The organism is Nostoc sp. DedQUE08 (assembly GCF_034530895.1).
GTDB lineage: Bacteria > Cyanobacteriota > Cyanobacteriia > Cyanobacteriales > Nostocaceae > Nostoc.
In genome coordinates, this window is the sequence record NZ_JAVRCD010000018.1 from 57,672 (window position 1) to 115,342 (window position 57,671).

At 42.3% G+C, this 57,671-nt stretch carries 51 protein-coding genes (1 of these 51 only partly in view); 20 read left to right on the top strand and 31 right to left on the bottom strand.

Annotated features, from left to right (window positions below):
• Window positions 1-280 precede the first annotated feature (280 nt).
• Complete coding sequence (locus tag RMY64_RS14375; protein ID WP_322700363.1) at window positions 281-2,509, top strand: ATP-binding protein; 2,229 nt, start codon at window positions 281-283, stop codon at window positions 2,507-2,509.
• A gap of 64 nt (window positions 2,510-2,573) precedes the next feature.
• On the opposite strand, the gene RMY64_RS14380 is transcribed toward RMY64_RS14375, so the two are convergent.
• The 3 genes from RMY64_RS14380 to RMY64_RS14390 all read right to left on the bottom strand — a co-directional run bounded on the left by RMY64_RS14380 (window position 2,574) and on the right by RMY64_RS14390 (window position 8,205).
• Window positions 2,574-3,011 (bottom strand): GNAT family N-acetyltransferase, encoded by a 438-nt coding sequence (locus tag RMY64_RS14380; protein ID WP_322684275.1) that lies wholly within the window; start codon window positions 3,009-3,011, stop codon window positions 2,574-2,576.
• Window positions 3,012-3,360: 349 nt separating this feature from the next.
• Window positions 3,361-6,363: an L-glutamate gamma-semialdehyde dehydrogenase gene (gene pruA, locus RMY64_RS14385; RefSeq protein ID WP_322700364.1), complete on the bottom strand. Its 3,003-nt coding sequence runs from the start codon at window positions 6,361-6,363 to the stop codon at window positions 3,361-3,363.
• Between the two features lie 474 nt (window positions 6,364-6,837).
• Window positions 6,838-8,205 carry a protein kinase domain-containing protein gene (locus tag RMY64_RS14390; protein WP_322700365.1) on the bottom strand — a complete coding sequence of 456 codons (1,368 nt, stop codon included), beginning with the start codon at window positions 8,203-8,205 and terminating at the stop codon, window positions 6,838-6,840.
• Window positions 8,206-8,552: 347 nt separating this feature from the next.
• Here RMY64_RS14390 and RMY64_RS14395 point away from each other — a divergent pair, with 347 nt between their 5' ends.
• A complete protein-coding gene (locus RMY64_RS14395; RefSeq protein WP_322673577.1) occupies window positions 8,553-9,203 on the top strand; it encodes a hypothetical protein in 651 nt (216 codons plus the stop codon).
• A 45-nt stretch (window positions 9,204-9,248) separates the two neighbouring features.
• Here RMY64_RS14395 and RMY64_RS14400 read toward each other — a convergent pair whose 3' ends face one another.
• The 11 genes from RMY64_RS14400 to RMY64_RS14450 all read right to left on the bottom strand — a co-directional run bounded on the left by RMY64_RS14400 (window position 9,249) and on the right by RMY64_RS14450 (window position 21,301).
• Window positions 9,249-10,040, bottom strand: a complete 792-nt coding sequence (locus tag RMY64_RS14400) for a HEAT repeat domain-containing protein (RefSeq protein ID WP_322700366.1) — start codon at window positions 10,038-10,040, stop codon at window positions 9,249-9,251.
• A 107-nt stretch (window positions 10,041-10,147) separates the two neighbouring features.
• Window positions 10,148-10,993, bottom strand: a complete 846-nt coding sequence (locus RMY64_RS14405) for a HEAT repeat domain-containing protein (RefSeq protein WP_322700367.1) — start codon at window positions 10,991-10,993, stop codon at window positions 10,148-10,150.
• A complete protein-coding gene (locus RMY64_RS14410; RefSeq protein WP_322673574.1) occupies window positions 10,993-11,247 on the bottom strand; it encodes a phycobilisome linker polypeptide in 255 nt (84 codons plus the stop codon). Before RMY64_RS14410 ends, RMY64_RS14405 begins: the two co-directional genes overlap by 1 nt.
• A gap of 75 nt (window positions 11,248-11,322) precedes the next feature.
• Window positions 11,323-12,192: a phycobilisome linker polypeptide gene (locus tag RMY64_RS14415; protein WP_322673573.1), complete on the bottom strand. Its 870-nt coding sequence runs from the start codon at window positions 12,190-12,192 to the stop codon at window positions 11,323-11,325.
• A 173-nt stretch (window positions 12,193-12,365) separates the two neighbouring features.
• Entirely contained in the window at window positions 12,366-13,178 is an 813-nt protein-coding gene (locus RMY64_RS14420; RefSeq protein WP_322700368.1) for a phycobilisome linker polypeptide, read from the bottom strand.
• A gap of 702 nt (window positions 13,179-13,880) precedes the next feature.
• On the bottom strand, window positions 13,881-14,372 hold the full coding sequence (cpcA, locus tag RMY64_RS14425) for a phycocyanin subunit alpha (RefSeq protein ID WP_322673571.1): 492 nt from the start codon (window positions 14,370-14,372) through the stop codon (window positions 13,881-13,883).
• 87 nt (window positions 14,373-14,459) lie between these two features.
• Complete coding sequence (locus tag RMY64_RS14430) at window positions 14,460-14,981, bottom strand: phycocyanin subunit beta (protein ID WP_322673570.1); 522 nt, start codon at window positions 14,979-14,981, stop codon at window positions 14,460-14,462.
• A 418-nt stretch (window positions 14,982-15,399) separates the two neighbouring features.
• Window positions 15,400-16,215, bottom strand: a complete 816-nt coding sequence (locus tag RMY64_RS14435; protein WP_322700369.1) for an alpha/beta hydrolase — start codon at window positions 16,213-16,215, stop codon at window positions 15,400-15,402.
• Window positions 16,216-16,387: 172 nt separating this feature from the next.
• Window positions 16,388-17,407 (bottom strand): adenosyl-hopene transferase HpnH, encoded by a 1,020-nt coding sequence (gene hpnH / locus RMY64_RS14440; protein WP_322673568.1) that lies wholly within the window; start codon window positions 17,405-17,407, stop codon window positions 16,388-16,390.
• 70 nt (window positions 17,408-17,477) lie between these two features.
• Entirely contained in the window at window positions 17,478-18,503 is a 1,026-nt protein-coding gene (gene hpnA / locus RMY64_RS14445; protein WP_322700370.1) for a hopanoid-associated sugar epimerase, read from the bottom strand.
• A complete protein-coding gene (locus RMY64_RS14450) occupies window positions 18,503-21,301 on the bottom strand; it encodes an efflux RND transporter permease subunit (RefSeq protein ID WP_322700371.1) in 2,799 nt (932 codons plus the stop codon). Before RMY64_RS14450 ends, hpnA begins: the two co-directional genes overlap by 1 nt.
• 180 nt (window positions 21,302-21,481) lie before the next feature.
• Here RMY64_RS14450 and RMY64_RS14455 point away from each other — a divergent pair, with 180 nt between their 5' ends.
• Both RMY64_RS14455 and RMY64_RS14460 read left to right on the top strand, forming a co-directional pair.
• A complete protein-coding gene (locus tag RMY64_RS14455) occupies window positions 21,482-22,171 on the top strand; it encodes a phosphorylase (RefSeq protein ID WP_322684281.1) in 690 nt (229 codons plus the stop codon).
• 445 nt (window positions 22,172-22,616) lie between these two features.
• Window positions 22,617-24,329 (top strand): bifunctional diguanylate cyclase/phosphodiesterase, encoded by a 1,713-nt coding sequence (locus RMY64_RS14460; protein WP_322700372.1) that lies wholly within the window; start codon window positions 22,617-22,619, stop codon window positions 24,327-24,329.
• A 352-nt stretch (window positions 24,330-24,681) separates the two neighbouring features.
• On the opposite strand, the gene RMY64_RS14465 is transcribed toward RMY64_RS14460, so the two are convergent.
• Window positions 24,682-25,344 carry a LuxR C-terminal-related transcriptional regulator gene (locus RMY64_RS14465; RefSeq protein WP_322673563.1) on the bottom strand — a complete coding sequence of 221 codons (663 nt, stop codon included), beginning with the start codon at window positions 25,342-25,344 and terminating at the stop codon, window positions 24,682-24,684.
• 188 nt (window positions 25,345-25,532) lie between these two features.
• Here RMY64_RS14465 and RMY64_RS14470 point away from each other — a divergent pair, with 188 nt between their 5' ends.
• From RMY64_RS14470 to RMY64_RS14485, 4 genes are all read left to right on the top strand, one after another.
• On the top strand, window positions 25,533-25,952 hold the full coding sequence (locus RMY64_RS14470; RefSeq protein ID WP_322673562.1) for a DUF6220 domain-containing protein: 420 nt from the start codon (window positions 25,533-25,535) through the stop codon (window positions 25,950-25,952).
• A 62-nt stretch (window positions 25,953-26,014) separates the two neighbouring features.
• Window positions 26,015-26,677: a DJ-1/PfpI family protein gene (locus tag RMY64_RS14475; RefSeq protein WP_322684283.1), complete on the top strand. Its 663-nt coding sequence runs from the start codon at window positions 26,015-26,017 to the stop codon at window positions 26,675-26,677.
• Window positions 26,678-26,977: 300 nt separating this feature from the next.
• The gene (locus tag RMY64_RS14480; protein WP_322684284.1) at window positions 26,978-27,208 is read left to right on the top strand and encodes a hypothetical protein; all 231 of its coding nucleotides are present in this window, start codon (window positions 26,978-26,980) and stop codon (window positions 27,206-27,208) included.
• Between the two features lie 82 nt (window positions 27,209-27,290).
• Entirely contained in the window at window positions 27,291-28,415 is a 1,125-nt protein-coding gene (locus RMY64_RS14485) for a site-2 protease family protein (RefSeq protein ID WP_322684321.1), read from the top strand.
• 238 nt (window positions 28,416-28,653) lie between these two features.
• On the opposite strand, the gene RMY64_RS14490 is transcribed toward RMY64_RS14485, so the two are convergent.
• The 6 genes from RMY64_RS14490 to RMY64_RS14515 all read right to left on the bottom strand — a co-directional run bounded on the left by RMY64_RS14490 (window position 28,654) and on the right by RMY64_RS14515 (window position 35,635).
• A complete protein-coding gene (locus RMY64_RS14490) occupies window positions 28,654-29,373 on the bottom strand; it encodes a choice-of-anchor K domain-containing protein (protein WP_322684285.1) in 720 nt (239 codons plus the stop codon).
• A gap of 455 nt (window positions 29,374-29,828) precedes the next feature.
• Window positions 29,829-32,042: a tetratricopeptide repeat protein gene (locus RMY64_RS14495; RefSeq protein WP_322700373.1), complete on the bottom strand. Its 2,214-nt coding sequence runs from the start codon at window positions 32,040-32,042 to the stop codon at window positions 29,829-29,831.
• A 266-nt stretch (window positions 32,043-32,308) separates the two neighbouring features.
• Window positions 32,309-32,488: a photosystem II assembly protein Psb34 gene (gene psb34, locus RMY64_RS14500; RefSeq protein ID WP_322673558.1), complete on the bottom strand. Its 180-nt coding sequence runs from the start codon at window positions 32,486-32,488 to the stop codon at window positions 32,309-32,311.
• A 241-nt stretch (window positions 32,489-32,729) separates the two neighbouring features.
• Entirely contained in the window at window positions 32,730-34,748 is a 2,019-nt protein-coding gene (gene thiO, locus RMY64_RS14505; protein WP_322700374.1) for a glycine oxidase ThiO, read from the bottom strand.
• A 132-nt stretch (window positions 34,749-34,880) separates the two neighbouring features.
• A complete protein-coding gene (locus tag RMY64_RS14510; protein WP_322673556.1) occupies window positions 34,881-35,279 on the bottom strand; it encodes a hypothetical protein in 399 nt (132 codons plus the stop codon).
• A gap of 17 nt (window positions 35,280-35,296) precedes the next feature.
• Complete coding sequence (locus RMY64_RS14515; RefSeq protein WP_289795169.1) at window positions 35,297-35,635, bottom strand: 2Fe-2S iron-sulfur cluster-binding protein; 339 nt, start codon at window positions 35,633-35,635, stop codon at window positions 35,297-35,299.
• Between the two features lie 75 nt (window positions 35,636-35,710).
• On the opposite strand from RMY64_RS14515, the gene cimA reads away from it, so the two are divergent.
• The gene (gene cimA / locus RMY64_RS14520) at window positions 35,711-37,372 is read left to right on the top strand and encodes a citramalate synthase (protein WP_322673555.1); all 1,662 of its coding nucleotides are present in this window, start codon (window positions 35,711-35,713) and stop codon (window positions 37,370-37,372) included.
• Between the two features lie 138 nt (window positions 37,373-37,510).
• Here cimA and RMY64_RS14525 read toward each other — a convergent pair whose 3' ends face one another.
• Complete coding sequence (locus tag RMY64_RS14525) at window positions 37,511-38,389, bottom strand: M48 family metallopeptidase (RefSeq protein WP_322700375.1); 879 nt, start codon at window positions 38,387-38,389, stop codon at window positions 37,511-37,513.
• Window positions 38,390-38,707: 318 nt separating this feature from the next.
• Here RMY64_RS14525 and RMY64_RS14530 point away from each other — a divergent pair, with 318 nt between their 5' ends.
• The 4 genes from RMY64_RS14530 to RMY64_RS14545 all read left to right on the top strand — a co-directional run bounded on the left by RMY64_RS14530 (window position 38,708) and on the right by RMY64_RS14545 (window position 42,250).
• Entirely contained in the window at window positions 38,708-39,220 is a 513-nt protein-coding gene (locus tag RMY64_RS14530; protein WP_322700376.1) for a hypothetical protein, read from the top strand.
• 50 nt (window positions 39,221-39,270) lie between these two features.
• The gene (locus tag RMY64_RS14535; RefSeq protein ID WP_322700377.1) at window positions 39,271-39,807 is read left to right on the top strand and encodes a HAMP domain-containing sensor histidine kinase; all 537 of its coding nucleotides are present in this window, start codon (window positions 39,271-39,273) and stop codon (window positions 39,805-39,807) included.
• A 136-nt stretch (window positions 39,808-39,943) separates the two neighbouring features.
• A complete protein-coding gene (locus RMY64_RS14540; RefSeq protein ID WP_322688765.1) occupies window positions 39,944-40,444 on the top strand; it encodes a hypothetical protein in 501 nt (166 codons plus the stop codon).
• 588 nt (window positions 40,445-41,032) lie between these two features.
• On the top strand, window positions 41,033-42,250 hold the full coding sequence (locus tag RMY64_RS14545; protein WP_322700378.1) for an acetate kinase: 1,218 nt from the start codon (window positions 41,033-41,035) through the stop codon (window positions 42,248-42,250).
• A 266-nt stretch (window positions 42,251-42,516) separates the two neighbouring features.
• Here RMY64_RS14545 and RMY64_RS14550 read toward each other — a convergent pair whose 3' ends face one another.
• The 3 genes from RMY64_RS14550 to RMY64_RS14560 form a co-directional block, all read right to left on the bottom strand.
• Window positions 42,517-43,488 (bottom strand): hypothetical protein, encoded by a 972-nt coding sequence (locus RMY64_RS14550; protein WP_322700379.1) that lies wholly within the window; start codon window positions 43,486-43,488, stop codon window positions 42,517-42,519.
• Window positions 43,485-44,315: a hypothetical protein gene (locus tag RMY64_RS14555; protein WP_322674692.1), complete on the bottom strand. Its 831-nt coding sequence runs from the start codon at window positions 44,313-44,315 to the stop codon at window positions 43,485-43,487. Before RMY64_RS14555 ends, RMY64_RS14550 begins: the two co-directional genes overlap by 4 nt.
• Before the next feature lie 106 nt (window positions 44,316-44,421).
• The gene (locus RMY64_RS14560; RefSeq protein WP_322700380.1) at window positions 44,422-44,931 is read right to left on the bottom strand and encodes a hypothetical protein; all 510 of its coding nucleotides are present in this window, start codon (window positions 44,929-44,931) and stop codon (window positions 44,422-44,424) included.
• A 522-nt stretch (window positions 44,932-45,453) separates the two neighbouring features.
• Here RMY64_RS14560 and RMY64_RS14565 point away from each other — a divergent pair.
• From RMY64_RS14565 to RMY64_RS14585, 5 genes are all read left to right on the top strand, one after another.
• Entirely contained in the window at window positions 45,454-46,239 is a 786-nt protein-coding gene (locus RMY64_RS14565; protein WP_322700381.1) for a hypothetical protein, read from the top strand.
• 80 nt (window positions 46,240-46,319) lie between these two features.
• Window positions 46,320-46,739: a GNAT family N-acetyltransferase gene (locus tag RMY64_RS14570; RefSeq protein WP_322700382.1), complete on the top strand. Its 420-nt coding sequence runs from the start codon at window positions 46,320-46,322 to the stop codon at window positions 46,737-46,739.
• A 26-nt stretch (window positions 46,740-46,765) separates the two neighbouring features.
• Window positions 46,766-47,548, top strand: a complete 783-nt coding sequence (locus RMY64_RS14575; RefSeq protein ID WP_322700393.1) for an aminotransferase class IV — start codon at window positions 46,766-46,768, stop codon at window positions 47,546-47,548.
• 139 nt (window positions 47,549-47,687) lie between these two features.
• The gene (gene ftsH3 / locus RMY64_RS14580) at window positions 47,688-49,529 is read left to right on the top strand and encodes an ATP-dependent zinc metalloprotease FtsH3 (protein ID WP_322700383.1); all 1,842 of its coding nucleotides are present in this window, start codon (window positions 47,688-47,690) and stop codon (window positions 49,527-49,529) included.
• Window positions 49,530-49,857: 328 nt separating this feature from the next.
• Window positions 49,858-50,514, top strand: a complete 657-nt coding sequence (locus tag RMY64_RS14585) for a Uma2 family endonuclease (RefSeq protein ID WP_322700384.1) — start codon at window positions 49,858-49,860, stop codon at window positions 50,512-50,514.
• 169 nt (window positions 50,515-50,683) lie between these two features.
• On the opposite strand, the gene RMY64_RS14590 is transcribed toward RMY64_RS14585, so the two are convergent.
• Complete coding sequence (locus RMY64_RS14590) at window positions 50,684-50,902, bottom strand: hypothetical protein (protein ID WP_094350008.1); 219 nt, start codon at window positions 50,900-50,902, stop codon at window positions 50,684-50,686.
• A gap of 587 nt (window positions 50,903-51,489) precedes the next feature.
• Complete coding sequence (locus RMY64_RS14595; RefSeq protein ID WP_322674698.1) at window positions 51,490-52,266, bottom strand: ABC transporter permease; 777 nt, start codon at window positions 52,264-52,266, stop codon at window positions 51,490-51,492.
• Between the two features lie 327 nt (window positions 52,267-52,593).
• On the opposite strand from RMY64_RS14595, the gene RMY64_RS14600 reads away from it, so the two are divergent.
• On the top strand, window positions 52,594-53,742 hold the full coding sequence (locus RMY64_RS14600) for a DegT/DnrJ/EryC1/StrS family aminotransferase (RefSeq protein ID WP_322674699.1): 1,149 nt from the start codon (window positions 52,594-52,596) through the stop codon (window positions 53,740-53,742).
• Window positions 53,743-53,854: 112 nt separating this feature from the next.
• Here the strand turns inward: RMY64_RS14600 and RMY64_RS14605 are convergent, their stop codons facing one another.
• Both RMY64_RS14605 and RMY64_RS14610 read right to left on the bottom strand, forming a co-directional pair.
• Window positions 53,855-54,598, bottom strand: coding sequence for a DUF561 domain-containing protein (locus RMY64_RS14605; protein WP_322674700.1), 744 nt, complete (start codon window positions 54,596-54,598; stop codon window positions 53,855-53,857).
• A 176-nt stretch (window positions 54,599-54,774) separates the two neighbouring features.
• Window positions 54,775-55,317, bottom strand: coding sequence for a Uma2 family endonuclease (locus RMY64_RS14610; RefSeq protein ID WP_322674701.1), 543 nt, complete (start codon window positions 55,315-55,317; stop codon window positions 54,775-54,777).
• Window positions 55,318-55,443: 126 nt separating this feature from the next.
• On the opposite strand from RMY64_RS14610, the gene RMY64_RS14615 reads away from it, so the two are divergent.
• Window positions 55,444-55,968, top strand: coding sequence for a GAF domain-containing protein (locus tag RMY64_RS14615; RefSeq protein ID WP_322674702.1), 525 nt, complete (start codon window positions 55,444-55,446; stop codon window positions 55,966-55,968).
• A 15-nt stretch (window positions 55,969-55,983) separates the two neighbouring features.
• Here RMY64_RS14615 and RMY64_RS14620 read toward each other — a convergent pair whose 3' ends face one another.
• Both RMY64_RS14620 and RMY64_RS14625 read right to left on the bottom strand, forming a co-directional pair.
• Complete coding sequence (locus RMY64_RS14620) at window positions 55,984-56,505, bottom strand: tetratricopeptide repeat protein (RefSeq protein ID WP_322674703.1); 522 nt, start codon at window positions 56,503-56,505, stop codon at window positions 55,984-55,986.
• Between the two features lie 304 nt (window positions 56,506-56,809).
• A protein-coding gene (locus tag RMY64_RS14625) for a putative 2-dehydropantoate 2-reductase (RefSeq protein ID WP_322674730.1) crosses the window boundary here: on the bottom strand, window positions 56,810-57,671 show its 3' portion. It continues 74 nt past the right edge of the window; the window shows 862 of its 936 coding nt (coding positions 75-936); the start codon falls outside the window, past its right edge; the stop codon is at window positions 56,810-56,812.

The following is a 57,671-nucleotide window of genomic DNA, read 5'->3' on the forward strand; positions in this document are numbered from 1 at the left end:
AAAAATACTATACTACTTATACTACTTGATAGTAAAATTACTTAATAGTGAAATTACTAGAAATGCTAATTATCCCCTGGCAAAAATTATTGGTATGAAGTAACAGAAGTAATCAGCAAAATCTAGCTTATAACTAATTAGCCAGAATCATAAAATTTAGTTAGAAAAATTATATTTTCCGGTTATGAAAAACCATAGCAAGTAATTGTAGTTATACAAAGACAGTTCTACTTTTCCCGTAGAACTGCAAGTCCAAATTATTTCTTCTTGAGGGCAACTAATGCAGGTGGTGTCAGCTAGAAATATAACAGAGCACAACCAGGCCCAAGAGGCTTTACGAATCAGAGAAAATAGTCGGCGAAAACAAAGCCAGATGCTGGTGCAACTGGCAAGAAGCAAGACATTTCAGCAAGGTAATCTCAATGCGGTGTTGAGGGAAATTACAGAAACTGCTGCTCAGACGCTGTTAGTAGAGCGAGTTGGGGTATGGTTATATAATGAAGAACGTTCAAAAATTGAATGCATTGATTTGTATGATGTTAGGACTAAGAAGCATACCTTTGGTAACTCGCTTTTAAAAACAAATTTTCCTGTTTATTTCCAGGCTTTAGAAGGGGAACGTACTATTGCCGCAGATGATGCCAGAAACGATTCCAGAACCCAAGAATTATCCGAGTCTTATCTATCAGCTTTGGGCATCACATCTATACTAGACGCACCAATTTGGCTAGAGGGTCATTTGATAGGCGTAGTGTGTCACGAACACATAGGTGAAGGTCGCCAATGGACTTTAGAAGAAGAGAGTTTTGCTGGCTCAATTGCAGATTTTGTGACACTGGCTATAGAAGCGAGGGAGCGAAACGTCGTACAGGAAGCACTGCGACAGAGTGAGGCACAATTTCGGGCGATTTTTGAGCGTTCCTCTATCGGCATTGGCCTGATAGATATGAAAGGGCAGATAGTTGATACTAATCTGGCACTATGCGAGATTTTAGGATACAGCCGAGAAGAGTTATACGGCAAGAGCTTTACAGATTACATTTCCATAGAAAGGGAGGATTTAAAACTTTACAAACAACTGATGTCAGGAATTCGCACAGACTTAAAGAGAACTTCGAGGGATGGTTTACAACCCCCCAAACATCAGAAACAGCTTGTCGAAAGACATCGTATTGAGATAGAAAGATGCTGCCAGCATCAAAATGGTAACTTACTTTGGACTCATATCTCTGTTTCTGTTATACCAGGCAGCAATGGTAAACCTGAGTTTTTTCTAGCGATGATTGAGGATATTACTGAACGTAAACAAACAGAGTTGAAACTACGTGCCTCTCAAGAAGCAGCAGAAGCTGCCAATCGAGCAAAAACTGAATTTTTAGCAACCATGAGCCATGAGTTGCGGACACCTCTGAATGCGATTATGGGTTTGTCACAGTTATTGCAACAAGAAATAGTTGGTTCTCTAAATGAAAAGCAGAACGAATATGTAAGTTGTATATATAGTAGTGGCGAACATCTACTGGCAGTGATTAACGATATCCTTGACTTATCTAAAGTAGAAGCAGGTAAAGAGGATCTGTTATTATCATCTTTGTCAGTGGTAGATATATGTAATTATGCTATCTGGACAGTGCGCGATCGCGCCTCAGAAAAGGGATTGCAACTCACACATGAAATTGACCAAGAAGCTGATATTTGCATTGCTGATGAGCGGCGCATCAAGCAAATGCTACTCAACTTGCTCACTAATGCGATTAAATTCACCCCAGCAGGCGAAGTATCGCTGGTAGTGAAAAAAGTGCCACAAGGGATAACGTTTACAGTTTCAGATACTGGCATTGGTATAGACTCAAGTCAGTTTCAATTTTTATTTGAACCGTTTAAACAGCTTGACAGTCGGTTAAATCGGCAGTATGAAGGCACTGGTTTAGGTTTAGCCTTGACGCGGAAATTAGCGCGTTTACATGGTGGAGATGTTACCGTGACATCAACTTTAGGAAAGGGCAGTCAGTTCATTCTGTTTCTACCAAATCCAGAGCATCTGGAAAATAGGGAAGATGAGACAAATGAGATAGATAAGATAGATGAGACTGAAGAGGAAGCAAACTTTACCTCGTCCTCCTCTTCTTCAGTCATCTCCACAAATAAAACTATTTTGCTTGTAGAAGAAGAGGAAAACACAGCAACAGTATTGCAAGATTATCTCCACACAATTGGCTACCAAGTCAAGTGGATAGATAATAGTAACGACTTTTTGAAACAGGTACAAAGCTTCCAACCAGATTTAGTTTTTTTTGATTTGCAGTTAGTAAAAGATGCTCATATCTGGAATTTGCTGAATATCCTTAGAAAAGAGCCTTATCGGGAACATTTACCGATTGTAATGATGACCTTTAGCGAACCTTTAGAGGAGAAAATCGCCATACTACCAGGTAGTGTTGATGACTACCTTATCAAGCCAATTCGTATAGTTCAGCTAGAGTCAATTCTAATGAAATATTTTAGTTAATTGCTCATAAACATACATTTTCTTTAAAAGATTACTAAAAAAATACTACATAATTTTACTTTAACTATGAAAATATTTTTCTCATTTTCACATGGAGAATATTAGCTTCTTCAAATATTTCTCCTTCTTCTACAAAATCCAGTTTTTTGTATAAATCTTTCACATATTCTTGAGCATGAATTACGACTTCTGGAATATCTTGGTTAGCTATCACCTGTAGGGCATTTTCCATAATTTTCTTACCAATACCTTGCCCTCTAACTGTCGACAAAACAGCTAACCTTTCTATTTTGGCAGTTTTCTCATTTAAATATCTGATTCTAGCAGTACCTACAGCTTCCACATTTAAATAAGCAATTAGATGATCGGATATTTCATCTTTGCCATCGAATTCTAAAGCGGGATCTACACCTTGTTCTTCTTGAAAAACTGATTTTCTAATTGCTTGAATTGCCGGAAAATCTTTAGGTAATTCAGCAACTTTTATAACTAAATTACTCATTAAACTCTGTTTGATGTTACTACCTATTGTAGTTTAATGTGAGTTTGATGCACCTCTCCCTGCTTTGACCGAAAGTGCAAGCCTGTCCCTCTTTGAGTCGGAGCTACGGTGTACACACAAGTCCTTCTGACCCCCTCTAACTCGCCCTTGGTAAGGGGGAGAACCGGATATTTTCCCCCAATACATCGGGGGGATTAAGAGGGGTAAATCCAGGATTGGGGCTTCATTACCAAGATGTGTGTACACCGTAGGACTCGGAGAGGGAGGGTTTTACGCAGTAAAATCAGAGAGAGATGTTTTGATTGTGCTAATTGACGGACACTATATGAGCCGTGGAATTCACGTTAGTTTAATCTGCACCTTCAATTGGTGCAAAACCTTGACGTTGAATATTTTCTGTCACCGCGCGTGGTTCTAAAAATTGCAGTAAGTAGTCAGGGCCCCCTGCTTTAGAACCTACTCCCGAAAGTTTGAATCCACCAAAGGGTTGCCGTCCAACGATCGCTCCGGTAATATTGCGGTTGATGTACAAATTCCCAACTTCAAACTCTGTCTCTGCCTGCTGAATGTGCGAAGGTGTTCTAGAATAAAGTCCGCCAGTTAAGGCGAAGTTTGTACCGTTGGCGACTGCTAACGCTTCCTGGAAATCTTTCACCCGAATTACCGCCAGCACAGGGCCAAAAATTTCTTCCTGAGAAATTACCGCATTGGGCGATACTTCACTAAAGATGACTGGGCCAATAAAGTAGCCTTGTTCGGGTGCTGGTAATTCCAACGCCACTTCTGCTTCTGCCTTACCCTTCTCAATATACTCGCAAATGCGATCGCGGGCATTAGCATCAATCACTGGCCCGACTTGTGTACTCGGTAACTCTGCTTCCCCAATGTTCAAGGATTTTGTTGCTTCTACCAATCGTTGCACAAAGGCATCATAAATCGGTTCCAGCACAATCACCCTGGAAGCAGCAGAACATTTTTGTCCGCTGTAACCAAATGCTGACTGCACTATCCCCACAACAGCTTGGTCTAAATCAGCACTTTCATCAACAATAATGGCATTCTTGCCACCCATTTCCGCAATCACCCGTTTCATGTGCTTTTGTCCGGGTTTCAGCGTTGCCGCTTCTGCGTAAATTCGACATCCGACTTCTTGAGAACCTGTAAAAGCAATTACATGAGTATCTGGATGATTGACCAAATAAGCGCCAACTTGCGAACCCTTACCAGGTACGTATTGAAATACACCTTTGGGAAAACCAGCGTCTACCAAGATTTCTGTGAGTTTTGCGGCAATTACAGAAGATGTTTCCGCAGGTTTGAGGAGAGTGCAATTGCCCGAAACCAAAGCTGCAACTGTCATTCCACAAGCGATCGCTAGCGGAAAATTCCAGGGAGAAATCACTACAGCAATTCCGCGTGGCTGGTAAATATAATGATTAGTTTCGCCAGGTATGTCGTAATTCACACCTTTATCTAACCGTTCTATCTCATCAGCGTAATACCGACAGAAATCTATCGCTTCCGAAACCTCTCCATCAGCTTCTTTAACAGGTTTCCCAACTTCCAAAACTATCCAAACTGAAAGTTCAGCACGGCGGAGTTCCATCAAATCACCCGCTTTCCGCAAAATATCAGCGCGTTGTTTAGCTGGTGTTTTCTTCCATTCAGGAAACGCGGCTTTCGCAGCTTGCATCGCCTGTTCTGCTTGTTCAACGTTAATCAACCCAACTTTACCAATTACCTCACTGAACTTAGAAGGATTGAGAGAATCAACAAATTCCGGCGGATTAACATACTCGCCATTAATCAGTGGTAAATATGTTTTACCCAACTGTTGACGAACGCTTTGGAAAGCTTGCGCTGCCTTCTTTCTCACCTCTTCCTCGGCGTAATCGGTATCAGCAGCACCAGAGAAATGAGAGTTAGGAATGGAGTTAGGAGTTAGGAGTGAGGAGTTAGGAGTTAAAGAGTTTTCTTCTTTGACAATTGGCGGCGCTAATAATTCTTCAATCGGTCGATTTTCGAGATTTTGCCGTAAAAAAGAACTATTAGCTGTATTTTCCAACAATCGACGAATTAAATACGCCATTCCAGGTAATAATTCACCGTAAGGACAGTAAACTCTCACCCGATAACCCTTGTCAACCAAAGCCTTGGCAACTTTATCTCCCATACCGTAGAGGACTTGCAACTCAAAGCGACGACGAGGGACATTTAAACTTTCAGCTATGGCAATGGCGCGAGAGTGCGATCGCACATTATGGCTACCAATGGCAGAATAGACATATTGATGATTTTCTAACAACAATTGAGTGATGGTTTCAAAGTTAGCATCAGTTGCGGCTTTGTCGTTGTAAACTGGCTGTGGCCAATGCTTCTGCGCTGCTTTGATAGTTTCTTGATCCCAATATGCGCCCTTCACCAAGCGGATTGTCAGGGGATAACCGCGTTCTTTCAACCAAGAAATTACGTCTTTGGCATCTTGTTCGCTATCACGCAGATATGCTTGAATTGTCATGCCAATATCTGTGCGTTGCCGAAATTCTTCTTCTAGTAAGAGTTTTTTCAGAATACTGAGAGTTATATCCTTATAGGCATACTGTTCCATATCAAAATGGACAGCTGCGCCTAATTCTTTAGCACGACGTAGGAGAATCCGAATGCGATCGCTAACTCGCTCCTCACTACCTTTAGCATCTAATGGATCGAATTGGGAATAAAACGCCGTTAATTTCACAGAAACCTGAACTTTTGGTATCGGTTCGCCATCAGCCTCATCAATCGCCGGAATAACTGCCCAATTCTTCGATGCTTCCACCAATTGTTGCATTAATTCTAGATAGCGTTCTAGATAAGACTGCGCTTCCGCTTCGGTAATAACCGCTTCACCAAGTAAGTCGATGGTGAAAGCCATTTTCTCTTTTCGCAGTCGTTCAACTGTTTTGATGACTTGTTTAATATTTTCCCCAGAAATATATTTATGGGCAAGAGTTTCAACGGCTGTCCCAACGGTTGTAGCAGCAACTTGTCCAGGCATCGAGTCGGGGTTAGCAAAGTTTAGCATTCCCTTCAAAGCTGCCGGCAATTCTACAGATTCATCGCCTAAATATTCTTGTAAATGTGAGGCAATTTCTGATTTACTATGCAAAGCCGGTAGCGTATCTATAAAGCGAAATAGCTGCACCCGCAATCCAGGGTTACTCATTGCCCAAGCTAGTAATTTATCATCCCAACGCATTTGATCCCGCAGGGAAGAAAAAAACGAACGATTTTCCTGCGTTGCGGCGAGAAGTTGTTTAGCAATTTCTTGGGTTTTAGCTTCGTAGGTGCTTGTTTGTACTTGTAATACCACTGATAATAACTCCGTTAATCAAGGCAAGGCTTTTTGTACAAAGCCTGTGTCTTCTATTTTGACGCTTTCATTTAGCTGTCACCATTATGCTGAATTCGGAATTACTATACCGTAAGGATTTCATTGATTTTGAATGATGTAGTTACGCCGTGCGTTCTAGGAACTTGCAATTAAAAAATATTCCTTGCGGGACGCTTGGCGAACGTAGAGGCATTGTGCATTGATGTCAACTTAAGCCAAAACCCTTTTAAAATCTCGTTTTCAGCCTCTGGCTGGAAATGCTACTCTTGGCGGCTCTGCCGCGAGGAGAGGGAGGCGGAGCCTCAATCAGGGACATTCCCAGTCGGAGACTGGGAACGAGATAATCTGCTAAAAGCTTTTTCTAGACTGGCTTTAACCTTAAGTTGACACTAATGGGCATTGCGCCCCGACGACAGATGTGGATTAAATACATAAAAACTGCTATAAACTCGACTATGACAACGCACTTAACAATGCCCGCTTAAATTCGGCTGCACTCTTAAAGTGAATTTCTGGCTTATCAACCAACGCCAAATCAATCACCTGCGCTAGGGGTTGCATAATTGTTGCATCTCGTTGGCGAATTGGTATGGGATTATTCTGTAAAACTGCCAGAAAAGGGTCGCCTATGAAGTTGCGGGGGAAACAACCTGTTAGCATATTGTAGAGACAAGCCGCAACTGCCCAAATATCTACCTCCGGTTGGGCATATTTAAAGTTAAGCACCTGCTGTCGCGGCATAAAAACGGGACTACCAGCTTGAGTCCCAGTCAAAGTTTGACCACTTAAACCAGCTAAGTCAAAGGCCTTAGATAAGCCGTAATCACCGATTTTTGCCACCAGCTTTCCGTCAATCTTAGTCAAGAAGATGTTACTCGGTTTGAGGTCGCGGTGAACTATACCTTTACCTTTGCCAAACTTCCCATCAGCCAGTTTGACATAAGGAAGTTCAACATTGTGGGCATATTCTAAAGCGTCTAAAATTTGGAGAATAATCGGTACTGCAATATCAACAGACAATCGCCCACCCAGTTGTTGCATGAAATCCCATACAGTACCGCCCTCACAATATTCCATTGTCAAAAAGAAGATAATTTCCGAGAAGCCAGAATCCATCAGTTGCACTACATGAGGATGTTGCAAAGCCTTGGTGTTTTCAGTCTCCCGGAGAAACATCTGCACAGCAAAGTCATTCGCCGCCACTGCTGGTAACATAACCTTTAAGGCTATGAACTTGCCAGACTGATTATGCTTTGCTAAATAAACTTCTCCGAATTCACTCGTGCTGAGAAGTTTGACAATATTATAACCGCTAATTGCTTTGAGGCTGCGATCGCCACTCTCAGCCAAATTCAGAAAGTATTTGATGATGTCTAAGAAATAAGTTTGTTGTACTGGGTTATTTTTAACAGTAACATCATCAGGGATGAAGGTTGGTAGATTTACTCGATCTGGATGTATTTCTATACTAACTTTAAAGACAGTGTGACCTAAATTGATTTCGTCGCCTGTTCGTAAGTCATACTCTGGAAATTGGAATTTTACAGCTTCTTCAGCCGTTTGATTTCGTTGGCGTTGTCCAATATTTTTACCGTTAATGTAAGTGCCATTTTTACTACCAAAGTCCCGCACCCGAATATCAGGAGGATTAATATCTAGTAGACAGTGATAGCGGGAGATGCCCCGATGATTCTCATCATCTGGTAACTGAGGATTGCAATCTGGACTTCTACCGATTATGCAACTACTGCGGCAATCAAAAATATATTGCTGTCCTAATAATTGTCCTTGGATAACGGTAAGGATGATTTTAGCTGGCATCTTAACAATAAAAAATTAATGCCCACGATCATAACTTACCTGTATCAGATATCACAGTGGTGAACCACTCATATCCCGCTGATATTTGAAATTAACGGTTCCCCTTCCTGTAGGTGTGGTTGCAATACCCAGCAATTCTCGAAACTCCAAAGTTTCATTGATTTATAACTTGTAAATATATTCGCGTGAACTCACTCCTAACCCTTTACTACAAGTAAGGGGAAGAAAATTTTTCCTCTCTTTCTCGTAGCAAAGTTAGAAGGTGAGGTTCTACTTGAAGTCTTCTACTGCTGTTTTAACAGTATGTACTTATTTTTTCTAATACTCAGAATGGGTATACTGCCTCTATGCCTACAGAAAAATTTATGGATATTTTATTTTATAACTGGCAACACACACTCCAACCCTTTGGCGTCGATCGAGTAGCGGCTGAGAAAGCCTTTAATTTCTTGGTTGAAGCTTACTCTACCCCCGATCGCTATTACCATACACTGAAACACATCGATCGCGTCCTCAGCACAATTGAGGTTTTGCAAGGCTACACCAATAACCTAGCTGCTGTTCAACTAGCTGCCTGGTTTCACGATGTAGTGTATGACACTGAAGCCAAAGATAACGAAGAACGAAGTGCAGACTACGCTTTTGAGTTGCTAAGTAATTTAGGTATTCCAGAAAGTATTATAACTACTGTCACCCGTCTGATTCTGAACACTAAAAACCACCAAGCTGCGGTAAATGACTATGATAGCCAAGTCCTAGTTGATGCAGATTTAGCGATTTTGGCTACTAACCAAGTTGATTATCAAGAATACGCCCATGCTATTCGTCAGGAATATGGCTGGGTGGCAGAGGCAGATTATATCACAGGTCGTCAGAAAATTTTAGAACAATTTTTACAGCGATCGCGTATTTATTTTACGCCTTTAATGTCAGAGTTTGCCGAACCATCTGCTCGTGGCAATATCCAGGCAGAAATTCAATCTTTATCGCCTAGTTAGTTTGACATAACACCATACCGCAAGCGCAGTATGGTGTCTGGTGATTTACCGTCTGCCACCACCACGATGAGGTACTTCAGACACTTCAGTGTCTTCTAGCTTTCTTTTCGGTGCAAACATTTCTTGATGTTGTTGCTGTTGAATTTTTTGTTGTGCAAATTTTACGCGGGTACGAACTCCCACATCGGCATCGGTATCGAGTATTTGCTGAAGTTGATTTATAATCCGTGACGCTTGATCGGGTAAAGTTACTGCTATAGCGATCGCTAGTGTTTCTAAACTCGTCACTGCTGCATAACGCACTATCCACTCTGGATCTTGAGAAATTACTAATAATGCCTCTAATACCTGAGTCTGAACAGATTCCACTTTCTCAGCAGGTAGTTGCTGCCAGCGCAAAGTGCCTAATCCCCTAGCAGCTGCTCGCCGCACGCTTAAGGAAAAATCGTTTTTTGCTGCCTCTAACAAGGTATCCAGCGCCCGGACATCGCCAATTCCCGCTAAGGCGCGAATAGCCCAGGCTCTCGCACTGTAGTTGTAGTCATCAATTAGTTCCAATAGTGACGGTACTGCGACTTCCCCGATCGCAATTAGTCCATCTACTGCCGCCACTGCTGCCCCTGGATTGTTGTAGCCTAAAGCTGCAATCAGAGTGGGAACAGATTCCTCAATACCAGCTGCCGCTAACTCCTGAACTGCGTCTAATAAGCGATCCGAAGAGTCTGCTTCTTCCACAGCACGAATTAATATTTGAGCAAGGTCACTGTTATTCATAATAATTTGCCATGAGTCATTAGGGATCTGCCAATTGTAGCTTAAGCCCTCCGTAGTTGACATCAGACACAAACTCCCTAGCCCTTATCTCGCAGCTATGTTAGGGGTTTATCTGTGGTAAACAGTTGATTTAAGCGTATTAATAACAACTAATGCCTGGGAAATTATGACTACAATAGCGAGTCCATCAAATTTATCACTTTTATCGCACCTGCTGACAAAGTGCTTGTTGCTGTGTGCTTAACTTGATGTTCTAGTAATCCTTTAAGAGAAATTAGCTTCAGGCTATTTTCAGCAAGAGTTTCGGCGATCGCATCTGCTGCGGGTAGATAGCCAATCGCTCCCAAGTCTGCTAACACTGCTCGACGCAATTGCAATTTATCTCCTGCCAGAGCTTTTACTAACCGTTCTCCATAAACTGGTTCTTGGGTTAATTGATACATCGCTCGTGCGGCAGCATATTGCACCAATTCGATTGGATGCTCTAAAAATGGTTTTACCAAGGGGATACACTCAGTTGCCCTCAAGGCTCCCAAGGCTTCCAAAATGGCCTCGTAGGGTTGAGATAAATCAGGCTGCTTTGAGATCAGCTGCTCTCCCTGCAAACCTACTTGTAATAACTCGATCAGGGCGGGAATGCAAACTGGATCGCCCAGCATTTCTAAGGATTGTACCGCCGCTTCCCGGACATAAAAATCTGAGCAGTCTAAACACGCAATTAAAGGTGAGACTGCCTGGCGATCGCCTAGTTTCCCTAAAGCCCTAGCTGCGTTCCGTCGCAGAGGATATCCGCCTTCTGGTGTTCTGTCGGCTTCATCCTCTAACGCTTTAATCAATCCTGTAACCGCAGCTGCTTCACAGATCCGAAACCTACCCAACCACCAGGCAGCATAAAAGCGCAGACCTAAATCTGCACTCTCTAGATTAGCGATCGCTTGCTCTACTGTTAAAGATTCATCATCGCCAGAGTTACCTGTCGGTGATAAATCTTCAAATTTTTGCGGACTAGAATTCATTATGAAGAAGGAGGATCGCTTTGTTCGCTATTTGTTTTAGCTTCAGCGTTCAATGGCTGAATGCTGACTATTTTGCCACCCAAGCGAGTAATCCGCTGCATTTCTTGATTCATCCGGTTCTCAGGTACTGTGAAAAACACAGTAGCACTAGAACGAATAGGATAGTTGGTTTTTTCAGTTTCTTCGCTTTGGCGCAAACCCACTACTTCATACCGAAAGTAGCGACTACTCGTACTGCTAATTGCTCCAACCATAAAATTAATTCCCAATTCTAGATCGTCATTAGTCGTTTGCCCTTAAAAATGACTATTGACTAATGACTATTGACACTAAAGAGGTTTCACACTTGCTATTTTACCACCTTGTTTTACCACTCTCTGGAAGTAACTAGATAGTTCTTCATAAGGTATAACCACCGCTTGATTGACGCGGCGTGTGCTGGGATACCCAGATCCAAAAACACCTGCTACTTCAATGCGGTAAAGTCTGCCTTCTTTACCAAAGGTTCCCGCACCACCAAAAGTACTGTTGGGGGTAACGCCTTTTTCAGAAGCAACGTATGAAAAGCCTGAAGAAGCACCGGAGGGAGGAACAATGACGGATGCGCTATTGCGACCTAGTTCGCTGGCAAGGCGGGTGTCTTTGCCTTTGAGTTGGGAGGTATCGCTACTGGCATAGCCGCGATAAAGTTGAAATATCCGGGTAAATCCGACAGTTTTTTGTCCTGTTTGGGTTTCAAAGCCGCGATAGTAAGGCACTATATTTTCACCAAAGTTAGATTGATACTCTGGCGAATCAATATAAGAATCGATGTCGGCTTCATATCCCTTGGTTTGATACAAGTCTAAGTGATAGACGACATCAGACTCATCATAAGGGGCACGACCTAACAAATGTTTGTAGTTCAGTTCGATGACGCGAGTTTGGAAGTTGTCGTAGAAAAATTTGGTTTTGTACAGTTCCGATTTAGCTACTTGACGCACAAACTCTTGCACTGTAATTTTTCCATCGCGGAGGATCGATTCAGCACTTGTTAGGCGGTCAGATGCCAATATGTAGTTGTTGCCCAAAACTTGACGATAGACGGCAGCAATTACTCTTTCGATGTCTTCTTTGGTTGCATTCGGACGCAATTCCACAGGAGACTGATCGCTAAAAGGTTCTGTTCCCAGACGGGAAGCTGCTGTTGTAATAGCCATTGGTAATTTTCCTTTTGTAATTAGTAGTTGGAAAAATTAGGAGTTAGGAGTTAAGAGTTAGGACTTAAGAGTAGGGATATAGTTAGGAATTTAAAACTCATAACTTCTAACTCCTCACTCCTCACTTCTAACTCCTCACTCCTAACTCCTCACTTAATTCCCCAATTCCCTATTTATACGGCTGTAATGCTAATAACCTTACTGCCCTTGCGATTCAACTGCTGTAATTTACTAGAAAGTTGCTCGTAGGGTACGATCAATTCCGCAGTACCGCGCCGTACTACAGCTGAGTTTGGGGAAGCTGCTTGTAGTACTCTGATCCGGTATGTTTCGCCGCGACCACCTGTAGAGAGTCCTGTTAAGGCTCCAGCAGAGACTGGATAAATGGGTGAAGCTAAATTCTTAGCCACTTCCCAAGTGAGGCGTCCTTGTTTTTGTCCTTGAGCGCGATCGCTATTGGCATAACCCCGATAAAGTTGGAACAGTCGGCTATAGCCAACATTTTTCTGTCCTACTTGACTTTTAAAGCCTCTGTAGTAGGGCACAATATTTTCGCCAAAACTCTCTTGATATTCTAATGAGTCAATGTAGGAATTAATCTCAGCTTCATAACCTTGTGAGTTGTAAAGCTCAACATGGTACGAAATCTCTGACTCATCTTCTGGGGCACGCCCCAATAAATGCTTATAATTCAACTCGATAAACCGAGTTTGGGAGTTGGAGTAGAAAAACTTATCCCGATAGAGTTCTGATTGAGCAATGGCTAGCACAAATCCCCTTACGGTGATTACACCTTGCTGCAATAGTGATTCTGCACTCTCTAGACGGTCTCCTTCTAGTAGATATGCATTACCCAAAACCTGACGGTAAGCCGCCCGGATAACCACTGCCACATCGGCTTCTGTTCTATCAGGGCGTAGTTCTACTGGTGCTGAATTTTCAAACGCTGCAATCCCTAATCTTGCTGCTTGTCCCAAAGCTGCCATCTTTTACCTCCTCAGTTTTAACTGCAAAACTGAAAACTTTTTAGAAAATTTTTTCTAGTCTTTTAACAGTCTTTTTGAAATTGACACTCACCTTACTTTAAATCAGGTGATTTTTAAGACATAGCTGCCTTAATATCCTGTTTCCACAGGTTCCCAGGCTCACCTTATCAGTTTGGCAGTCCCTCATGGGAGAGAAAAACCTTCAGAAGTTCTCTGTCAGACACTACGCGTAGCTTCCTTCCCTGTAGGGGGCGCGGACTCGCTAACGTTGCACTAGCATCTTTCCTTCCTTACGGAACGTTCCGCCAACACGTAGCGTCTCCTAAGAGAAGGTAGAAGATTGCGCTCGCTGCCTCACCACATCTGCCACTAGGGCGTAGTGATATCTCCTTACGTTATTTCGGGCGTATACTTTCCCCCAGTCCGAGGGTAGGTGTTTAAATCTTGTACTGACAAAAATATTGTGCCAATTGACGGTAGCTTAAAAGAGGCACTGGGTTGTGAACTTTCCCAAATTTGTAGCAAATACCGTGCTACGTCGGCAGCTTTCATCCCTGTTCTAAAGCAAAAAATACAGAACTACGTTCCTCTTTCTCCAGGGTTTTCTGCTAGTTTTTCTTAAAAAACTGCCCGGAGAGATAAACAACTCATAGAACTTACTTGTCATAAGAGCTGATTTCCTCTCCGGGCTAAAGAAACACTCTAGCTTAGAGTATTGATTACATAGTCGATGTAGGAATTTGCTTCAACACCTGGATCGCCGCTTAGACCGTGGTTAGCTTTGATGTACTTGAGAGCTTCAATGTACCAGCTAGGAGACAGATCAAAAGTCCGGTTGATTTCAGCCAAGCCAGAAATCAAGAAGTCATCCAAGGGACCTGTGCCACCAACAACTAAAGCGTATGTGATAATCCGCAAGTAGTAGCCGACATCACGTACACACTTGCTCTTGCCGCGTGCATCAGCCGCGAAGTTGGGCCCTTGTTGTTGAGTGGTGTAAGGGTACTTGTTATACACCGCTTGAGCAGCACCTTCAGTCAAGCGTTGAGCATTGGCGCTTAAAGCTTTTGCTGCTTGTAAGCTAGCTGGAGCTTGACGGAAGCGACCAAAAGCAACTTGAATTTCGGTGCTGCTGAGGTAGCGTCCTTGAGAATCAGCCGATGCAATTGCTTCCGTTAGAGGTGTTTTTGACATTTTGCTATCTCCCTTTTACAAACTTTATGGTTGAAATTTTGTTTTGTCCTATGGACAATTATTTAGTCAACATCAGCAATGCTTGGCTTAAGCCACAGCAGCAGCAGCACGATCGAAATAGCTAGCTATTTCAGATGACAGAGCGCTGCAATCTCCTCTGGTGATGTTGTTGGTATCGTTGACAATGGCCAAAGAAGCTTGTTTCAGCTTTTGAATACCAACAGCAACTGAAGCTCCTGGGGTTCCCAATGCTAAATAGGTTTCCCGCAAACCATTGAGGGCACGGTCATCTAGCACGCTGGAATCGCCAGCAAAGATAGCGTAGGTGATATAGCGAAGAATGATGTCCAAGTCTCTGATGCAAGCAGCAGCGCGACGGCTGGTGTAAGCATTACCACCAGGAGTGATCAATTGGGGTTGTTCTGCCCACAAATCACGAGCGGCAGCAGCAACAAGAGCAGACGCATTGCTGGTAATCCGGTTAACGGCATCTGTACGCTTGTTACCATCTTTGACTAGTTCGCTCAACGCATCCAATTGTGCATCGGAGAGATATTCCCCACGTGTATCAGCTTGGGAAACTACTTTTGCAAATGCATCTAAAACCATTGCGTTAAATCTCCTACTTTGCTTGGTTAAGAATAATTGGACTCAAAACTGAGTGGTTCAGTTGATTTTTGATGTCAGCACTGCCTGACGAGTTACGAAAGGTTTAAAACAGACATCCCAGAAATAAGTTTACGATCTCCAGGCTTTCAGATTAAAACTTTTGTTAAAAAACTTCAAACTTCTATGAACGACTGGAAAACCTGATTAAGATGTTGTTTTTTACTTCCAAGTTCTCTTTATACAATGCTGCCGTATCATTATTTATTACAAATTATTGTTATGTTTGTGAAATTTGTTTACATAACTTCATATTGTGGTCTATGTTTAGTTTACGAGCCGAGCGCTGCTCTTGTGGGAGGGCAACAAGTGTTGTAGTTACTGTAACTTTGTAGTTATGTCTGATATGTCTTATGTAAAATTACTCAAATTTATTTTGGAGAAAGGCAATAACGCGCTTGAATGCTTGGGAGTCTTGGTAAAGAAAGCCGTGACCACCCTTAAAGAACTCTAAATACGAACCTGGTATCTGTTTGTGCATTGCCTCAAGATTGGCAGGAGGAGATATGCCATCGTGATGACCGCCGCAGATATAGACAGGAATATGCAGTTGAGAAAGTCGATTATATGTATCGTGAGCAGCACGAGCCTCAAGCTGGCGACGACGCCCAACTTCACGACTTGGTTGGTCTGTACCCGCTTGAAAAACTGCTAGTGTCAGCTTCACTAATTCCTGAAATTGTGTAGTTCGGCTAGAGAGCCAAGCTTCCTCTTGCCAACGGGTATCAGCAATTGTGATTTGCCGATGAGCTAGTTCTTCAGTAGGAAGGTTCGCGAGTTCATGTAGTGGATATGACGACCCACCAGCACCGCCACTACTGGTACAGGCCAAAACAAGACGTTTAACGCGGTGTGGATAGCGCAGTGCCAACTCTTGAGCTACCATACCCCCAAAGGAAATTCCGATGACATGAGCGTTCTCCCACCCGACTGCATTTAACAAAGAGTCTGCATCGGCAGCGTAATCTGCTATGGTGTAAGGAATATCAGGTTTTGAGGTTTGACCCAAACCGCGCTGATCGTAGGCTAAGATTTCAAAGTGTGGGGCTAATGGTGAGTCAAAAATAGTCGGCGATCGCTGCAAATCTACTCCAGTACCACTAATACTGAGCAGGCGTTCACCAGTGCCACGAATCTCATAATACATTTGCAGATCGCGAACAGATACAAATGGCATGAGTATTTTTCCTGATGCATTTCGGCTAATTTGGCTGAGGGAGCGATCGCAATATCTCTAAATAAGCATTTTCCTCGAAATATTGTATGTTATTATACACATTTTTGGGCAATCAGAATCCTCAAAGGGTGCGCAAGTATAGCACCCTTTAATATGTAGTATTTACTACTTTTTAATTCCTACCAAACACACTGCTAAGGGCACGCGCCATATTTTGCGGCTGCATTGCATCCATTGCGGCGGTGGGTTCGTAGCCACAATGAACCATACAATCAGCACACTTAGGATTACCACTCTTCTGGCCGTATTGACTCCAGTCAGTTTGTGCGAGTAATTCCTTAAAGGTAGAGTAATAACCTTCGTTCAGCAGATAGCAAGGTTTTTGCCAGCCGAGAACGCTATAACTAGGGCTACCCCAAGGCGTACATTCGTAGTCCTTCTCACCAGTGAGAAAATCTAGGAATAACGGATTGTGATTAAAGTTCCAATTTTTTTCACCACTTTTGTATGGAGCCAGAATTTCTCGGAAGAGGGCGCGGGTTTGTTCGCGGTGGAGAAAATGATCTTGATCTGGTGCCCACTCGTAACTGTAGCCAGGAGAAATCATCATCCCGTCAGTATTTAGTGTTTCCAGAAAGTTGAAAAACTCTTGCATATCTTTAGGTTCAGTACCTTCAAAGATAGTGGTGTTAGTTGTAACACGAAAGCCTTTAGCTTTAGCGGCGCGAATGGCTTTCACAGCAATATCAAAAACACCTTTACGATCGACGCAGCGATCGTGTAATTCCCGCATTCCATCTAAATGTACGCTGAAAGTGAGGTAAGGAGAAGGTTGAAACTTATCCAGGCTCTTTTCTAACAACAAACCATTGGTACACAAGTAAATATATTTCTTGCGCTCAATTAATCCCTGGACAATCTCATCAATCTGGGGGTGCAGCAGAGGTTCTCCGCCAGGAATGGAGACAACTGGTGCGCCACACTCTTCCACAGCGGCAAAACACTGTTCTGGGGTGAGATTTTGCTTTAAAATTTCCTTTGGATGTTGGATTTTACCACAACCAGTACAAGCGAGATTACACCGAAAAAGAGGTTCTAACATCAACACTAAGGGGAAGCGTTTGCGTCCTTTCAAACGCTGAGTAACAAGATACTTCCCAATATCCATAGCTTGTTGTAGATTAACTGCCATTGTTGCGATCGCTCCTCTTTTAAAGATAAATGCACCACTTTCTCAACCCCAAGATTTATCTGTGGGGTCTTCAGTTTTGAATGCGTGAATTTTGAATTTTGAATTTCCCAGAGGGGTTGACATATCCTTGAGCAACAAACCAATCCACAGCATCTTTGAGTGCGGCGTTTAGCGAAGATTGGGGTAGATCCAATTCTCGTACAGCCTTGGAAGCATTGTAATACATAGGTTGTTTCGCCATCCGAACGCCATCTAATGGTACTGAGGGCGATTTACCCAATGGTGCGAGAATCTTTTCATCAACCCAGGCAACACTCAGGGGCAACCAAGCGGGTACTGTTTGTTGAGGTGCGCTCAGACCTGTGATATCGGCGAGTTGTTCGAGTAGTTGCTTGAGACTGAGGTTTTGATGACCTAAGATATAGCGATCGCCAGATTTACCCCGTTGCAAAGCCAGTAAATGCCCCCATGCCACATCCCGCACGTCGATAAAATTTAGACCAGTATCCAAGTAAAAGGGCATTTTTCGTCGTAAAAACCGCAAGATTATATCACCCGTCGGGGTAGGTTTGATATCCAACGAGCCAATCGGACTGCTGGGATTGACAATAACTACCTCCTGACCTGTAGCAACGGCTTGCATCGCTTCTTGTTCAGCCAAAAACTTAGACTTTTTGTAGTCACCCACCAACTTTTCTAAGGGACTCTGATGTGTTTCATCCACAACTTCCCCTGACGCTCCTACCCCAATCGCTGCCACTGAACTCGTGTAGACGGTGCGCTCAATATTAGCTTTGCGAGCTGCTGCCAACACATTGCGCGTACCCAGGACATTGTAACGGTGGAGTAATTCTCGGTCTGTCTGCCAGAGGGAATAATGAGCTGCTACATGAAATAGATATTGACAACCTCCCATCTGTTGCCAGAGATTTGGATCGTTCAAATCGCCTTTGACAATTTTCACATCCAAACCGCGTAGATTCTCCAAATTGCTGGTTGAGCGTACCAGTGCTTTGACGGCATATCCTTCTTGTAGGAGCAACCGTACCAAATGAGCGCCAATAAAACCCGTCCCCCCCGTGACAAAAACCTGCATCAACTTGCCCCCTGCTCCTCTGCTTCCCTGCTCCCCCTCTTCTTAAACCGGGGAAACCAATCATCCAAAATGGTGTAGACTACTGGCACAACAATCAAACTGAGAATAGTTGAAGTTACTAGTCCACCTGCGATCGCTACAGCCATCGGCGATCGCAATTCGGAACCAGCACCCAAACCCAAAGCGATCGGCAGCATCCCTAAAATAGTGGAGGCCGTGGTCATCATAATTGGTCTGAGGCGCACTAGTCCGGTGTTGAGAATCGCCTCTGTACGGTTTAAGCCAGCATTGCGTAACTGGTTGATATAATCTACAAGCAAAATCGCATTTTTATTTGCCAGCCCCAGCAAAAAGACGAAACCGATCAATGAGATCATACCAAAGTCGCTCTTGGTAATTAGTAGCGCCAACATCGCCCCCACTAATGCTAAAGGCAAAGAGACACCAATAACTAAAGGGTCTACCCAGCTTTTGAATAGTAAAATTAGTACCACAACAATACATAGGGCAGATAGAGCTAAAGTACTGCCGAAACTGCTAAAAACCTTATTTTGGTTAGCAGAGTCTCCTCCTAAATTTAAAGAAACATTAGAGGGTAACACCGCGTTTGCTTCAGCTACCACTTTGTCAGTGGCATCACCCAAAGACAGATCCTTGCCAAGATTAGCACTGATGTAGGCCACCCGCTGATTATTCAGACGCTCGATCTGAAAAACTGTGCCTTGTGGATTTGTTTCACCTGTAACTGTGACATCAACGAATCCCGGTAGCCTTTGAATTCTTTCTTTAATTGCTTTGACTGCTTTGCTCAAAGCTTGGAGATTATCACCTTGTAATGCTATTTGCAGGGGTTTTTGACCGCCAGAATCGACAAATTGAATATCTTCAACACTAGTAGTTACCCCAGAAAGAACAGGTAAGGAGGAGCGCAACTGGTCTTGTAATTCCGCAGTTGCGATCGTGCGATTTTCCTTTAACTTTACATATAGTGTCCCTTTATTTGGTTCACCCTCACGAGAACCAACTGTGGTAAATACTGTTTCAACTGCTGGTGATTTTCTGACTACATTTTCTAATTTCTTCGCAACCTCAAGAGAATCATTTAAAGGGTTGGGGATTGGGGATTGGGGGCTGGGGACTGGGGATTGGGGACTGGGGACTGGGGATTGGGGACTGGGATTTATCCCTTCTTCCCCTGCCCCTCTGCTCCCCTGCCCCTCTGCCCCCCGGTCACTGAGCGTAGCCGAAGTGCTGCTCCCCTGCCCCTCTCCTCCACTAGGAATACTCGGCAAAGGAGCCGTATAAGCAATATTAAATTCGCCGCGATCGAGTTTGGGAATAAATCCTTTGGGAATTAGTGGAATCAGTGCTATACCTGCGATGAAACTGAGTGCAGCTAACCCGATAACTATCTTGCGGTGATTTAAAGACCAACTGAGCAAATTTCTGTAAGATTGGGTAAACGCCACCCAGATTTTTGCTTCTCGACGTGGAGAGAGTGAGGATTTAGGTTTGAGCCAGTAGATAGCTAGAACTGGAGATAAAGTCCGAGCAACTAGCATAGAAGCCAGCATCGCGGCTGAAACAGTTATGCCGAAAGGCTTGAAGAACTGACCAATTACCCCACCCATTAAACCTATGGGTAGAAAAACTGCTACTGCTGTCAAAGTGGCGGCGGTAACTGTCAACCCAATCTCATTTGTAGCTAAAAGCGCTGCTTGGCGAGGAGTTTCCCCATCGTCAACGTGTCGCATGATGTTTTCCACATCGACGATCGCATCATCAACAATACTACCAATCACTAAAGCTAAAGCCAGCAGGGTGATTGTTTCCAGGTTGAAGCCGAAAATCGCCATGACGATAAACGTCGCCAATAAAGATGTAGGAATCGCCAAGGCAGAGATTAGAGTTGCCCGCCAATTCCACAAAAAAGGAAAAATTACCACTATCGATAACAAAACTGCTTCCAATAAAGCATCGATTGTTGACTGGGTGGCTTGGCGGATATATTCTGCTTGGGTGGCAGCTAAGGTGAGTTTGACATCTTTGAGGGTACGTAGCCTTTGAACTTCTTTCTCAACCCGACTCACTACTTCCAAAGTATTAGCATTACCGCGTTTGATTACCTGAAATGCGAGTGCATCTTGACCGTTAAACCGGACTAATGTCGCCCCACCTTGGGGGACTGTTGCATTCGCATTCGCTGGATTTATCGGAGGAGTTGCCGTCGCAGCGCCTAGTAGTGAGACTTTTAATACTCCTGGTAATTTAGCGATCGCACTGACAATCTCATCTTGCGCCAACTTCGTCAAATCTTTGAGATTCCGTGTAGGACTCTCTATGGCATAACTAATGGCGGCTGACTCGTTTAGATTTAGGGGAATAATTTTAGAAGTCGCTCCTTGAGGTAAAGTTAGCTGCTTTAGGGCAGTTTCAACCTTTTTGGTCGATGTTTCTAAATTTGTCCCAACCGCAAAAGAAAGGGCAACAGCTGTTTGACTAGGATAGGTTGATGAGCGGATATTCTCCAGTCCTTCTAGGGAGCGGAGGCGTTCTTCTAGGGGTTTAGTGAGCTTCGCTTCTGTATCCAGGGCAGTTGTCAGAGGAGCTGTAGCATTTACAACCACCACTGGAAAGGTAATATCTGGAAACAAGGCATACTTAAGGGAACTGAAAGCTAGAACTCCAGCTACCGTTACGGCAATCCAAAAACTCACCGTCAGCCACGAAAATTGAATCGCCAATTTGGAAATATTGAAGAGTTCTCGTGCGGATTTGGAGTTATGAAGCTTTACCATCTTTGAAAATTATCGTGTGGATGACACAATTATTTAGTCATGCTACAGCAATCATCTTCGGTTTGCGAATTTTGGTTACTACTAAACGGTAATATTACTTATTGTCACAAAGAAGAATCGCGCCACGCCCGTCTACTTCAAACATTAATTGACCGTTAAAACTTGAAACTATCGAGACTAGTGCCTAATCTTTTGCCCATCAACACAATTCTGGTACCTCAAGGAGCAGAATATAAAGCTGTGTATCGCGGATTAAGCGGCATTACTGCCTCCATCCCAAAAGTAGTACCCATACCTGTTGGGATGAAACCTTTACTCAAATACCTGCAACAAGGACAATTTCTGACTCCAAAATCCAGAGTGCTAATTATGGGTATATGTGGTAGCTTGAGCGATCGCTATACAGTTGGCGATCTTGTGCTGTATCAAAATTGTATTTATCAGGGGAAACAGCAAGAATGCGATCGCACTTTCACAGCACAATTGCACTCTTATTTATCAGAAAAAGCCTTATTAGTCAAGTCACTGACAAGCGATCGCGTGATTTGGTCTGCATCCGAAAAACGCCATTTGGGTAAGACTTTGGCGGCTGATGTTGTTGATATGGAAGGATTTACCGCTTTAGAATTTTTCAATGCGGCTGAGGTGTCTGTGGCAATGCTGCGAGTAGTCAGCGACGATTGTCAGCATAATATCCCCGATCTCACACCAGCAATTAACTCTGATGGCTCTCTAAACCCTTTTCCGTTAGCGATCGCCATGCTTCGACAACCTTTTGCCGCTACTCGGTTGATTCGAGGTTCATTAACAGCATTAAAAGTATTAGAGCAAGTTACAAATCGGCTCTTTTCAGGCTCTAGCAATAAATAATCTGTTGCGTCTTTACAGCAATTTTTAGATAAATAACCATGCCGTAAGGGCACAGCTTTGCTATGCCCTTACAAAATATAGCAATCCAAAATCATTTGTGAAAATATCTTTTTACTCTCTTTGCATTTTCTGTGTCTCTGCCATTAGTTATAAAAAATAATTTTTTACTAACAAAATCGAATTTATATATTTTTTATTATTACCTCACCGGAAGAAAAACTAATAAAAATAAAAATGATGTGCGTATTTATTGTGAAATTGTTGACGGATAAGTTTTACATAAACTTTATGGTTAAACATATAAATAGAAACCTAGATTGGGAAGCATAATATATAACCTTATCAGGGTTGGGTTCCATGAGAGCTAATCGCACTGAATTGTAAATCAAAAAGACCTTTTGCCAAAATAGCGCGGAACTAATTTACCAACTATCAAACAGAATTTATGCAGCTCAATCACAAGCTCAATCTATACTCGTTTCTAGATAGTTTTCCATTACTCAAAAAAAGTTACACCGCTAAAATCATGTTGGTGGCATTTTTGGGTACTCACATACCACTTTTAAGCTTACTCTTGAGTTTCGTTATCTCAAACTCCTATTCCTTGGAGATGGCGATTCGAGTTATGCTTATTGCTCTGTTGGCTACTTTAGCGGGTACAGCCGCCACTCTCTACGCACTACACCACCTGCTCAAACCAGTTATTTTGACATCTGCGGCATTGCAAAATTATCTAAACACCAAAACCTTACCTGAATTGCCCACAGATTTTGCTGATGAAGCCGGTACATTGATGGCGGATACTTCACAAACTCTTTACAAATTAGATGAATTAATTCATTACATCAGTAATTATGACGATCTAACTGGATTGCCCAATCGCGATTTATTTCGCGATCGCCTCCATCAGACTCTATCTCAACCTGAAAATAACCAGCGCTTTGTAGCGGTCTTTTTACTCGGTATTGATGATTTCACTGCTATGAGTCATGGTTTGGAGCATGAAACAACAAATTTGTTGTTAAGAGCAGTCGGTCAGAGGTTATCACTCTGCATGACACAAACAGATATTCTTGCCCATTTGAGTGGAGATGAATTTGCAATTGCCCGCATAGACATTGTTTCTTTTGAAAGTGTGATTAAGCTATCTCAGATGCTGTTAAGTACCCTGAGCAAACCCTTTTCTATACAGGGTAATTTGATTCATATCACCGTCAGCATCGGCATCACAATTAATGGCATAAATGAGCGTAATAGCGTAGATCAACTTTTGCAACAGGCTCATATCGCACTGTACCAGGCGAAGCAACAAGGGCGTAGCAAATACCAATTCTATTCCCCGGAGATTAATGCTCAGTTGCAGGAGCGAATAACTTTAGAAAATGAATTACGTGGAGCGCTTGAGCGCAATGAAATGCTGGTTTATTATCAACCTCTGATTGATTTACACAGCGGACAAATTACAGCTATGGAAGCGTTGGTTCGCTGGCAGCATCCTACATTAGGTTTGGTTTCTCCAACAAAGTTTATTCCCATTGCTGAAGCCAATGGTTTGATCCTACCAATTGGTGAATGGGTCTTGCGAACTGCTTGTGCCCAAAACCGTGCTTGGCAACTTGCTGGATTTAACCCAATTCGGATGTCTGTAAATCTGTCAGCCCGACAGTTTGAACTACCGAATCTGGTTGAGATCGTCAGTCAAATTCTTGAGGAAACTGGACTCCAAGTATCTTATCTGGAATTGGAAGTGACAGAAAGCTTCTTGATGGGTGATATGGAGCGATCGGTTAAAACCTTAAAACAATTACGAGAACTGGGTATATGCTTGGCTCTAGATGACTTCGGTACTGGTTATTCCTCCCTCAACTACTTGAAGCGCTTTCCCGTGAATATGCTCAAGATCGATCGGTCATTTGTACAGGATGTCACATCTAATCCTGATAGTGCCGCCGTCACGAATGCGATTATTGCCCTGGCAAAAAGCCTGCGGTTGAACATCACAGCAGAGGGTGTGGAAACCCAAGAACAGCTTGACTACCTGAAAATGCAAGGATGTGATGAAGGTCAAGGTTACTACTTCAGTTGTCCTGTGCCCGCCGATATAATTACCCCGATGTTACAGAAAGTTTCTCAGCAGATGGAGAAAATTTCCGCATAAGTGGATGCCTAAGCCAGAAAATACACCCCTGATAACGTATCACTTGAATTTTGCTAGACATGGTTATCAGGGGGCAGGTTAAGGAGCAGCTATGCTGAAGGAATCCCCATAAATAAATTTAGACTTCCACATGAGCCTCAGCCGAACGGCAATTTAAGAAGGAAGCTGTATTTCTTGTATCCAGTTAATAAAATACATATTTTTTTATTTTTCATAAATAAATTTAGTTGCTCTCAGGCCATTTTGCCTCCAGAGAAAATTCTTTTCTAAAACCTCCTGCCTCCTGCCCCCTGCCTTTCTCCAGTGACATAAGCAGAGAAATCCAGGATTAATGAGGCCAATAAAAGGTTATTTATTTTGAAACTGTGGAAAGCTTTGCAACCATCTGAGTTCGAGATGAAACTTCAAGTTTGCGAAACATCCTTTTTAAGGCTTGCTTGACAGAGTTTTCAGTAATCCAAAGTTCAGCACTAATTTCTGCATTGGTTTGTCCTTGAGCCACCAAGTCAGCAATTTGCATTTCACGAGGCGTTAAACGCTCTGTCTGTAATATTAGTGGATATTGCCGCGCCATTGCCACCCAAGTAGAAAGATGCAAACAAAGCGCACTCAAATCTGTAAGATTTTGTGAATCAAATGCAGGCATTCCTTGCTGACGAGTAAAACCTACCACGCCTACTAACTGACCATTGCTGACAATTGGCCCTCCCATAACGTGCCAGTGATCGGCACGAGGACAAATCAACCTCCACGTCTTAGGTTCTACTACTAAAGCTTCATGAACAGGGGCATGATGTTCTAGCAAGTAGCGTGCAACTGGGTTGTGTTGGGGTGATAATGCGGTTTCCACTGCTTTTTGGAGCTTGCTGTTAGCTAGAGGAATTTGAGCAAAGAAAAACAGCCCACATCGTGTAGCTGAAAAATATTCACTCATTTCGGTGCGTATGTGCGATCGCAATGTCTCTTCATCTTTAGCTTGAGCAATTGCATGAAACAGAGTTTGTAAGGCAATCATGATTGGCAAATTGTACCCTTTCGAGGTCTAGGCGCAGTATAGCAACCAGACTTATCTTAGCTTTAGTCATTTGTCATTTGTCATTAGTTTTTTTGGGCACTCTCTTGCGAGGTATGTACCAAAAAATTCTTTATCAATGACTAATGACCAATGACTAATTTATTTGCTTTTTTTGGGATTACTTAACCATGACTCTAAATCCTGGGATTGATGATACACAGATATCCGGGCGCTGGATTCAAATTAGTTTTTTTATCGCAGTAGTGTTTTTTAATCTCTGTTTAGCAATCCAAGTATTCAGTGTTGGACTGGCTTACTTTTACAACTCTGATTGGTGGAACCTACATATCTGGCTCGTGCGAGGATATAGCGGACTCTCGCTAATTTTGTTGATATGGGTGTTTCTGATGCCGTTTCCTTCAAGAGTCCAGAACCTTACTGCAAGTATTCCAGTGTTGTTGGGACTACAATTTCTCACAATTCACTTGAAGACTTCTTTTCCTTTAGCAGTCTTCCATCCACTTATCGGCTTTTCTTTATTCTCTATTTCTACAACCCTAGTTCATCGGACATTTCGCATTGTATTTCCTAACCACAACCAAGACTAAATCCTTAACTTTCAATTCTTTAAGGATAGATTTCATAGCAACTTTCATCAGGAGATTGATTCATGACTTACTCACAAAAACATATTATTGGCTTGGTACTTTATCCTGGCATGACAGCACTTGATATTGTAGGGCCCCAGACAGTTTTTAATTCGCTTCCTAGTGTCCAGATCCACCGCATCTGGAAAGCTTTAGACCCGATCAAAACCGATGACGGAATGATGATTTTGCCCGATACCACCTTTGAAAATTGCCCACCTTTAGACGCAATCTGCGTCGGCGGCGGTTTAGGACAGAGTGCAGTAGTAAACGATCCAGAAGTGCTTGAGTTTTTCCACAAACAGGGGAACACGGCAAAGTTCATCACCTCTGTGTGCGGCGGGTCTGAGTTTTTAGCGAAGGCAGGACTACTACAAGGCTATCGAGCGGCGACTCACTGGATGATGCGCGAACAACTCGCAACGTTGGGCGTTGAGGTCGGAACGGAGCGAGTTGTGATTGACCGAAATCGCATAACTGGTGGGGGGGTTACGGCAGGCATTGATTTTGGTCTAACGATCGCTGAAGTCCTTTGTGGTGAAGAAGCCGCCAAGATCGCTCAACTATTAATGGAGTACGATCCAGCTCCTCCATTCGATGTCGGTTCGCCCGAAAAAGCGGGGGCTGAGTTAGTCAATAAAGCAATGTTATATGCTACGGGGACATTGGGTTTAAACGTAAAATAGGCAGTCTGACATGACCACAAATTCGGAAATTGAACGTGTTCCCACACGTTGGATACAAATCCGTTTTTATACGACTTAAACTGTCTTTAACCTCTGCTTGATTGCTCAGTTATTAACGATTGGGGTTGCCTAGTTCAACGATCCTGCCTGGTGGACTATTCATTAGACCTCTTGCAAAAGTCCCTAACACCCCACCCCCAACCCAACCCCTCCCCGCTCTTCGGGAGGGGAGACAAAGCGTAGCTTTGGCGGGGTGGGGTTCTTTCTTATTTTTGATTTATGCAAGAGGACTATTCATGTTTGGCTCGTGCGAGAGTACAGTGGACTGTCCTTTTTATTACTAGGAGGGTTGTTGAGCGCCCCATTTCAGACAGAAGTTCTGGGTATAAAGCAGCATTCGTACAAAAAAATGTATCGAAATGTGCTATCGACGCGATCCAACGTTTCTCCTGCTTCCTGAATTTGGATGCTCTCAATATTCCCAATAACCGCACCTTTACCGACGGACACCACTACCGCCATCAAGATTAAAATCTCTTAACCTTTCGTTACAATAAATACATCGAGAAGGATGAAAGCAAACCTCTCGAAGCTGAAATCAAAGGTGAACGACATGAATGGCACAATTCGCGTTGGTAATCTCTTCGGAATTCCCTTCTATATCCATCCATCATGGTTTTTAGTTCTGGGTTTAGTAACTTGGAGTTATAGCAGTGGACTGGCGGCGCAATTTCCCCAATTGTCTGCGGGATTAGCTTTGGTACTAGGATTGATGACAGCGCTGATGTTATTTGCCTCTGTCGTCGCCCATGAATTAGGCCACAGTTTTGTTGCGATTCGCCAGGGAATTGATGTCAAATCCATCACGCTGTTTATATTTGGCGGTTTGGCTAGCTTAGAAAAAGAGTCGAAAACCCCAGGTGAGGCTTTCTGGGTAGCGATCGCCGGGCCAATGGTAAGCTTACTATTGTGCGGTATCGTTACAGCTATTGGTGTTACGACTGCTGCATCAGGGCCGTTAGCTGCAATTCTTGGTGTTCTCGCTTCTGTTAACTTGGCATTAGCGCTGTTTAATCTAATTCCTGGCTTGCCCTTAGATGGCGGAAATATACTGAAAGCCATCGTTTGGAAAATTACAGGTAATCCTTATAAAGGTGTCACCTTTGCAAGTCGAGTCGGGCAAATCTTTGGTTGGGTAGCAATTCTTTCCGGTGTACTTCCCCTACTATTATTTGGCAACTCCGGTAACTTCTGGAACTTGTTAATTGGCTTCTTCTTGTTGCAAAATGCTGGTAATTCGGCTCAATTTGCCAGAGTCCAAGAAAAACTTACAGGTTTGACAGCCGAAGATGCTGTAACTCATGACAGCCCGATTGTATCTGCTAATCTTACCTTAAGAGAGTTTGCCGATGAGCGAGTCATAAGTGGGCAAAACTGGCATCGGTTCTTAGTGACTGATGATGATGGACAATTAATAGGTGCGATCGCAATTGATAATTTAAGAACCATCTCTACAGCACTGTGGTCAGAAACTCAAGTTAAAGAAGTCATGCGACCAATTACCGAATCTACCACAGTCCAATCAGATCAACCTCTGCTGGAAGTCATGCAGTTACTCGAACAACAAAAACTATCTGTACTTCCCGTGATTCGTGAGAATGGCGTCCTAGTTGGAATCTTAGAAAAAGCTGCAATTATCCAGCTACTTCAAAGCCGAACCCAACCTAACCCTGCATAAAGACGCAATTCATCCCGTATATCAAAAAACGCTAAACCCTTGTAGAGACGCGACAAATCGCGTCTCTATATTTTTATCGCCCAAATTTTTGATTGCGTGAAAAAACCCCATACAATTGAAAGAACCTTCTTGAGCGTTGCCTCTTATCTGTCCCCGTAAATAAGTTCAAAAATCAAATCGGATTGTTATGTAGCACTCCTATTTAATTTTTGAATAAAACTCAGTATATATCTATTCCCTATTTTCTATTCCCTGTATTTATTTTCCAAGGATTTTTACGAGATATCAGGTATATCCCTAGCAATGATAGACCCAACACTGACGCAGGTTCGGGTATAGTTTTGATTTTGGCATAAATAGCTGTTGTAGTTGTAGCTTCTTCAAGAGCCTTAATACTTATCTGGCGACCTTCTAGATTAAAACCGATTAACTCAAGGGTATATTTATTACTTCCAAAGGTGAAACTGCGATTACTCAAATTTGTGTCTAAAAATACCAAGTCTGCACTATTCTCACGATCTTTTGGGTCATTAAGTGTATTTACTAAACGCAAGTTAAAGTCAAAAACTTGGCTGGTTCCCACAGGTGGGCTGAAAGATAGATTGAGATTTAAAGGTACAAATCCAACGCTTGAATCAGTGCGTACCTTACCATTGAAGTAAGTTAAATCAGCTATTTTGAATACAGAGTTAATGTCCGCAGAAAATGAAGTTCCATTAGAGGTTAGTTTATTTGGAAGTCCTGGCGGCAAATTAGCTTGACCCCAGGTAAATGTGTTACTTCCCACACCTGTATATATGGGATTAGTATCATTGATTCCTGGAGTTGGATTTCCCCATGTCGCACTAGAGATGCCAGAAAAAGTTAGAGCTTGTGCTTGACCAGAGAAACTAAATCCTGTGGCCGAACTCACAAAAAAACTAGATATAGCAGTAGCGAAAACAAAACTTAGTTTCATAATTCTAGGTTTAAACGTTCATTCTGGAGCTTCTTTCAAGTAGGTATTCAGTCTACCTTAGTAAATTTACGGAAAATACGCCAATGTCTTCTTGTATTTTTTATAAAATATTTATGTGTATTTCAAAATAATTTAATGAATAATTTATATTTATGAAGTTAAAATTATGACTAGTGAAAATATATTTCACTAGTTTGTAATTAGTAAAACAGTAAACCGATTGCAAAATCTCCCTAACACGCTACCTCTCAGCAAGAGTGGAGACTTTAAGGTAAGTCAAAGGCGGATTAGGGTTCTTTTTTGATTTATGCAAGAAGTCTAGTAATTACGTAGGCAATTACGTAGACGTAGCCCGTCGTAAACATCGCTACCTTACTTGACTTACCAATAAATTGTCAAGTTGATATGAAGTTACAGTTTTTTGACATTCTCCGCACTATGGAGAGCAATGGGATTCATAATTTTGACAAAATCTCTGGTAACAACTGGCTAGGAACTTTAGATAAAGCTAGATTTTGTCCCTGTATCCCTAACTCATTATGAAAAGCACGAATAGTTTTAACCACATAAGCAAAGGTTGTTTGATAAGCCTCTGGTTGTTTACTTAATCCGTTTAAGGCTTGCAAATGGTTATCTAATGCTACTTCTAAGTGTTGAGAGCGTGTTGCTTTGTCAACATTAAAAGACTTATCTATTGCTAGCTGATAATGTGCTAGTCCCAGGTTATTGTGAGAGGCAAGCAAATCAAAACTTAAAGAAGTACCGCTAAGTGAGTGAGCCAAAGCTATAGCTTCTTCGTAAGCGCTGATACATAGTTGCAGATATTTTTGCCGTGCCTCTTTAGTAGTTTCAGATAGGTTTGCTAAATGCCAGTAAGCAGTACCCAGATTATTTTGTGTAGCGGCGCAGGCACTGGGAACATTAGCTGGAGTGCGATACTTGAGAGCTTCGCTATAAACATCTATGGCTAGCTGGAGATTTTGGGCAGGTTGTTCGTATTGTGCCAGATTCCAAAACGCAGTACCGATATTGTTTTGAATCATCCCATACTTGAGCGGTTCCTCTTTTGGGTTGTAGTGTGCAAGTGCTTCATTGTAAGCTGCGATCGCTTTCTTTAAATGCACAATCGGTTGGTTGTATTGCCCTAAATGCCAGTAAGCAGTACCCAAATTATTTTGGCAAGCCGCATACTTTAATGAATCCATTTCAGCTGTACGGTAGCTGAGTGCTTCACTGTAAGCCAAAATTGCTTGCTGCCAATTTTCCGATGGGTGAGAGAAACGAGCTAAATCACCATAGGCTGTCCCCAAATTATTTTGTACGCGAGCGTAAGTTTCCAAATGTGTCTGAGGCGAAATTATCTTTAACGCCAACTGATAAAATTCTATTGCCTGCTCTATATAAGTTTGTCCCTCTTCAGAATTGGGTGGTGTGCGGTATAGCATCCAGTAGAGTGTACCCAAATCATTCAAGATATCTGGGAGTTGCGGTGAGCTTTCGTCATAGCTAATTGCCTCTTGATAGGCAATAATTGCCACCATCAGGTTTTCTAGAGTTGCCTCTCCTTGCTCAATCCGAAGACGGTATAAAGTACCCAAGCGATGATAAGCCTCTGCCAGTATCTCCTCTGAAACAAGATTTTCGTGTAATTCTTCAATCTCCAACAAAATCTGCTGTGGTTGTAAAGAATTCTCAGCATTTTGAGCAATACTTGTATTAATTGTTGCTGTTACTAGCTCCCTTAACTCACTGCTAATATAAGATAAAGATGACAGCGATTGATTATTACTCCCATTACCAGACCGATTTGTAGATTCCTGTTGTTGTGGCGTAGCCTTCAATAAATCCGCTGTTGATGGTGAAACTTCCTCAGTTTTGTGTACGCGATTTTCTTGTATCTCTACTGGGAAATCAGAATTATTATCAAACTTGAACTCGGTGGTTGCGGTTCTGAGTTCTGCTTGGTTAGCTGATTCATCTAGAATCGACTGCTCAATATTCCCTAAATCTAAGCTTCCTGAACGTGAAAAACGTTCTGGATAGGCCAAATTCTGAGTTGCTGGTGTGGGTTCTCCAGCAAAGACAAATACGCCAGTACGACAACGCCAAAACTGTGGTGCTGATTGCTTAATAGCCGCTAACCAAGGACGTGGTATCCACAAAAGCAAATTAGATTCTAGAAATCGGCTGGATTCTTGTGTAGAGAAATATTGTTCGCTTAAGCGGAGATAGTGCAAAAATAAACGCTGTGTTGCAACTGGTTGCTTCGTAAGATGTTCCACGCCGACAATCTGAAATGCTGGTACTGGAAAAGGTCTTCCAGGAGTATCTTTTGATGCCTCAACAATTGGCGGTGGGTAATTAGTCAACCATTGATTAATCTGAATTATGGGATTGGGATCGTTTAAATTCAAACGCAACGTGACTAATCGCGGATAAGCTGGAGTGCTATTTTCCTGAGCATTTGATGATTGATATAGCACCTGTCCAACAGGATAAGCCAATGTAGAATGCAAACGGGCTGCTACTTGATTTCTTAAGTATAAATCATCACAAACTGCCAAAAGAATTTGTCGTCGTAAGCCAAGACTTAAGGCAAGTTTCAGGCGGTGGTATACTTGCCGATTCCAAGTAGAATTATTGTTGTGTGCAGTATCATTCACGCTCATAGCGGCTAAAAAGCCAAAACATAGTACATATCACCTTTCTGGGTGCATTCAAGTGGACTAAAGTCATAATAAAAATGATTTTTAATAAGTAGATGTTGTGCTGCTGTGGATATATTGAGCCTTCAATTATAGTAGGAACAATAAAGTATAATTATATACTTTCATTCCTAGTTCAATTTTAACAAAAAATAAAAAAGCAGGCCCCTCTTAAAATCGGAACCTGAAAAACTATAAAAAAGATGAAGTTTTCTTAAAATGTTTTACGATCAACTGCTCTTAGAAACAAAGAAGGCGACTAGAATCAAGCCGGCAACCAAAGCTGTAGCGGCAATTCCTAGTATGATATAAGTTCGCTTTTGCCCTTCCGTGAGAGGTTCTGCTTGATAAACCTTTGGTTCCCGGGCAAAATTATTCAGAAGACCGCCTTCTTCATTGGTATAGGGCATGAATGAATTCCTTTATCTTTATCGTTAATTTAATGTTACATAAATGCTAAATCTGGTCTTAAACTGCTAGATAAATCGTTACATTTGTCATTTGTCATTTGTCATTTGTCATTTGTCATTTGTCATTTGTCATTTGTCATTGGGCATTGGGCATTGAGAAGAGACAACGTAGACAGCGAAGATGGGGAAATAAGGGAGAGACTTGTAATAATTCCCCCTTGTCCCCCTTGCCCCATGCCCCTTAACTAGTAATCGTCCCAGTTAGAGGTGAACTAGGACTGGCGTAATCTTTAATAGGCATTCTGCCAGCAAGGTATGCTAGACGACCGGCGACTGTTGCTAAATTCATCGCACGAGCCATTGCTGCTGGTTTTGGAGAAAGAGCGATCGCACTATTAATTAACAAGGCATCTGCTCCTAATTCCATTGCCTGCGCGGCTTCTGAGGGTGAACCAATACCAGCATCTACCACCACTGGCACACCTGCATTTTCGATGATTATTTGGATATTGGCAGTTGTTTTCAGTCCTTGTCCAGAACCAATGGGTGATGCCAAAGGCATGACTGTAGCACAGCCTACTTCTTCTAAACGCTTGGCTAACATAGGATCGGCGTTGATATAGGGCAATACTGCAAAGCCTTCTTTAACTAGTTGTTCTGCTGCTTGCAGTGTCCCTATTGGGTCTGGGAGTAAATACTTAAGGTCGGGTATTACTTCTAACTTTATAAAGTTATTATCTTCTTGCCCCAACAATTTCGCCATTTCTCGCCCTAAACGCGCCACCCGAATCGCCTCTTCAGCAGTTTGACAACCTGCGGTATTGGGTAACATCCAGATTTTCGTCCAATCCAAGGCTTCAGCTAAACCTTCATGTCCAGGAGCCTTGGTTTGTACCCGTCGTACTGCTACGGTGACAATTTGGCAATCGCTGGCGGCGACGCTTTGCTGCATTTCCTCAATGCTGCGATACTTACCAGTTCCCGTCATCAAGCGGGATTGGAAGGTTTTGCCAGCGATAATCAATGGGGAATCGGTAGAGACGCGATTAATCGCATCCGTGGGGAGTGGAGATATAGCAGAGTGATGTCCGTTAGAGAAATTGGCAGAGTGAGTCAGCATTGGGGTGGAGGTAGATGACTTGGACTGAAAACGCGAATAGTGAAAATCAGCAAGTAGGGGGTGAGACTTTTGCTCTAAGATTAAATCGGCAATCAAAGCGGCGGTTACGGGCGCAAGTAGAATTCCGTTGCGGTAATGACCCGTAGCAAAGGTTAAATTTTGACAGTGGCTAGTGCCCAGGATGGGTAATTCATCAGGGGTGGTTGGGCGAAATCCCCACCAAAATTCTTGGATGGGATAATGCTTTAATTGGGGATACAGCCGGATGGCAGCTTGTAGTAATTTTTGAATACCTTCTGGGGTGTTGTTGGGCATAAAGCCAACGTCTTCACTGGTTGCGCCAATAACCAGGCGATCGCGTCTTGGTACGATGTAAATATCCTGCCCAAACAAAACCCGCTTTAAGGGCAAGTCCGGCGCAAATTCTGGTATCCGCACACTCAGCATTTGTCCTTTTCTGGGTAGCACGGGTAGCGGTAACAATTCATTTGACCAAGCACCCGAAGCTAAAACATAGTGCGCGGCGCGAATTATTCCAGCATTGGTTTGCACGCCAACCACTTGTCCTTGCTGCTGTAAAAATCCTTCTACCGTAATACCATCTTTAAGTTCAACACCAATAGATTCAGCCGCCGTCCGCAATACGTGAGCTAGAGCTTGATTATCAACTTGGGCGTCTTCAGGATACCACCAGCCACCAACTACCTCGGCTCCCAATCCTGGCTGATATTGATGAATTGCCTCCTTATTTAACCAGTAACAGGGGGATGAGGGAGATGAGGAGGAAAGACTTTCCCCTCTGCTCCTCTGCTCCCCTGCTCCCCTGCCCCCCTGCCCCCCTGCCTCCACAAAGACGGGTGCAAGGATACCACAGGCACGATAGCCAGTATTTAAACCTGTCAGTTCTTCTAATTTGCACGTCCAGTCGGGATATAAGGCACGCGATCGCCAACACAAAGAACGCATTGCTTCATTAGCGATGTTTTCTGCATCTGGTGCCAACATCCCGGCGGCGGCGTGGGTAGCGGCAGCCTGAAAGTCACGACAAAGCACGGTGACGTTTGTCCCGCGCAATTTTAGTTCAATGGCGATCGCTAAACCAATAACGCCGCCACCAATAATTACAGTCTCACTAATCATTAGTCATTAGTCATTAGTCATCTGTCATTAGCCATTTATCATTAGTACATAACTAATAACTCATAACTCATAACTCATAACTTATAACTTATAACTTGTAACTAAAGACGGGTCTGAAGAAGGATCTGCTCGTTACCACAAGGCGCGGATTGGTTCGTTGCTTTGATTTGTATCGCTGGATGGTGTGCTTGTTCCTGAAGAATCTGTATTATTCTCTGTTGTAGTGTCAGCAGGTGATGTTGAGTCATCGCCAGAATTCTGAGCAACGTTACTCCTGTTGTCAGGTCTTGGAGCTACAATAGAGCGTCTGTTTTGGTTGGTTTCAGTTGTTTCGTTTCCTTCTGTTGCAGTTTCTTCATTTTTGCTGCCAGCGCTGCTATTAACATTGATATTAGCTGGCAGGACTTCTGATTTCTTGTCACTAGGAGCGTTGGCAGTTTGTACGCCCATCGGAAAGTTGATGCCCAGTAATGTACCAAGCAGAATGGCTAAACCTCCAGCCATTAAAATTAAGGGTGTCCATCTACCCATCTTGTCTTAACTCCTTTTTAACCTTTTGGTGTCCACACTATTCGAGAACCTTGTCCCCAAAATCCATCAAACTTTGTCACTTTCACATCGCCTAAAACCTGAGTTTGACAGGCTAAACGTAAGTCTGTTGTAGGAGAATGGGGAGGAAGCGAACGCCGTGTTCGATCGCGCCAGTTCGCTGCTGAGACTTTGCCCTCTACCTTAACCGCGCAGGTACCACAACTGCCAATGCCCCGACAGTTTATTACCTTAGCACCGTCATTGTAGAGGTTAATACCATTTTGCAGCAAAATCTTGCGCAGATTGCTTCCATGCTCGCAATCAATTGTTTTACCTTCAGCTATTACTTTAGGCATTTTTAAATTGCCAAACTGGCTTTTTGTTGTATATTGACACATTGCCTCGAAAGTTGTCTCGTCGGTCCCAGTTTTATGACCACAAATTCTTCACCTCAACTTTGGCTCTATGACACTACATTACGGGATGGCACTCAGCGCGAAGGGCTATCTGTATCGATAGAAGATAAGTTACGCATTGCCCGTAGACTCGATCAACTGGGAATTCCTTTTATTGAAGGTGGTTGGCCTGGTGCCAATCCCAAGGATGTACAATTTTTCTGGCAACTCCAAGAAGATCCGCTTAAACAGGCTGAAATTGTCGCTTTTTGCTCGACTCGACGCCCCAACTCCACTGCCGCCACCGAACCGATGCTACAGGATATTTTGGCGGCGGGAACTCGCTGGGTAACGATTTTTGGCAAGTCTTGGGATTTACACGTGACAACAGGACTCAAGACGACATTAGAAGAAAATTTGGCGATGATTCGCGACACCATTGAGTACCTCCGTTCTCAAGGGCGTCGCATTATCTACGATGCCGAACATTGGTTTGATGGCTATAAGCACAATCGAGATTATGCTTTACAGACATTAGAGGCTGCGATCGCCTCTGGTGCGGAATGGCTAGTCCTCTGTGATACCAATGGCGGCACTTTACCCCACGAAATTAGCCAAATTGTTCAAGATGTCATTAGTCATTTGTCATTGGTCATTTGTCAAGAACCAATGACCAAGGACAAAGGACAAAGGACAATTCCTCAAATTGGAATTCATACTCACAACGATTCGGAAATGGCGGTTGCTAACGCAATAGCCGCCGTGATGGCAGGGGCAAAGATGGTACAGGGCACAATTAATGGTTACGGTGAACGTTGCGGTAATGCTAACCTCTGTTCGTTAATTCCCAATTTACAACTGAAGGCGGGTTACAGTTGTATCACAGAAGACCAGCTTACACAACTTACAGAAGCTAGTCGTTTTGTGAGTGAGGTGGTCAACCTTGCCCCAGATGAACACGCTCCCTTTGTGGGACGTTCGGCTTTTGCCCATAAGGGCGGTATTCATGTATCAGCAGTGGAACGTAATCCCCTAACTTACGAACACATTCAGCCGGAACAAGTCGGGAATCGTCGGCGCATTGTGATTTCGGAACAGTCTGGACTGAGCAATGTTTTAGCCAAAGCCCGCAGTTTTGGGATTGAATTGGATCAACAAAAAGCAGAGGCTAGGGAAATTCTCCAGCGCCTTAAAGATTTGGAAAGTGAAGGATTTCAATTTGAAGCAGCAGAGGCCAGTTTTGTGTTGCTGATGCACGAAGCTTTGGGAGGCCGCCAAAAGTTTTTTGAAGTCAAAGGTTTTCAAGTCCACTGTGACTTGATTGAGGGGAAAGAAACTAGCAATGCCCTAGCTACAGTCAAAGTCGCTGTTGACGGGAAAAATATTTTGGAGGCGGCGGAAGGTAACGGGCCTGTGGCAGCTTTGGATGCAGCTTTACGCAAGGCTTTGGTGAACTTTTATCCTCAGATTGCAACCTTTGATTTGACAGATTACAAAGTGCGGATTCTCAACGGACATACGGGCACTGCGGCAAAAACTCGTGTGTTGGTAGAATCAGGCAATGGTCGTCAACGCTGGACAACGGTAGGGGTTTCTACCAATATTTTGGCGGCTTCCTATCAAGCAGTGGTAGAGGGCTTGGAATACGGTTTGTTGTTACATTCCCAAGCAGAAGCAGCTTTAAAAGCTTCTAGTTGACAAAAGGGATATGTAGTGTAATTAGAGTTTGCGTTTTTCGATCAAAAGGAGAAGCGATCGCTATTTGGCGATCGCTTCTCACGATCTATTAAAAATTTTTCTGCTTATATAGCCAAAAAACGGTTGTCAATAGAAGCTCTACCAATTGCGCCATCCACCTTTGGGTGCAACTTCATTATTAGTAGACTTTAGTCCGTGACTGTGCAACAGAGTTTGATATTCGGTGCTGCTTGCCCAACGGTCAATTTCTCGCGCCCGCAGTACTGGTACTGGATGGGTTAATTGGGCTGTACGGGCAGCTTTGACCATTTCACCTAGTTCTGTCTTGCTAATATCATCGTAAGCGCGGGCTTGGGCAACAAAGGCATCGAGATTCAGTTGGGGCGCTAAGGTGGGAGAACCACCAGCCAACTTCATCAACACGGACATGACCACTTTCGGATCTTGAGTTGCTAGTAATGCAGCGCGATCGCAGGTAAACTCAGCACAACGTACCCATTCCAAAAGTTGCGCTTGTATGGCTTGAGCAACGATTGTACCGACATTGGGCACAATCGCCGCAGCTAATATTAATAAATTTACAGGAGTCAAGTAAACGCTATGGTCACACTTGAGATGCCCTAACTCGTGGGCGATTACTGCCTGTATTTCTTCTGGTGTAAGGATATCAATTAGGGAAGTATGTATCACAACAAAAGGCTGCTTACCCCGCACAGCAAAAGTATAGGCATTGGGAGCCGGATGTTGCCGGACGTACAACTGGGGAGGATCTATATCCAGGATTTTACAGGCATCTAACAACAGCTTGTATAAATCGGGTAGTTGCTTTTCACCCACCAGAATGCTAGAGGCAATATTTTCTACATAGAAAACCTGCTCTGCCATTGGGCCGAGCCAATTTCGCACCAACATATCTATGCCTGGTATCTGCTTGAGCGCTCTGGTAGCTTCCAGGTCTAATGGATGACGAAATGAGTCAGCTTTTAAACCAATCAGCGGGGTTTTGAAGAAGGACATAGTGTAACAAGCTATAAAAAAATACAACTATGGAATCTGGCTGGATAGATAAACAGCCTCCCACAGTTAGTATAACGATTTCAGTTGGGGGTTTCCTTTATGCTACGAATGGTTTGGTGTAGACTACTTTGCGATGGGCTACATCCCGAAGTTCGCGTTGGCGCAGTTTGCTGTAGGTAATCGCCAATGGTCATGATCCCCAGCAACAGCAGCATAGGCTGACTTTTCTAATAACCACTTGACATCACAAGACAGTTGCGTACAATATCAAGCAGTTTAAAGCTGACTGTTTGCTAGTTTTGATGCTTTTGCAATTCTATGTTTAATAATCAAGTGTCTAACCGTCTTAAGCAAAATGTTGAAAGAATTATGCAGAGGTGGGAGGAGCGGGCGCGTGATGAAGTCGGTGCATCAATGCATCAGGACTCTCTTCTGCTACAAAATTCCCTACCTGAGTATCTAAACCAATTGGTGGATGAGCTGTCAACGAAGATTGAAAGGACACCAGCCAGAATAAAAAGCGATAAGCTAGAAAGCACTCGGATTGGGAAAAAGCATGGACATGAGCGGGCAGGTTTTGCCGACTACTCAATGACTCAACTCATTTTTGAGTACCACATTCTCCGTCAGGTCATATTTGAAATTTTAGAAGAAGAAGCGGCTTTAGAGGTAAGGGAACGAGATATTATTATCGATTCCATCGAGCAAGCTGTTAACGATGCGGCGACTCAATTTTCCCAGACGTTGCGAGATATTCAAGAGTTATTTATGGTGACACTGACTCACGATCTTAGAGGCCCACTCAATGTTATAAAAATGGGTATTCCCTGACTCTGCGTCGACTTGAACAAGGAGACACCCATGCGAATATCGCGGCGAAAATGCTAAAAGCAGTCGAGCGTTTGAATTCGATGATTCAAAATCTGCTCGATGCTAGTCGGCTGCGGGCAGGGCAGAGCTTAAAGTTTGAATTTGAAGAATGCAGTTTAGACAGCCTTGTTCAGGACGTAGTAGAGGATTTGAACTTTGCTTATGGAAATCGGTTTGTTGTAGTTTGTGATACTGCTATCAGGAGCAATTGCAGCCGTAAAGAGATACGACGGGTAATTGAAAACTTAGCTATTAACGCCGTGAAGTATGGTGCTCCTGATACACCAATTACACTTACGCTTGAACAAATTGAAACGCATATCAGCCTCACTATCCACAACGAAGGTAATCCGATTTCTTCAGGAGCTCAATCAATCTTATTTCAACAATTTCGTCGAACCATCTCTGCTGAGGATCAAACAGGATGGGGGTTAGGATTATTTTTAGCAAAGAGTATTATTGAGGCTCATCAGGGGACGATTGAAGTTGAAAGTGCCCAGGGAAAGGGAACAAGCTTTATCGTTAAGTTGCCTAAACTTCCCTATTAGAAGTACAAGTATCATCAAATACTGTTGGCGCTGATTTTACCTCTTTGCTGCATTCGCCTACCGGGCAAATCCTGCCCTTTAGTGTCCGTTGCAGTTAATCTTGATTGGACACACTAATTCACGCTTGGAGAATTGAATGCGCTTTGATTTTTGTACTTTAACTTTATGTGTTCTCGCACTAGCGGCAACAAGTGGGCACGCCTCTGAGTCTGCCAACATCCCAGCACTGGTGATGACTAGCCCAAATTCAGCTTTTGCCAACTACGAAGATAAATGCAGCAACGGCGGCAACCTTGACAACGTAAATCGCGAGAAGTTTCTTAAACTTATGCTTGCCGATAAAAAATCAAAGCTATCTCAACTGAAAGTAGCTCTCCTCAATGAAATTAAACAAAGTGGTGATGAGCCACGAGGCGAGGGTGTCCGTATTGGTGAATGGAATCAAACCTTCCATGACCGGAGTGGTTGTGGCACAAACACTAACAGTTACTCAGCATTTGTTCTCACCGTGACTGGTGGAAATGCAAACCATACGGTCGTGAAATCTCTGCTAACAATTGATGACGACGATAACGCAGGCAAAAGAACCCTCAAGATCCGCGACATCCGCCCAATCAAACTACGAAATGATAACTGACCAAGCCACTTCTTTTCGCTTCCTAGTTCCAAGTCTCTGAAATTTAGAAGCTTCAAAGTCATGTTGTGCCGTGAGAAAACTAAGTACAGAATTTCATTAATTTATAGCGAATTCATGAAAGGCAATACCGTGCAATGCCAATGCGTTGGCTTGTATTGTGAATGCGGCCGCGGCCTTGTTAATACATCGGCTTGTATTGTGAATGCGGCCGCGGCCTTGTTAATACATCGGCTTGTATTATGAATGCGGCCGCGGCCTTGTTAATACGTCAGCTTGTATTGTTAATGCAACGGCCGACTTGTTAATGCATCGGCTTGTATTGTTAACATGAGTTCGACGAGTGCTATTTTGACCTCTCCCCCAGCCCCTCTCCTGGTAGGAGAGGGGAGTAAAAACCCTCCTTACTCATTACTCCTCCCTCTCCTTAGGGAGACGCAACGCGTTCGCCTTTTAAGAGAGGGAGGCTGTCTGGGAGAGGTCTGTCGAACTCACATATTGTTAAGGCTACGCTTTTACGCAAGACTGTACTAAGCATGAAGCTAGAATTAGTGACACGATCAAAAGAGATCGTCTTTTTGTGTTGTCACTATGAAAATATTGGTGCTAAATGCCGGATCGAGCAGCCAAAAGAGTTGTTTGTACGAAATTGCAGGTGAAACTCTGCCCACCCAAGCACCCCAACCCCTTTGGGAAGGAAAAATCAACTGGACTCAAGATCGGGGTGTGGCAGAAATTGAGGTGAAAACTGTTACGGGTGGAACGCTACAAAAATCAATCTCTGGTGATTCCCCACAGGCGCACCTCACCTATATGCTCAATACACTCGATCGTGATGCCACCAAGGTAATCGATCGCTTGTCAGAAATCGATGTGGTAGGGCATCGGATCGTACACGGTGGAGAAGATTATCGAGATAGTGTAGTAATTACGGAGGATGTCAAAAAAGCGATCGCCGATCTGTCTAATCTTGCTCCCGAACATAATCCAGTTGCTTTGGAAGGCATAGAAGCAATTGAACACATCCTAAAAGATGTCACTCAAGTAGCAGTGTTTGATACCGGATTTCACGCCACTTTACCCGATGCAGCAGCAATTTATCCAGGCCCGTATCAGTGGGTAGAGCAAGGTATTCGCCGCTATGGGTTTCATGGTATTAGTCACCAATACTGTTCTCAACGTGCTGTCCAAATTCTCGGTCGAGATGTTGCACCTAAGCGATTAATTATCTGCCATCTGGGGAATGGATGCTCTTTAGCAGCGATTAAAAACGGTCGCAGTATTGATACTACTATGGGATTCACGCCCTTAGACGGATTAATGATGGGTAGCCGTTCTGGTTCAGTCGATCCGGGGATTTTGATTTATCTGTTGCGACACTGCAATTACTCTATCGAAAAGTTGGATGAGTTACTAAATAAAGCTTCTGGGTTAAAAGGAATTTCGGGTGTATCTAGCGATATGCGTGAAGTCAGAGAAGCGATGGCTCAAGGTAATTCTCGCGCTCAACTGGCGTGGGATATCTACGTACATCGCTTGCGTTCTGGTATTGGCGCAATGCTTGCTAGTTTGAGGGGATTAGATGCTTTAGTATTCACAGCAGGTGTAGGTGAACACTCTGCGGAAATTCGCCAAGCCGCCTGTGAAGCCTTTGGATTTATTGGACTGAAAATAGACCTTGAGAAAAATCAACAGCAGCCTGTAGATAAAGATATTGCCACACCTGACTCAACAGTGAGAGTATTAGTCATACATACTCAAGAAGATTGGGCGATCGCCGGACATTGTTGGCAAATATTAACAAAGTAAAAATCATCAAAAAGCCAACCCCTTTTAGAAGTTAGCTAAATTGCAGCAGATTTCAAGGAAAGTGTTGTACAGTATTTAGGTCTTAAAGCTAGACAGAGAGATTATTCTAATTCTTTTAGCGCACCGGGGCGTAGCCGATTCAGAATTCAGAATTCTGAATTCTGATTAATCACTTTCGGGAGAGAATATTCAAAGCTCAATTCTGAGTAAGAATTTTGGATTTTACTCTAGCGATAGTGAAAAAAAGAGAGTTAAAAGGATTTTATTTAATTGAAATTTCTTAATAAGGGACGCATAATCAATTTAACAACTCGCCCCCATGTAAAGCTTAAAATGTACTTTACAAGTTTTGGGGCGATCAGTGAAAAAAGCGGTAATAATAAGCCAGTAATGTTACTAAAGCTAGTAGTAGCAACAACACTAGGAATGAAACAAATCAGCGTCCATATCAACCTATTTATAAATTTAGAGTTTATGGAAGTACGACTTTGAAGTTGATTAACAACTATATAGCGAGTAGTAGCAAATAATATAGTTAACCCTAACCAAGCAAATATTACTAGCATCCAATTTGCTGGATGAAGATTGTAAACTAGAAAACCAGCAGGAAAGAGAGAAGCTATCTCCCAAACTAGCAGATTTAATTTACTCCGAAGACAGCTTAGTATTTGTTCAATAAGCCAATAATGAACAGAAACAATATTTAAACACTGAGGATTTTGGATAACATCACTCCTAATTTTGTGAATTATGTCGCCATAAAATAAGATATTGCTTTGTAAAATAATATCTTGTTCTTTCCAAAAATATAAAGCTGATGTATCTTCTCTATAATAAGAATTAAAAGTAAGTCCATACTGTAATTTTGATTTATTTTGTAATGCTTTACTCCAGAATAATTTGATAAAATTTACGATAAAAGTATTGTCAAATATTTTAAAGTTTTTTTTATTAACTACTAATTGAGTGTATAACGTAGTGTTAGTACTAAAGCAAATCTTATCGCTAAAACAATTGTAGTACCAAAGATAAGCTAGTAATTTTGGTGGAATGTATAAAGAGCAGCCTATTTCTCGTGCTTCTTCAATTTGTTTTAAAACGGTTTTATTTAGATAAAAAGTATACTGTCCTGGTTCAACCTTAATTTCTAGTTCAATAGGAGTGCCTTGAGGTATTTGTACAAAGAAAGAGAGTTGAACATCAACTTCGTTATCTGTGTGTGTTTGTTCGGCGTTCATTGTCGGGATAATTTTGCGATATTTTGTACAATACCAATCAGAAAATCTAGTGTTCCACGCCACTGTTTCTCTCCAGCAACTACCCCTTCATTATGTATTTTTAGAATTAAATCTCTATCTCCTTCAGGTAATTGAAATAGTTTTTTATGATAACGACTAATAATATCTCCATCTAATTGCATAACAGTTTGAGCATAAATAACATCAATATCTACGGTGGTAATATTGCCACTATTAAGTGCCGCTTTTAGTTCAGACATTTTCCGCAAAGTACGAATAAATTTATCATTATTTAAAAGTTCTTCAATCTCTTTCCATCTTTGCTGCAAACTTTTTAGATTATTTTCTTCTCGATCTGCAACAGGAGTGGGAGCAGGCAATATTGGTCGAGCTAACTTTATGTATACCTCGTCAGTTGGAAGAATATTCGCTTTATGTTCCACCTGATATTTAAGACGCTCTTGATATTGGATTATTCTGGAATCTGGCTCACTACTCTCATTACTTTTTTCTAGGAGAATGTAAAAATATTCTCTTTCAAGTTGCGAAAATAGACTTGTATAACGCTTGCGTAATTCTTGAGCTTGAGTTTTTTCTGGTTCTGGTAAATCGTCTGGATTTGGAATTCCTTTGACATCAAAGTAGTCTTTGTCATTTATTGAATAAATCTCTTCATACGCTTGCCAAGCATTAAACTTTGCACCAGTAATTTGATCCACAACCATTGTATTTATTTCTAAAGCTGTAATATCATCAACTAATTCATGTACAGATGAGACTACTTTCTCTAGCAAATCTTTGGCTTGTTCTTGAATTTTGTTAGGCATAGTCATAATTTTCTTGATTTATTTAAAGCAAATTAACCTACAGGTTTGGATAAATTCCTATTCTGTAGGTATTTTAGGTTTACTAACTATTAATTAATATTAATAATTACTGTGGACGAGATAGCGATTGTTGTGAAGTTTTACGAGATTTCATAATTTCTATAAAAAATCCATACAGCTTATGCAAACTTTCTATATTTTTTTGCATAATTTCCCGACTTTCTTTGATTTGAGTTAGATGAAATTCGCGAAGTTCTGTATATGGCCCGCTCCCAACAAATTGACTACCAACTTCATTAGTTATATCACCATCAATTAGATTGATTATAGTGCGCATTCGATTACCTGGTTGAGCAATTTGCTGCTCTTTTAGTTGTTCTAACTGAGTAGATGATTCTGGAACCCAAGTGGTAATTTCTAGTTCGATAACTTCAACTATTGCTGTTTGAATAGCATCAATAATTTCATCAATATTGAATCCTTCTTTATTACTATTCAGCTTCTTAACTTTGATTTTAAATTCACTACTTGGTTTGCTATATTGACTATTGTTTTCCGAATTGTCTATGGCTTGACCATTAGTTTCTGTGTTTTCATTAAGAGTATTATTCACCATGATGTTTTAGAGGTTACAGACAGATTTAAATATAAACAAGATACAACTATAGGTGATGTCAAAAGTTTTCAGGCTTTTACTACAAAAAAGTAATTAAAGTCAAAACAACTTAATATTTTAGAAATTTTTACTAAAAAAAATTATGATTTCCTAGAGCAAAATTTATCTTAGAAAAAGAATAATACCATTTTAGATTTTGGAATAACTGCGTTGCAGTGAATCCAGCACTATCGTAGGGTTTCCCCATTGTCCTATGTAGCGTGATTCTGAAATAATTATTTAATTAGCTTTTGGACGTTTCCTTCAAGTCAGTATAAATTAAATATAATTTTATACAAAAATGAATTAAGTATATGTCAGACCAAAGATAAAATTGAAGTATTAACAGGCACTTAATAATAAAATTAGTTTATTTAACTTTTTTATCTTACCTAGCAAAGCTTAGACACACAAGTAGTCCTGACTTTTGCTATACCACTGTGTATACAATGATATGACTGCGATCGCAAAGCCAAGGAAAATATGTTGTTATCTCGTCAAGCCTTTGCTACACCTTGTTTAATTTCTATGTGTATTTTAGGAGTTGGCTTGATTCAATTCCCCCAATTGCAAAAACTAATAAATAGAAAACAATCTGCCTCTTTAGAAAGTTTAAAAAAAGAAATAAAAGCTGAAAATATCCGTCTAAATTTTCTCAAAAAAACACCTAGTTTTGGTTATGATAACTTTGTTGCAGATTTGGTATATCTCAATTTCCTCCAATATTTTGGAGATGATGAAATTCGGGATAAAACAGGTTACAGTTTAAGTCCAGAATATTTTGAAGTTATTCTAGAACGTGACCCGCGATTTTTAGCAGCCTATCACAGTCTTTCGATCAGTACTTCATTATATGCTGGTATGCCAGAACGGGCGATCGCAATATCAGAGAAAGGCTTAAAATCAATATCTCCCTCAGTTCCCAAAAAGTCTTATTATATATGGCGTTATAAAGGAGTTGATGAGTTATTATTTTTAGGCAACGCGAAAGCTGCCCAACAGTCTTTTGCAACGGCGGCAAACTGGGCAAGTAAATTTTCAGATTCAGAGAGTCAGCTTATCGCTAATACTTCCCAAAGGACTGCGGAATTTCTGAGTCGAAATCCTAACAGTAAATATGCTCAAATTTCTACCTGGTCAATGGTTTTAAATAATCATGCTGATGAGAGAACTCAAAAACGCGCAATTAGGGAAATCGAAGCTTTGGGAGGAAAAATAATTACAACTCCTGAAGGGACTAATAAAATTATATTTCCCCCTAAAGATTAAATTATTGCAAGTCTAATCGAGGATTAGATTCACTCAATAAGTTACAAGTTTCTCATGTAGGATTGAGTAGGGTAATACTGATGTCAATACAATTGGCAGAATCTGACTTTCAAATATTAGGGTGTTTTCCTGTTATTTCTCAGTTGCGCCCGCACCTTGAGCAGGATAATTTTGTAGAACAAGTTCGATATCAAATGAAAGAAGGATATCAACTTGCATTCTTGGAGGTAGAAAAGCAAGCTGTAGCGATCGCTGGATTTCGTATTTCTAATTGTTTAGCATTGGGAAAATTTTTATACATTGATGATTTAGTTGTTGATGAGTTGAAACGGTCACACAGCTATGGTCAACAGTTATTTCAGTGGCTAATTGAATATGCCAGAAATCATGAGTGTAAACACCTGAGTCTGGATTCTGGCGTTCAGCGATTTGCAGCTCACAGGTTTTATCTCATGCAGCGTATGAATATTACAAGTCATCACTTTTCAATGGAGTTGTAGCAACAAGCACTTTGGTTGTGACAAAGATTTTTTGGTATGACGGCAAATTAATTCACTCTCAAACCCTAGAATTAAACATTAACGATCCAGGTTTACTTTATGGGGCAACTGTTTTTACAACACTGCGGGTTTATAAGAACTCCCTAGATAGTAATTTAACTAATTGGCAAGCACATTGCGATCGCTTACTCTTCTCACTACAAACTTTTGGCTGGCAGCAACCCGATTGGAACCGTCTGCGTCAAGGCGCTCAAATTCTTCTCCCACACTTTCCCGTTCTCAGAATCACCCTGTTTCCCGATGGACGAGAATGGATAACTGGTAGATTATTACCACAACATTTGACAGAAAAACAAAAAATTGGTATTTCATGTGCAGTTGCGAGTCCTGAATTTTCTCGCTCTCTCCCCTCTCATAAAACTGGAAATTATTTGAGTGCTTGGTTGGCAAAAACTAGCTCAGATGCTCAAGAAGCAATATTAGTCGATGCTCAAGGAAATTGGCTAGAAACCAGTACAGGCAACCTTTGGGGATGGTGCGATCGCTGTTGGTATACGCCACCGTTGACAGCCGGAATTTTGCCGGGAATTGGGCGATCGCAACTTGTAAACTGGTTGCAAAACCACCAGCAGCCAGCACGAGAAGAAACTTGGAGCGTCGAGTTAGTCCAGAGATTTGAAGCGATCGCTTACACTAATAGTGTGGTAGAAATTATTCCCATTCATACAGTTCATCTGCCTTCAGGGTCGCTACAATGTAATCCCTACCATGATAGTTTTCAGCTAATAAGGGAGCTTTTTTTAGCATGACAACCACGCCAAATTTGTTATATCTTAAGATAAGTTAACATAATTCTTAATAATCACATTTGCGATCGCAGACGCTAGGCGATGGCGCAAAGCACCCGCTGAAAGCTAACGCGCAAAAAGTACCGGAGGATAGACCTTAGTGAATAAAAGATGGAGAAATGCAGGGCTGTACGCGCTGCTGTTTATTGTCGTAATTGCGCTGGGAACAGCATTTTTTGACAAACAACCCCAAAGCAGAGAAACATGGCGATACAGTCGCTTTATTCAAGAAGTTCAGCAAGGCAGAGTAGAAAAAGTCAGTTTGAGTGCAGACCGCTCTACAGCACTGGTTACACCCAAATATGACCCTGCTAAACGGATTGTTACCTTAGTCAACGATCCAGACTTGATTAATACTCTGACTTCTAAAGGCGTTGATATTTCTGTTTTGCCCCAAACCGATGAAGGATTTTGGTTTAAGGCACTGAGCAGCTTATTTTTCCCTGTATTGCTTTTGGTTGGCTTATTCTTCTTACTACGTCGCGCTCAAAGTGGCCCAGGTAGCCAAGCAATGAACTTTGGCAAATCCAAAGCCAGAGTGCAAATGGAACCACAAACTCAGGTGACATTTGGCGATGTCGCTGGTATTGACCAAGCCAAGTTGGAATTAAACGAAGTCGTAGACTTTTTGAAAAACGCCGATCGCTTTACCGCCGTTGGTGCAAAAATTCCTAAAGGTGTATTGTTAGTTGGCCCTCCTGGTACAGGTAAAACCCTCCTAGCTCGTGCCGTAGCTGGTGAAGCAGGTGTACCCTTCTTCTCAATCTCCGGTTCAGAATTTGTGGAAATGTTCGTTGGTGTGGGTGCATCCCGCGTCCGCGATTTATTTGAACAAGCTAAGACCAATGCTCCTTGTATCGTCTTCATCGATGAAATTGACGCCGTAGGTCGTCAACGGGGTGCAGGTTTAGGTGGTGGTAACGATGAGCGGGAACAAACCCTCAACCAGTTGCTTACAGAAATGGATGGTTTTGAAGGTAACACTGGCATCATCATTATTGCCGCTACCAACCGTCCTGATGTTCTAGATGCAGCCCTGTTGCGTCCTGGTCGCTTTGACCGTCAAGTTGTGGTAGACCGTCCCGACTACGCCGGACGCAGCGAAATCCTCAAGGTACACGCCCGTGGCAAGACCTTGGCGAAAGATGTGGACTTGGATAAAATCGCTCGTCGTACCCCTGGATTTACTGGCGCAGATTTATCCAACCTGTTGAATGAAGCCGCAATTTTGGCAGCCCGCCGGAATTTGACTGAAATTTCGATGGATGAAATCAACGACGCGATCGACCGTGTATTAGCTGGGCCAGAGAAGAAAGACCGGGTAATGAGCGAAAAGCGCAAAACCTTGGTGGCATATCACGAAGCTGGTCACGCTTTAGTTGGTGCTTTGATGCCAGATTATGACCCAGTACAAAAAATTAGCATCATCCCTCGCGGTCGTGCAGGTGGTTTAACTTGGTTTACTCCTAGTGAAGACCGGATGGACACTGGTTTATACAGCCGCGCTTATCTGGAAAATCAGATGGCTGTGGCTTTGGGTGGTCGGCTTGCTGAAGAATTAATCTTTGGTGAAGAAGAAGTTACCACTGGTGCTTCTAATGACTTGCAGCAAGTAGCACGGGTTGCGCGTCAAATGATTACTCGATTTGGGATGAGCGATCGCTTAGGCCCTGTTGCTCTTGGTCGTCAACAAGGTAACATGTTCCTCGGACGCGATATCATGTCAGAGCGCGATTTTTCTGAAGAAACCGCTGCTGCTATTGATGAAGAAGTTCGCAAACTTGTAGATGTAGCCTATACACGCGCTAAAGAAGTGTTAGTGGGCAATCGCCACATTCTAGATCAGCTAGCGCAAATGCTGGTTGATAAAGAAACAGTAGATGCTGAAGAGTTGCAAGAAATTCTGTCGAACAACGATGTGACAACTGCTGCGTTTGCCTAATTTAATGAATAGTTAGGAGTAGAGACGCGATTCATCGCGTCTTTACAAGAGTTAGGAGTTAATGGCAAAAGCCCGGTCTTCACGATCGGGCTTTTACCGTAATGGGGTTATATTCCCCGGAGGTTCGTTATAAAGTTTCAGTATAAATCGCTAACGCTAATCTGATGATAAAGACTACCACGTGACTATAATCAGTTCCGGAAAATTAGAAAAATTTTTTTAGATACACCAAAATCAAAAGAGCTATAACTTTGACTTCACAAGGTAAAAGATACAATCTAGCTACAATTTAAGAAGTCTGGATTGTGAAAAAATCCCCGAACCCATTATGTTAGAGTACAATCCATTAGCTTGCTTGCCCTCCTCTGAGGAACTGCCCGACTCTGACGATACCCCTGTGGATAATGAACTACAAGACTTAATTCCTAGTTTACTTAAAGCCGTACTGGCAATGGCATGGGCAGATCGAATGGACTGGTTTTTCGGGGCTGATATGGCTGTTTACTATGACCCCAATCTACCAGCGATAGTGCCAGATGCATTTTTAAGCCTGGGAGTCGAGCGATTTTTTGATGAAAACCTGCGTCTAAGTTATGCAATTTGGGAAGAAGAAAAAGTTCCTATATTGGCACTGGAAGTAGTATCTCAAACTTATCGCGGGGAATACACTACCAAAAAAAACGAGTACGCAAAGCTCAAAGTCTTGTACTATGTTGTTTATAATCCTACTCGCCGCCGCAAGCAACACTTAGAGATCTATAAATTAGTCAATAACGAGTATCAATTGCTGTCAGGAAATCCTGTTTGGCTACCAGAGGTAGGTTTGGGAATTGGCATAGAACGAGGAGTATATCACGGTATCACGCGAGAGTGGCTGTACTGGTATAACGAGCAAGAACGACGTTTACTAACGCCAGAAGAACGTGCCCAAATGTTGGCACAGAGGTTACGCGAACTTGGTATCGATCCTGATTCTCTCCCGTAATCACTCGAAATCAGGGTAACTCGGAGATTTTACGAATTACCTTGATTGCGATCGCTGCAAAATAATTTATGCATTCTGTCGCACACCCCTTATGGCATCAAATAGATAACTTTCTAAATCTCGATCGGACTAGCATCAAAAGTGACTGGATACTAATCAGTTGGTTAACTTAAACTCTAGATGTCGGTTTCAAAAATAGCCATGCCACAAAGAATGTAGCTGCCGTAAATAGTTGTGTCAAATCCAAAGCAGATAGATAGCCATCTGCAAATGAAGCAATGCTGCGATCGGTAATGCCAAATACCCAAGATGACAGGCCAAATAGCCAAATCCCATTCTTGAGATTTCCGACAAATTCTTTAGAGTCCGATCGTTTTTGATCTTTCATAATCTTCTGTTCCGTTGGTGAACAATCCGGTGATTGATGCTCAATACCTGCCATTAGGAATTTTTTCCGATTCCTGACGCTGAATTTAGATTTACTATCTATTAACAATATTAATAAATATTTCACCTACTTGACATCCCTACCTAAAGGGACATCTCCTAATGATGACATTCCTCTTTTGGTTCTGTTACCTCCGATAGACGGCAATAGGTTGAGTTCTCAGCTTTACAGCGTCAGGTTTGAATACTGAAATTACATGATTTTTAAATAACCATATAAATATTTATTTATGCTTTGCATAAAATACTTCATAGGATAGATGCGTTTGCAAAATATCTTTATATTTCAATTCTGTAGAGACTTCGTAGGGGCGCGCAGCTAGCTATGCGCCCCTACAAGGAAATGAAATACTTATTTTGGAGTAGATTAATCCCTTCACCCCAATACTTTTCGGATAAATCCAACAATCTCTCTTTTGGGCTGGGAAAAGGTTAAAGGCCAAGGGGTAAAGGTAAATATCAAACCCTTTCCCTTTCACCTTTCCCCCTTAACCGAAAAGTATTGCCCTTTACCCTACTCAGTACTCTTCACCTCACCAACTGCGCGGCGGAATTAAAAAATTGACGACACAACCCTTTCGTGACTAAAACTGTTGTCAACAAATTAGCAAAAGCAACCATAAACATAATCAAAATTTCGTAGGAGACAGCATCTAGAGGTTTGACACCAGCTAATAACTGTCCGGTGGTAATTCCTGGTATTGCGACCATACCTATGAGTATCATTTGATTGAGAGTAGGAATCAATCCGGCTTTGATGGCGTCTTTGCGATATTGACTAACTGCTTGCTGTGGAGTTGCACCTAAGCTTAAATGGGTTTCTATTTCGAGATGGCTGGAATTAATGGTGCTGACAAGGCGATCGCCTGCGATCGCCGCTGCATTGGTAGCATTACCTAAGACTATCCCTGCTAGGGGAATTATATACTGTGGTTCGTACCATCTCTCTGGTTGAACGATTAAGAAGTTGATGTAAAACACTGTCACGGCGGTACTAATTAAAATTGCACCCCACACCAAAGGCAATAAATGAGGAATTTTTGGAGTAATGCGATTTCGTGCGACAATCGCCGTAATTGTCAGCATTATTGCTAATAGCGCCAAAACTGCCCAAGCATTGTCTAAAGCCAAGATGAAATCTAAAATGTATCCCAATACAAGAAGTTGTAAGATGGTTCTCCCAGTAGCAAGGGCTAAGTTCAACTCTAATCCTAATTTTTCCCAGGCAGATAAACCAATGGCGATCGCCATCAATCCCACAGCTATAGCTAAATCCACGAAATCCAGCTTGATCAGATCCTGCATGGGTTCTCTATTTCCTAATGTTTTCTTCTCCAAGCAGTCTACACAAGAGGAACTTTGATCCGATGTGTTGGATCTTGGTTGATATATATCACTTTCATCAATTCAAAATTCCAAATGGTACGACCTTAACATGGCAAACACCTAGTATGCCTACTATCTGTAAATTAAATGTGCGGTGGTTTACTGCACCACAATTTAAGTAAAAACCCTAATAGATGCGTATCTTGGGCGATAGTCTTTTAGTAGCTCCTCTTTGATTAACAATTCAATCAGCAAAAATTGACTGTCGAAGTGCATCCTTTGTATCTCCCGATAAAATGAGAACTCATGATCCAAAGTGTAAATCCCATCCCTGCCTTTGATATCAAGCAGCAATACACCACCATTGAAGCAGAAGTAAGTGCGGCTGTTTTAGAGGTTTTGGCTTCCGGCCGCTATATCGGCGGCCCCTTAGTCGAAGGCTTTGAACAACAATTTGCCGCTTATAATACTGTTACTGAATGTGTGGCTTGTAATTCTGGTACTGATGCGCTCTACTTAGCGTTACGAGTCTTGGACATTGGTGCAGGCGATGAAGTGATTACAACGCCTTTTACCTTTATTGCAACATCTGAAGTAATTAGCGCCGTCGGTGCAAAGCCTGTTTTCGTTGATATTGACGCGACTACGTTTAATTTAGATGTAGAGCAAGTTGCAGCAGCGATTACACCCCAAACCAAAGCGATTATCCCAGTTCACCTCTTTGGACAACCTGTGGATATGACATCATTAATGGCGATCGCTCAGTCTCACAATTTGTCCATAATTGAAGATTGCGCTCAGTCTACAGGCGCGATTTGGGCCGGTGAAAAAGTCGGAAGTATTGGACATATTGGTTGCTTTAGTTTCTATCCTACCAAAAATCTTGGTGGTTGCGGCGATGGTGGAGCAATAACGACTAACGATCCAGCGATCGCCACTAAACTGCGAATACTACGAGATCATGGTAGTAAAATTCGATATTTACACGAAGAAATCGGTGTAAATAGCCGATTAGATGCTCTCCAAGCAGCCATTTTGCAGATTAAGCTACGTTATTTGGATATTTGGAACGATCGCCGCCGAGATATTGCCAACTATTACTATCAGTTCCTCAGTCAACTTCCGGGGATTGTCCCGCCGCAAGAATTACCTGGGGGTATCGGGGTATGGAATCAATACACTATTCGTATATCCGGCGAAGGGCGCAATGGTTCCAGTGCCAAATACAGAGATTGGGTGCGTAGTCAATTGCAAGAACAGGGCGTGAGTTCAATGATTTACTACCCCCACCCTTTACATTTGCAGCCAGTTTATCAAAGTCTGGGCTATGAAATTGGGGACTTACCAATAGCAGAGCAAGCTTGTCATGAGGTTATATCCTTGCCTATGTTCCCAGAACTGACACAACAGCAGCAAGACCAGGTGATTTATGCGTTGAAAGAAGTTATGAGTTAGAAGTTAGGAGTTAGGAGTTAGAAGTTAGGAGTTTGAAATTAGAAGTTAGAAATGAATAAGTTCCTTCAACTCATAACTCATAACTCTTAACTCTTAACTCCTAACTCTTAACTCACTTAATTACTGCATTTGCAGTTGCTAAGGCTTCTACTAGTCCACGCACAGCGGCAATCATGGCGACTTCGCTATTGAGTTGGTTGATGGCGGAACCAACACCAACACCAGCAGCACCAGCCGCGATCGCTAATGGTGCGGTAACGTTAGAAATGCCGGAAGCACACAATACGGGCACTGACACTACACGGGAAATCTCAAAAGCTGCTGCCAAGGTGGGAGCAGCTTTTTCAATTAATCCTAGAGTTCCGGGGTGAACTGGGTTACTGCTAGTACCGCCTTCGGTTTGGATAATGTCTGCTCCAGCTTTCACCAATTCTTCTGCTAGCTGTACTTGTCGATCTAGTTCCAGGATGTGGGGAACGGTGACAGATAGGGTGATTTCCGGGAGAAGAGCGCGAGTTTGCTTAGTCAGTGCTAGCACTTCTGGAGCTTCAAAACGGCGTCCTTGAGCATAAAAGGAATCGAAATTCCCGATTTCAATTAAATCAGCACCAGCTGCCACTGCTTGTACAAATTTATCTGGCTCTACTGCTGATACACAAATCGGTAAAATTGTCAAACTTTTAGCTAGTTGGACTAAGGCTACATCGGCGGCAATATCGACAAAAGTAGCACCGCCTAATTCAGCAGCTTTGACTGTAGCAGCGACGCTAGTGGCGTCGAAGTTATTCAAGCCGCTAATCACTTTGAGAACGCGGCGGTTAGTAAATGCACGTTGGAGTGTGGAATGCATCGTCATAGTTTGGCTTTTGAAGCTACGAAAATTAGGTATATTCTACCGTCCCTCATGTTGATGAGAGACTAAATCAGTATGGTAGTTGCCAAATATTGATAATTTTATCTTTATTGCCACTAATCAAAATTTTGCCATCTGTACTGAAAGCGATTTAAGTCTGTAGGGTTTTTACCACTATCCTAGTCAAACTCTGGAGGCCACAAATCTGCAATTGGTACTTCCCATCCTGGGAGCAGTTCGGGAACTGTTAAAATATCGCCATCATGAAGTATTATTGGCTCTTGTCCAAAGTTGTAAACTTCAACAATCCGCTCATCTGGATTGAGCAAAATTCCTACCTTAGTTCCCAAACTCAGAAATTCTTGAATTTTGGCTCTCAGATCCTCTAAATTATCGCTAGGGGACTTCACCTCTACAGTCAAATCGGGAGCCAATTGAGCAAAAGACTTGGGACTACGACGTAAGCGTTCGGCTAAAACAAATGAAGCGTCCGGTGCGCGCAAATCGGAATTAGGCAACCTGAAACCGGCGCTAGAAGCTGCTGTTCGCCCCAGTTTGCGCGGTCTAACCCAGTTACGTAGCTGGGCTACCATTTCAGCTGCAACTTCATCTGATTCGTATCCAGATGGACTCGAAACAATAATATTACCCTTGACTAGTTCCATGCGGAAGTCGGGATGCTGTTGCTGCATTTGTTCCAAGTCTTCAAGCGTTAGGGACATAAAACCTCTAATGATCGCACGCCTTGTATTTATATTATGGAGACAACAGACCTTTCCAGATGCGATCGCTCCATGAATTACCTTGACTTTTTACGGAATGTAGAAAGGGTACATTGATTTTACTAAATGAATTTCCTAATTATTTTTCGCGTTTACAATCAAACTTTATTTTCTGCGACTATGATTTCAGATACCAAAACCATTTTTGCTATCTTGACTGATAAAAGGTCTACCATCGACTGGAACCGACTGCTTACCGAAATCTTGACTGCTTTCGATTGCTCTACAGCTACCATCCATACCCTAGATAAAGACAGCCAGTTATTACACCTAATGGCTTACCAAGGCATTCCAGAATTGCTTTTGCCTAAAATGACGATAATTCCCACTGGCAAAGGGATGGCTGGTGTCGCCGCCGAACGCAAGCGACCCGTACAGATTTGCAACCTGCAAACCGACGAATCAGGAGTGGTTAGACCCTCAGCAAAAGAAACGAAGGTAAAAGGTTCTATGGCAGTGCCGCTGATGCTGAATGGTCAATTGCATGGTACTTTGGGCATTGCAAAGCCAGTTCCCTACGAATTTACTGCCAAAGAGGAAGAGATACTGATGGAGATTGGAGAGGCTATTAGCCGGAAAATCGTCAGTTAAAATCAAATACTATTACTATTTTTCAAAATACTTCATTGCTGTTTGTACTTTTTCAACTTGTCTGGGTGCTTGCATTTCGTTAAAGAGTGCGTAGGCGTAGCCCGTCGCAGACATCGCTTGCACAAAATTTTCCTGACTATGCTCAATTTCACCCATTTTTTTATAAGTTAATGCCAACTGATAATAAGCCTCGGCTAAGTCTGATTTAGCGCCGATTTTCTCAAGAATTTCTATTGCTTCTGAATGATGAAAAATTGCTATAGTAAATTCTCTCTGCTCTCGAAAAATTTCCGCAAGACAACTTATAGCTTTAGCTTTAATCTGGGTAAAGTTGTTTTCTTCGGCATGAAATATAGCTTGTTGGCAGAACTTAAAGGATTTTTTAAGATTACCTAAATTTTTATAAGTTAAGCAGAGAGTTACTAAACTATGCCCGATTCCCCATAAAGTCACTCTACTTGACAATGACATAGCATAAAAGGCATCTTCAGCAAGATAAAATGCATCTTTTCTGCTACCATAGCGTGATTTTATCAAAGCTAAACAGCATTAAAATATTTTTTGTTGGTACTATTTGGCATTGCGATCGCTTACGTTTTCTCAAGTGGTTTGGGTATCTTACAAATCATACCCATACTGCTATACCTTTTACAACAGTTTTTGCTTCCATTGGGAATTATCCTGTTGTGTTTAATGACAATAGCAGTCATTTTTGAATCCCTGCGTTAAAAATTGGGGGAGTTAGGAGTTAGGAGTTAGGAGTTAGGAAGTTAGGAGTTAAAAGTTATTTTCTGCCCCTGCTTCCCCTGCTTCCCCTGCTCCCCTATCTCCCTAATCTCCCTCACTTTCCCCTGGCATCTAAAAACTTCAACTGGTGGTATAAACAGCTAATCTGCATTAAATTCACACCCTTTACTTGGGCTTTCCGTAATGGGTTGCCGAAAATTGCTTCTATCTCCAAAGGACGATGTTCGTCGTAGTCAATTTTCATGCTGGGGCGGTAAGGTGTCATTTTGACAGTATAATCGAGCATTGTTTGAATGAAGCGATCGCTAATAATCCGCCCATAACTTTTTGCCCCCGCCGCTACTTCATACATCAATTGTTCAACTAACTCGCGGGTGTACTCATACGCCATTAATTCATCAGTTCTAGCGTTGAGAATCACAGAAAGCCCATTGTAGGGGATATTCCACACCAGCTTTTTCCAACGTGCTAGTAGTAAATCTTCAGCTAATTCAATTGATATACCAGCGCTTTCAAAGTCATCAGCAATTTGCTGCATCCTCTGAGTTATCCCACTAGGCTGATAATTAGGAGTATATTCACTGAAGGTAATTTGCCCATAGTCTAGGTGGTGTATATGCCCTGGCCCCACTTTATTAGAACATAAAAAGCACAATCCACCGATAACCGTTACATTACCAACAATTTCAGCAACTTCCTCTTCTACACCAAGTCCATTCTGTAATACCAACACCACACCATTATCTTTAACTACAGGTGGCAACATCTTTGGTAGTAAATGGTTTTGCGTCGTCTTTAGTGCCACCACCACCACGTCGCATTGTGGCATCTTTTCTACGTCGTTGTAGGCGTGGACTTCAGGAAGGGTAAAGTCACCGTCTTTGGACTCTACCACTAAACCATATTTCTTTACCTGTTCGTAATCACTCTTGAGCAAAAAGTGGACATCTAACCCA

Bases quoted from the DNA above. Each gene is read 5' to 3' on its own strand.
- RMY64_RS14375 (WP_322700363.1), top strand. From the start codon at position 281: ATGCAGGTGGTGTCAGCTAGAAATATAACAGAGCACAACCAGGCCCAA.
- RMY64_RS14380 (WP_322684275.1), bottom strand. From the start codon at position 3,011: ATGAGTAATTTAGTTATAAAAGTTGCTGAATTACCTAAAGATTTTCCG.
- RMY64_RS14390 (WP_322700365.1), bottom strand. From the start codon at position 8,205: ATGCCAGCTAAAATCATCCTTACCGTTATCCAAGGACAATTATTAGGA.
- RMY64_RS14395 (WP_322673577.1), top strand. From the start codon at position 8,553: ATGCCTACAGAAAAATTTATGGATATTTTATTTTATAACTGGCAACAC.
- RMY64_RS14400 (WP_322700366.1), bottom strand. From the start codon at position 10,040: ATGTCAACTACGGAGGGCTTAAGCTACAATTGGCAGATCCCTAATGAC.
- RMY64_RS14405 (WP_322700367.1), bottom strand. From the start codon at position 10,993: ATGAATTCTAGTCCGCAAAAATTTGAAGATTTATCACCGACAGGTAAC.
- RMY64_RS14410 (WP_322673574.1), bottom strand. From the start codon at position 11,247: ATGGTTGGAGCAATTAGCAGTACGAGTAGTCGCTACTTTCGGTATGAA.
- RMY64_RS14415 (WP_322673573.1), bottom strand. From the start codon at position 12,192: ATGGCTATTACAACAGCAGCTTCCCGTCTGGGAACAGAACCTTTTAGC.
- RMY64_RS14420 (WP_322700368.1), bottom strand. From the start codon at position 13,178: ATGGCAGCTTTGGGACAAGCAGCAAGATTAGGGATTGCAGCGTTTGAA.
- cpcA (WP_322673571.1), bottom strand. From the start codon at position 14,372: ATGTCAAAAACACCTCTAACGGAAGCAATTGCATCGGCTGATTCTCAA.
- RMY64_RS14430 (WP_322673570.1), bottom strand. From the start codon at position 14,981: ATGGTTTTAGATGCATTTGCAAAAGTAGTTTCCCAAGCTGATACACGT.
- RMY64_RS14435 (WP_322700369.1), bottom strand. From the start codon at position 16,215: ATGCCATTTGTATCTGTTCGCGATCTGCAAATGTATTATGAGATTCGT.
- hpnH (WP_322673568.1), bottom strand. From the start codon at position 17,407: ATGGCAGTTAATCTACAACAAGCTATGGATATTGGGAAGTATCTTGTT.
- hpnA (WP_322700370.1), bottom strand. From the start codon at position 18,503: ATGCAGGTTTTTGTCACGGGGGGGACGGGTTTTATTGGCGCTCATTTG.
- RMY64_RS14450 (WP_322700371.1), bottom strand. From the start codon at position 21,301: ATGGTAAAGCTTCATAACTCCAAATCCGCACGAGAACTCTTCAATATT.
- RMY64_RS14460 (WP_322700372.1), top strand. From the start codon at position 22,617: ATGCAGCTCAATCACAAGCTCAATCTATACTCGTTTCTAGATAGTTTT.
- RMY64_RS14465 (WP_322673563.1), bottom strand. From the start codon at position 25,344: ATGATTGCCTTACAAACTCTGTTTCATGCAATTGCTCAAGCTAAAGAT.
- RMY64_RS14470 (WP_322673562.1), top strand. From the start codon at position 25,533: ATGACTCTAAATCCTGGGATTGATGATACACAGATATCCGGGCGCTGG.
- RMY64_RS14475 (WP_322684283.1), top strand. From the start codon at position 26,015: ATGACTTACTCACAAAAACATATTATTGGCTTGGTACTTTATCCTGGC.
- RMY64_RS14485 (WP_322684321.1), top strand. From the start codon at position 27,291: ATGAATGGCACAATTCGCGTTGGTAATCTCTTCGGAATTCCCTTCTAT.
- RMY64_RS14490 (WP_322684285.1), bottom strand. From the start codon at position 29,373: ATGAAACTAAGTTTTGTTTTCGCTACTGCTATATCTAGTTTTTTTGTG.
- RMY64_RS14495 (WP_322700373.1), bottom strand. From the start codon at position 32,042: ATGAGCGTGAATGATACTGCACACAACAATAATTCTACTTGGAATCGG.
- psb34 (WP_322673558.1), bottom strand. From the start codon at position 32,488: ATGCCCTATACCAATGAAGAAGGCGGTCTTCTGAATAATTTTGCCCGG.
- thiO (WP_322700374.1), bottom strand. From the start codon at position 34,748: ATGATTAGTGAGACTGTAATTATTGGTGGCGGCGTTATTGGTTTAGCG.
- RMY64_RS14510 (WP_322673556.1), bottom strand. From the start codon at position 35,279: ATGGGTAGATGGACACCCTTAATTTTAATGGCTGGAGGTTTAGCCATT.
- RMY64_RS14515 (WP_289795169.1), bottom strand. From the start codon at position 35,635: ATGCCTAAAGTAATAGCTGAAGGTAAAACAATTGATTGCGAGCATGGA.
- cimA (WP_322673555.1), top strand. From the start codon at position 35,711: ATGACCACAAATTCTTCACCTCAACTTTGGCTCTATGACACTACATTA.
- RMY64_RS14525 (WP_322700375.1), bottom strand. From the start codon at position 38,389: ATGTCCTTCTTCAAAACCCCGCTGATTGGTTTAAAAGCTGACTCATTT.
- RMY64_RS14530 (WP_322700376.1), top strand. From the start codon at position 38,708: ATGTTTAATAATCAAGTGTCTAACCGTCTTAAGCAAAATGTTGAAAGA.
- RMY64_RS14535 (WP_322700377.1), top strand. From the start codon at position 39,271: ATGCTAAAAGCAGTCGAGCGTTTGAATTCGATGATTCAAAATCTGCTC.
- RMY64_RS14540 (WP_322688765.1), top strand. From the start codon at position 39,944: ATGCGCTTTGATTTTTGTACTTTAACTTTATGTGTTCTCGCACTAGCG.
- RMY64_RS14545 (WP_322700378.1), top strand. From the start codon at position 41,033: ATGAAAATATTGGTGCTAAATGCCGGATCGAGCAGCCAAAAGAGTTGT.
- RMY64_RS14550 (WP_322700379.1), bottom strand. From the start codon at position 43,488: ATGAACGCCGAACAAACACACACAGATAACGAAGTTGATGTTCAACTC.
- RMY64_RS14555 (WP_322674692.1), bottom strand. From the start codon at position 44,315: ATGCCTAACAAAATTCAAGAACAAGCCAAAGATTTGCTAGAGAAAGTA.
- RMY64_RS14560 (WP_322700380.1), bottom strand. From the start codon at position 44,931: ATGGTGAATAATACTCTTAATGAAAACACAGAAACTAATGGTCAAGCC.
- RMY64_RS14565 (WP_322700381.1), top strand. From the start codon at position 45,454: ATGTTGTTATCTCGTCAAGCCTTTGCTACACCTTGTTTAATTTCTATG.
- RMY64_RS14570 (WP_322700382.1), top strand. From the start codon at position 46,320: ATGTCAATACAATTGGCAGAATCTGACTTTCAAATATTAGGGTGTTTT.
- RMY64_RS14585 (WP_322700384.1), top strand. From the start codon at position 49,858: ATGTTAGAGTACAATCCATTAGCTTGCTTGCCCTCCTCTGAGGAACTG.
- RMY64_RS14590 (WP_094350008.1), bottom strand. From the start codon at position 50,902: ATGAAAGATCAAAAACGATCGGACTCTAAAGAATTTGTCGGAAATCTC.
- RMY64_RS14595 (WP_322674698.1), bottom strand. From the start codon at position 52,266: ATGCAGGATCTGATCAAGCTGGATTTCGTGGATTTAGCTATAGCTGTG.
- RMY64_RS14600 (WP_322674699.1), top strand. From the start codon at position 52,594: ATGATCCAAAGTGTAAATCCCATCCCTGCCTTTGATATCAAGCAGCAA.
- RMY64_RS14605 (WP_322674700.1), bottom strand. From the start codon at position 54,598: ATGACGATGCATTCCACACTCCAACGTGCATTTACTAACCGCCGCGTT.
- RMY64_RS14610 (WP_322674701.1), bottom strand. From the start codon at position 55,317: ATGTCCCTAACGCTTGAAGACTTGGAACAAATGCAGCAACAGCATCCC.
- RMY64_RS14615 (WP_322674702.1), top strand. From the start codon at position 55,444: ATGAATTTCCTAATTATTTTTCGCGTTTACAATCAAACTTTATTTTCT.